Annotated in this window: 47 protein-coding genes and 1 pseudogene (1 of these 48 only partly in view); 15 read left to right on the top strand and 33 right to left on the bottom strand. The window is 39.2% G+C overall.

Features of this window, described 5'->3' with window-relative positions:
- Window positions 1-243: 243 nt before the first annotated feature.
- Complete coding sequence (locus PSH48_RS07410) at window positions 244-672, bottom strand: organic hydroperoxide resistance protein (protein WP_004587024.1); 429 nt, start codon at window positions 670-672, stop codon at window positions 244-246.
- 135 nt (window positions 673-807) lie between these two features.
- Between PSH48_RS07410 and PSH48_RS07405 the strand changes: the two genes are divergently transcribed.
- Window positions 808-1,266 (top strand): MarR family winged helix-turn-helix transcriptional regulator, encoded by a 459-nt coding sequence (locus PSH48_RS07405; protein WP_096042724.1) that lies wholly within the window; start codon window positions 808-810, stop codon window positions 1,264-1,266.
- On the opposite strand, the gene PSH48_RS07400 is transcribed toward PSH48_RS07405, so the two are convergent.
- Window positions 1,255-2,154, bottom strand: coding sequence for a LysR family transcriptional regulator (locus PSH48_RS07400; RefSeq protein ID WP_239104515.1), 900 nt, complete (start codon window positions 2,152-2,154; stop codon window positions 1,255-1,257). The genes PSH48_RS07405 and PSH48_RS07400 overlap by 12 nt on opposite strands.
- A gap of 113 nt (window positions 2,155-2,267) precedes the next feature.
- Here PSH48_RS07400 and PSH48_RS07395 point away from each other — a divergent pair, with 113 nt between their 5' ends.
- The 3 genes from PSH48_RS07395 (at window position 2,268) to astB (ending at window position 6,143) form a co-directional block, all read left to right on the top strand.
- On the top strand, window positions 2,268-3,278 hold the full coding sequence (locus tag PSH48_RS07395) for a zinc-binding alcohol dehydrogenase family protein (protein WP_273611262.1): 1,011 nt from the start codon (window positions 2,268-2,270) through the stop codon (window positions 3,276-3,278).
- Between the two features lie 2 nt (window positions 3,279-3,280).
- On the top strand, window positions 3,281-4,384 hold the full coding sequence (locus PSH48_RS07390) for an L-dopachrome tautomerase-related protein (RefSeq protein ID WP_273611261.1): 1,104 nt from the start codon (window positions 3,281-3,283) through the stop codon (window positions 4,382-4,384).
- Window positions 4,385-4,796: 412 nt separating this feature from the next.
- On the top strand, window positions 4,797-6,143 hold the full coding sequence (gene astB, locus PSH48_RS07385; protein WP_273611260.1) for an N-succinylarginine dihydrolase: 1,347 nt from the start codon (window positions 4,797-4,799) through the stop codon (window positions 6,141-6,143).
- A gap of 85 nt (window positions 6,144-6,228) precedes the next feature.
- On the opposite strand, the gene PSH48_RS07380 is transcribed toward astB, so the two are convergent.
- Window positions 6,229-7,083 carry a mechanosensitive ion channel family protein gene (locus PSH48_RS07380; protein ID WP_029773660.1) on the bottom strand — a complete coding sequence of 285 codons (855 nt, stop codon included), beginning with the start codon at window positions 7,081-7,083 and terminating at the stop codon, window positions 6,229-6,231.
- 346 nt (window positions 7,084-7,429) lie between these two features.
- Between PSH48_RS07380 and PSH48_RS07375 the strand changes: the two genes are divergently transcribed.
- Both PSH48_RS07375 and PSH48_RS07370 read left to right on the top strand, forming a co-directional pair.
- Complete coding sequence (locus PSH48_RS07375; protein WP_273611259.1) at window positions 7,430-8,425, top strand: DUF4382 domain-containing protein; 996 nt, start codon at window positions 7,430-7,432, stop codon at window positions 8,423-8,425.
- A gap of 228 nt (window positions 8,426-8,653) precedes the next feature.
- A complete protein-coding gene (locus PSH48_RS07370) occupies window positions 8,654-9,334 on the top strand; it encodes an SDR family oxidoreductase (RefSeq protein ID WP_004587015.1) in 681 nt (226 codons plus the stop codon).
- Window positions 9,335-9,456: 122 nt separating this feature from the next.
- On the opposite strand, the gene PSH48_RS07365 is transcribed toward PSH48_RS07370, so the two are convergent.
- The 8 genes from PSH48_RS07365 to PSH48_RS07330 all read right to left on the bottom strand — a co-directional run bounded on the left by PSH48_RS07365 (window position 9,457) and on the right by PSH48_RS07330 (window position 13,015).
- Window positions 9,457-9,678, bottom strand: coding sequence for a hypothetical protein (locus PSH48_RS07365; RefSeq protein WP_029773664.1), 222 nt, complete (start codon window positions 9,676-9,678; stop codon window positions 9,457-9,459).
- A gap of 32 nt (window positions 9,679-9,710) precedes the next feature.
- Entirely contained in the window at window positions 9,711-9,917 is a 207-nt protein-coding gene (locus PSH48_RS07360) for a hypothetical protein (protein ID WP_212750827.1), read from the bottom strand.
- A 142-nt stretch (window positions 9,918-10,059) separates the two neighbouring features.
- Window positions 10,060-10,614, bottom strand: a complete 555-nt coding sequence (locus PSH48_RS07355) for an ArsR family transcriptional regulator (RefSeq protein ID WP_273611258.1) — start codon at window positions 10,612-10,614, stop codon at window positions 10,060-10,062.
- 60 nt (window positions 10,615-10,674) lie between these two features.
- The gene (locus tag PSH48_RS07350) at window positions 10,675-10,941 is read right to left on the bottom strand and encodes a hypothetical protein (RefSeq protein WP_273611257.1); all 267 of its coding nucleotides are present in this window, start codon (window positions 10,939-10,941) and stop codon (window positions 10,675-10,677) included.
- A 110-nt stretch (window positions 10,942-11,051) separates the two neighbouring features.
- Window positions 11,052-11,492, bottom strand: coding sequence for a hypothetical protein (locus PSH48_RS07345; RefSeq protein ID WP_273611256.1), 441 nt, complete (start codon window positions 11,490-11,492; stop codon window positions 11,052-11,054).
- Between the two features lie 100 nt (window positions 11,493-11,592).
- The gene (locus PSH48_RS07340) at window positions 11,593-11,883 is read right to left on the bottom strand and encodes a hypothetical protein (RefSeq protein ID WP_273611255.1); all 291 of its coding nucleotides are present in this window, start codon (window positions 11,881-11,883) and stop codon (window positions 11,593-11,595) included.
- Between the two features lie 121 nt (window positions 11,884-12,004).
- Entirely contained in the window at window positions 12,005-12,475 is a 471-nt protein-coding gene (locus tag PSH48_RS07335; protein WP_273611254.1) for a hypothetical protein, read from the bottom strand.
- Window positions 12,476-12,592: 117 nt separating this feature from the next.
- Entirely contained in the window at window positions 12,593-13,015 is a 423-nt protein-coding gene (locus PSH48_RS07330) for a hypothetical protein (protein ID WP_181406651.1), read from the bottom strand.
- A gap of 1,034 nt (window positions 13,016-14,049) precedes the next feature.
- Here PSH48_RS07330 and PSH48_RS07325 point away from each other — a divergent pair.
- On the top strand, window positions 14,050-15,363 hold the full coding sequence (locus PSH48_RS07325) for a M20/M25/M40 family metallo-hydrolase (RefSeq protein WP_273611253.1): 1,314 nt from the start codon (window positions 14,050-14,052) through the stop codon (window positions 15,361-15,363).
- A gap of 15 nt (window positions 15,364-15,378) precedes the next feature.
- On the opposite strand, the gene PSH48_RS07320 is transcribed toward PSH48_RS07325, so the two are convergent.
- Window positions 15,379-16,278, bottom strand: a complete 900-nt coding sequence (locus tag PSH48_RS07320) for a LysR family transcriptional regulator ArgP (protein ID WP_273611252.1) — start codon at window positions 16,276-16,278, stop codon at window positions 15,379-15,381.
- A 105-nt stretch (window positions 16,279-16,383) separates the two neighbouring features.
- Between PSH48_RS07320 and PSH48_RS07315 the strand changes: the two genes are divergently transcribed.
- Window positions 16,384-16,986 carry a LysE/ArgO family amino acid transporter gene (locus PSH48_RS07315; protein WP_024032917.1) on the top strand — a complete coding sequence of 201 codons (603 nt, stop codon included), beginning with the start codon at window positions 16,384-16,386 and terminating at the stop codon, window positions 16,984-16,986.
- 59 nt (window positions 16,987-17,045) lie between these two features.
- Here the strand turns inward: PSH48_RS07315 and PSH48_RS07310 are convergent, their stop codons facing one another.
- From PSH48_RS07310 to PSH48_RS07300, 3 genes and pseudogenes are all read right to left on the bottom strand, one after another.
- Window positions 17,046-17,843: a response regulator gene (locus PSH48_RS07310; RefSeq protein ID WP_004587007.1), complete on the bottom strand. Its 798-nt coding sequence runs from the start codon at window positions 17,841-17,843 to the stop codon at window positions 17,046-17,048.
- Window positions 17,844-17,964: 121 nt separating this feature from the next.
- A pseudogene (locus PSH48_RS07305) lies at window positions 17,965-18,681 on the bottom strand (SIR2 family NAD-dependent protein deacylase).
- The gene (locus PSH48_RS07300) at window positions 18,678-19,694 is read right to left on the bottom strand and encodes a Kelch repeat-containing protein (RefSeq protein WP_154945095.1); all 1,017 of its coding nucleotides are present in this window, start codon (window positions 19,692-19,694) and stop codon (window positions 18,678-18,680) included. The pseudogene PSH48_RS07305 and the gene PSH48_RS07300 overlap by 4 nt, the downstream one beginning before the upstream one ends.
- A gap of 426 nt (window positions 19,695-20,120) precedes the next feature.
- Between PSH48_RS07300 and PSH48_RS07295 the strand changes: the two genes are divergently transcribed.
- Genes PSH48_RS07295 through PSH48_RS07285 form a run of 3 tightly spaced genes read left to right on the top strand, consistent with a single transcriptional unit; the run spans window position 20,121 to window position 24,760 of the window.
- Complete coding sequence (locus tag PSH48_RS07295; RefSeq protein ID WP_273611251.1) at window positions 20,121-22,181, top strand: TonB-dependent receptor plug domain-containing protein; 2,061 nt, start codon at window positions 20,121-20,123, stop codon at window positions 22,179-22,181.
- 8 nt (window positions 22,182-22,189) lie between these two features.
- A complete protein-coding gene (locus PSH48_RS07290) occupies window positions 22,190-22,723 on the top strand; it encodes a YfiR family protein (RefSeq protein WP_095206797.1) in 534 nt (177 codons plus the stop codon).
- 3 nt (window positions 22,724-22,726) lie between these two features.
- Window positions 22,727-24,760: a bifunctional diguanylate cyclase/phosphodiesterase gene (locus tag PSH48_RS07285; RefSeq protein ID WP_273611250.1), complete on the top strand. Its 2,034-nt coding sequence runs from the start codon at window positions 22,727-22,729 to the stop codon at window positions 24,758-24,760.
- A gap of 1 nt (window position 24,761) precedes the next feature.
- Here PSH48_RS07285 and PSH48_RS07280 read toward each other — a convergent pair whose 3' ends face one another.
- Window positions 24,762-25,397, bottom strand: coding sequence for a methyltransferase family protein (locus PSH48_RS07280; RefSeq protein ID WP_273611249.1), 636 nt, complete (start codon window positions 25,395-25,397; stop codon window positions 24,762-24,764).
- 497 nt (window positions 25,398-25,894) lie between these two features.
- On the opposite strand from PSH48_RS07280, the gene PSH48_RS07275 reads away from it, so the two are divergent.
- Window positions 25,895-26,278, top strand: coding sequence for a hypothetical protein (locus PSH48_RS07275; protein WP_273611248.1), 384 nt, complete (start codon window positions 25,895-25,897; stop codon window positions 26,276-26,278).
- Between the two features lie 431 nt (window positions 26,279-26,709).
- Entirely contained in the window at window positions 26,710-28,188 is a 1,479-nt protein-coding gene (locus PSH48_RS07270) for a hypothetical protein (protein WP_273611247.1), read from the top strand.
- Window positions 28,189-28,233: 45 nt separating this feature from the next.
- On the opposite strand, the gene PSH48_RS07265 is transcribed toward PSH48_RS07270, so the two are convergent.
- The 3 genes from PSH48_RS07265 to PSH48_RS07255 form a co-directional block, all read right to left on the bottom strand.
- Complete coding sequence (locus PSH48_RS07265) at window positions 28,234-31,161, bottom strand: TonB-dependent receptor (protein ID WP_273611246.1); 2,928 nt, start codon at window positions 31,159-31,161, stop codon at window positions 28,234-28,236.
- Between the two features lie 470 nt (window positions 31,162-31,631).
- Complete coding sequence (locus PSH48_RS07260) at window positions 31,632-32,957, bottom strand: methyl-accepting chemotaxis protein (protein ID WP_055255596.1); 1,326 nt, start codon at window positions 32,955-32,957, stop codon at window positions 31,632-31,634.
- A gap of 132 nt (window positions 32,958-33,089) precedes the next feature.
- The gene (locus PSH48_RS07255) at window positions 33,090-33,344 is read right to left on the bottom strand and encodes a YfhL family 4Fe-4S dicluster ferredoxin (protein ID WP_273611245.1); all 255 of its coding nucleotides are present in this window, start codon (window positions 33,342-33,344) and stop codon (window positions 33,090-33,092) included.
- Window positions 33,345-33,603: 259 nt separating this feature from the next.
- On the opposite strand from PSH48_RS07255, the gene PSH48_RS07250 reads away from it, so the two are divergent.
- Both PSH48_RS07250 and PSH48_RS07245 read left to right on the top strand, forming a co-directional pair.
- Window positions 33,604-35,277, top strand: coding sequence for a hypothetical protein (locus PSH48_RS07250; RefSeq protein WP_273611244.1), 1,674 nt, complete (start codon window positions 33,604-33,606; stop codon window positions 35,275-35,277).
- Window positions 35,278-35,400: 123 nt separating this feature from the next.
- Window positions 35,401-36,963: a tyrosine-type recombinase/integrase gene (locus PSH48_RS07245; RefSeq protein WP_273611243.1), complete on the top strand. Its 1,563-nt coding sequence runs from the start codon at window positions 35,401-35,403 to the stop codon at window positions 36,961-36,963.
- 41 nt (window positions 36,964-37,004) lie between these two features.
- On the opposite strand, the gene PSH48_RS07240 is transcribed toward PSH48_RS07245, so the two are convergent.
- The 14 genes from PSH48_RS07240 to PSH48_RS07175 all read right to left on the bottom strand — a co-directional run.
- Window positions 37,005-38,093: a cell division protein FtsZ gene (locus PSH48_RS07240; RefSeq protein WP_273611242.1), complete on the bottom strand. Its 1,089-nt coding sequence runs from the start codon at window positions 38,091-38,093 to the stop codon at window positions 37,005-37,007.
- A gap of 73 nt (window positions 38,094-38,166) precedes the next feature.
- Complete coding sequence (locus tag PSH48_RS07235; RefSeq protein ID WP_273611241.1) at window positions 38,167-39,078, bottom strand: WYL domain-containing protein; 912 nt, start codon at window positions 39,076-39,078, stop codon at window positions 38,167-38,169.
- Between the two features lie 110 nt (window positions 39,079-39,188).
- On the bottom strand, window positions 39,189-40,763 hold the full coding sequence (locus PSH48_RS07230; RefSeq protein WP_206013325.1) for a hypothetical protein: 1,575 nt from the start codon (window positions 40,761-40,763) through the stop codon (window positions 39,189-39,191).
- On the bottom strand, window positions 40,763-42,415 hold the full coding sequence (locus tag PSH48_RS07225; protein WP_165744499.1) for a hypothetical protein: 1,653 nt from the start codon (window positions 42,413-42,415) through the stop codon (window positions 40,763-40,765). The genes PSH48_RS07230 and PSH48_RS07225 overlap by 1 nt, the downstream gene beginning before the upstream one ends.
- Window positions 42,416-42,538: 123 nt before the next feature.
- The gene (locus PSH48_RS07220; protein WP_273611240.1) at window positions 42,539-45,565 is read right to left on the bottom strand and encodes a type I restriction endonuclease subunit R; all 3,027 of its coding nucleotides are present in this window, start codon (window positions 45,563-45,565) and stop codon (window positions 42,539-42,541) included.
- A gap of 21 nt (window positions 45,566-45,586) precedes the next feature.
- Window positions 45,587-46,255 (bottom strand): retron Ec78 anti-phage system effector HNH endonuclease PtuB, encoded by a 669-nt coding sequence (gene ptuB, locus PSH48_RS07215; protein WP_273611239.1) that lies wholly within the window; start codon window positions 46,253-46,255, stop codon window positions 45,587-45,589.
- A gap of 6 nt (window positions 46,256-46,261) precedes the next feature.
- A complete protein-coding gene (gene ptuA / locus PSH48_RS07210; RefSeq protein WP_273611238.1) occupies window positions 46,262-47,887 on the bottom strand; it encodes a retron Ec78 anti-phage system effector ATPase PtuA in 1,626 nt (541 codons plus the stop codon).
- Entirely contained in the window at window positions 47,880-48,812 is a 933-nt protein-coding gene (locus PSH48_RS07205) for a retron St85 family RNA-directed DNA polymerase (RefSeq protein ID WP_273611237.1), read from the bottom strand. Before PSH48_RS07205 ends, ptuA begins: the two co-directional genes overlap by 8 nt.
- 247 nt (window positions 48,813-49,059) lie before the next feature.
- Window positions 49,060-51,081: a DUF262 domain-containing protein gene (locus PSH48_RS07200; RefSeq protein ID WP_273611236.1), complete on the bottom strand. Its 2,022-nt coding sequence runs from the start codon at window positions 51,079-51,081 to the stop codon at window positions 49,060-49,062.
- The gene (locus tag PSH48_RS07195; protein WP_273611235.1) at window positions 51,078-52,616 is read right to left on the bottom strand and encodes a DUF262 domain-containing protein; all 1,539 of its coding nucleotides are present in this window, start codon (window positions 52,614-52,616) and stop codon (window positions 51,078-51,080) included. Before PSH48_RS07195 ends, PSH48_RS07200 begins: the two co-directional genes overlap by 4 nt.
- An 11-nt stretch (window positions 52,617-52,627) precedes the next feature.
- Window positions 52,628-53,935, bottom strand: a complete 1,308-nt coding sequence (locus PSH48_RS07190) for a restriction endonuclease subunit S (protein ID WP_273611234.1) — start codon at window positions 53,933-53,935, stop codon at window positions 52,628-52,630.
- Between the two features lies 1 nt (window position 53,936).
- Entirely contained in the window at window positions 53,937-56,411 is a 2,475-nt protein-coding gene (locus PSH48_RS07185; protein WP_273611233.1) for a type I restriction-modification system subunit M, read from the bottom strand.
- 50 nt (window positions 56,412-56,461) lie between these two features.
- Window positions 56,462-57,328, bottom strand: coding sequence for a WYL domain-containing protein (locus PSH48_RS07180; RefSeq protein ID WP_273611232.1), 867 nt, complete (start codon window positions 57,326-57,328; stop codon window positions 56,462-56,464).
- 123 nt (window positions 57,329-57,451) lie between these two features.
- Window positions 57,452-57,671, bottom strand: partial view of a hypothetical protein gene (locus PSH48_RS07175; protein ID WP_273611231.1) — the final stretch only. 2,294 nt of this gene lie beyond the right edge of the window; 220 of the gene's 2,514 nt are visible here — the last part of the coding sequence; its start codon lies off the right edge, out of view; the stop codon is at window positions 57,452-57,454.

Raw genomic sequence — 57,671 nt, 5'->3', positions numbered from 1 at the left:
GTTTGCCCTCTATCGGCGTTCATGCAGAACGCCTTAACCCTTTTCATCCTCCCAACATTTTTCAGCATTAAAGAGCTGCTTACTTAATCACTGCAAGACAAATACAGCTGTGTCAATTGATGGTACATGGGTTAATTTAATCATGCTGTTTTCATGTATTTATAAAGCTATTTCATAAACTTTGCATACAAAAAAGCCCAGTGGCAAACCACTGGGCTATTACAATGCTAAGTGATCAGTTAATTAAATAACCGAAAGCTCTACTTCAATATTACCGCGAGTAGCGTTTGAGTATGGGCATACTTGGTGTGCTTTATTTACCAGCTCTTGCGCTGCTGTTTTATCCATATCACCGAGTGATACAGCTAATTTAACTGCAATGCCAAAACCGCCTTCAATCGCGCCAATAGATACTTCAGAGTTAATGTGTGTATCACTTGGTAGCGCAATTTTTTCGCTACCGGCTACAAATTTTAGTGCACCAATAAAACACGCTGCATAACCAGCTGCAAATAATTGCTCTGGGTTTGTGCCTTGTCCGTCGTCGCCACCTAGCCCTTTTGGGGTTGATAAGTTTACATTTAAACGGCCATCGTCTGATTTAGCTACACCTTCACGACCACCGGTTGCAGTCGCTTTTGCTGTGTAGGCAACGTTTTGTAATACATTCATAGTGAACTCCAAAGTTTATCAATTAATTTAGTTTGCATGCAAAATAATAGGGCAAGTAATTAGAGATTGCAAATACTTTGCATGCAAATTAAAATGTTTTGTGAGTTGAAGGTATTAACGCACTAGGAGTTGGGTATGTCATTTGAGCAATTAAAATTAAAAAATCAGCTGTGTCATAGGTTATATATGGCATCAAATAGCATTGCACGTGCTTACCGTGAGCCTTTAGCTGCACTTAATTTAACGTATCCGCAGTATGTAGTAATGATGGCGCTGTGGGAGCAAGACAAAATAACCATAGCGCAGCTAATAGATAAAACCGCTATTGATGGCGGTGCTATGACTCAAATACTCAAAAAAATGACCGAAAAGTCTCTACTGGCTGTTATTAAAGATGAGCACGATAAGCGTAAGCGCCTAATTCAGCTTACCCAAAGTGGGCAAGCCCTTGAAAACGAAGCTGCTGATATTCCAAAAACTATATTATGTAAGTTTGAAAGTGTAGACCCCACACAAGCCAAACAGCTAATGCAGCTGCTTGATTTAGTAATAAGCGATTTAACAACTAAAAACGATGATGAGTTAGCCAACTAACGCGGTTATTTTTTGTTGAATAAACGCCCTAAATGCGCTGATCACCGGGGTCATTTGGCGTCGGTCGGCGTACATCATATAAAGCGGTAGCGGATCGCTTTGCCACTCGGGGCATAAATGAACGAGTTGCCCGCTTGCTAAATCATCAATTACATCTAAGTACGACTTATACGCAATGCCTTTGCCCTCTAGCGCCCAGCGCCTAACCATTTCGCCATCGTTTACTATGTGTTGGCAATTTAGCTGTACTTTTTGCACTGCGCCATTTTTATAAAATCGCCACTCTTTAAACACCTCGCCAAAGCGCATAAAGGTAATGGTGGTGTGCTGCGTTAAATTAAGTGGATGTGTAAGCAATCCATTTTTAGCAATATACTCAGCAGAGGCCACTAAAATACGCGCATTATTTAAAAAAAGTGGCGCTGCAATTAACTGCGAATCTTTTGGTACACCAAAGCGCAGTGCAATATCAATTGATTGGCTGTAAATGTCGCTTACTTCGTCACTTAAGTGCAGTTTAAGTTTTACATTCGGGTAGTGTGCTAAAAACTCATTAAGCCATTCACTTAGTTTATTGCGCCCTAAGTCGCACGGGGCCGATACCTGTAGCGTTCCCGTTACTTCGCCCACTGCGGTTTGTACTGCAGCTACCCCTTGTTGAATAAGCGAAAGGGAGTCTTTGGCGTAACTTAAAAACTGCTCCCCTGCCACACTTAAGCGTAAGCTGCGAGTAGAGCGAATAAACAGCACGTTTCCTAAGTCTTTTTCTAGGCGCTTAATAGCTGCACTTACCGCCGCTGGGGTTTGCTCGTTTTGCCGTGCAGCTTCAGAAATACTGGCGCAACTGGCTACATCCATAAAAGTTTGAATATCGTTAAATGATCGCATATTTTCAATTAAAATTTGAAAGTGCTTTAGTTTTTCATGTCTTTTTCTATTTTTCAACTGAGCTATAGTGCTTATAAGTTAAAAACACTTGGTTAAAATCATCAGGAACGCACATGAAAGCATTTGGCTACACCAAAAACACTAAAACGCTTACAGCAAGCTCTATACAAGCAATTGAGCTTGATACCCCAACAGCCAGCGGGCACGACCTACTTATTGAAGTAAAGGCTATTTCGGTAAACCCTGTAGATACAAAAATACGTGCAAATGTAGCGCCAGAGCAAGGCTACAAAGTATTAGGCTGGGACGGCGTAGGCGTTGTAAAAGCCGTTGGCGAGTCGGTATCGTTATTTAATGTGGGAGATCGTGTATTTTACGCTGGCGATTTATCGCGCCAAGGTAGTAATGCGCAATTTCAATTAGTTGATGAGCGTATTGTAGGGGGTGCGCCTAAAACATTAACCGACGCACAAGCCGCAGCGCTGCCGCTAACCAGTATTACCGCCTACGAAATGCTGTTTGAGCGCTTACAAGTGCCTAAAAATAAGCAAAATACTCAGCAATCTATTTTAGTTATTGGCGCCGCAGGTGGCGTTGGATCTATTTTAGTACAGCTTGCCAAGCAGCTTACGGGGCTAAAGGTGGTAGGTACTGCATCACGCGAGCAAAGCGTAACCTGGCTTAAAGAGTTAGGAGCGGATCATGTACTCAATCATACTAAAAACTTAAACGAGCAGCGCAAAGAACTGGGTTTAGCTGAGTTTGATTACGTTATTAGCTTAACCCATACCGACCAATACCAAGACCAAATAGTGGAGTGTATTAAACCGCAAGGTAAATTTGCGCTAATAGATGACCCTACATCGTTCGATATTTTAAAGTTTAAGCGTAAGTGTATTTCAGTGCATTGGGAGTTTATGTTTACCCGCTCGCTATTTACTACCGCCGATATAACAGCGCAGCACACCTTACTTAATGAAATTAGTGAGCTGATAGACGCAGGTATACTTAAAACCACGCTTGGGCAAAATTTAGGATTAATTAACGCCGCTAATTTATATAAAGCGCATCAAATTTTAGAATCGCACACCTCACGCGGTAAACTTGTTTTAGAAGGCTTTTAAGCATGAACCAGATTAAAAAAATACTTTTAGTTGCAGCCTGTAGCACTGCGTTTTTAACCAGCAGTGTGTTTGCGAATTCCCAACCTACGCACACCGATTTAAAAACAGTTGCTACATTTGATGCACAACACCCACCAGGTAATATTGCTATTACGCCATCGGGTCGTAAGTTTTTATCGGTACATGGTTTTTACGGCCAAAAACAAAAAATTATGGAGCTATTAAGCGATGGCACCACCAAACCCTACCCTAATGAAGAATGGGCATACGCGTACAAAAACGGCAAAGGCTTTTACGACGTACTTGGCATAAATGTATCTGCCGATGGCGTGTTATGGATGCTTGATACATCAGGCCCTGATCATGCTGGGCGTTTAGTCGGATGGGATACCAACAAAGAGCAGCTGCATAAAATAATTTATTTAGCTAAACCCACCATTACCGACACCTCGTTTTTAAACGATTTAGTTATCGATAATAAACACGGCGTTGTATACATTGCCGACACCGCACAAGGCAGCCAAGCCGCTATTATTACCGTAAATTTAAAAACAGGTGAGGCGCGCAGAGTCTTACAAAATAGCCCATACACCACAGCCGAAAACATCGACATGGTCATTGAAGGGCGCACCATGAAACTAGGCGGCCAACCAGCACGTTTAGGCGTAAACCCAATCACACTCGACCCAAGTGAACAGTGGCTTTACTTTGGCTCTATGTCTGGCACGTCGGTTTATCGTATTGCCACAAGCGATATTAACAATAAAAGCCTGAGCGCAAGCGCCCTTGAAAGTAAAGTAACGCGTTACGGCACTAAACCAATTTCAGATGGCATTATTGTTGATGGCGGCGGCAATGTGTATGTTACCGACATAACCAACGGCGCAATTGGTGTAGTAAAACCAAGCGGTAAATATCAGGTATTATTTAAAGACGAGCGCTTAAGCTGGCCTGATGGCTTTAGTTATGGCGCCGATCATAAAATATATTTTACCGTAGATGAGCTACACCGCTCGCCAGTATTAAATAACGGTAAAAATGCCAGCCAAGGAAAATTTAGTGTGCTGTCGTTCGACCCACTAGTAAAGGGTAAAGTAGGGCGCTAAATACAGCGTATAACCCATACGCCACGCACCTGCTGCGTGGCTTTTTGGTGCAACTTTTAAGCCTTTTAGCCCCAAAGTGGTGCTAAGCGCTCAAAAGTTATTTTTAGTGTTTTAATAAATATCTGATTTGTATTCATAAAATATTCAATTAACAGTTGGCATAATTCTTTCAAAGTACAGATGTGTTCAGTGAAACTTTCAAGGAAAATACCATGGCTAACCTATACCACACCCTTTACCTACTATGGCGTTTAGACATTAGCGTATGGCAGGTAAACGATCCGAGTAATACCCATACCACGTGCGATAAAGAGCGAGTTTACAGCCGATAAATTTCGTATTTATAGGCTTTGCAAGCGCGGCCATTGCGTTGTATTGTTAAGTAACTAAAAACAATATGATTGGAACGTGTATGCACGCCTTAGAAGTAAATTTTGATGGCTTAGTTGGCCCTACTCACAACTATGCGGGTTTATCGTATGGTAACGTTGCCTCGTTAAATAATGCGGCAAGTTTTTCAAACCCTCAAGAAGCTGTGTTACAAGGCCTTGAAAAAATGAAAGCCATGCACGACAAAGGCCTAACACAAGGTGTGTTTGCGCCCCATGCACGCCCCGATTTAAACGTACTACGTCGCCTAGGTTTTACCGGCAACGACTCGCAAGTTATTCATAAAGCATTTAAAGCCGACCCTATTTTATTGCGCGCGTGTTATTCGGCCTCTGCAATGTGGACTGCCAATGCCGCTACTGTTTCTCCATCGCCAGACACCCTCGATGGCAAAGTGCACTTTACCTCAGCTAATTTAAACAATAAGTTTCATCGCTCCTTAGAGCCTGCTACAACTACCCGCTTACTAAAAGCCATGTTTAATAACGATAGCTACTTTGCACACCACACGCATTTACCCGATCAGGGCTTTTTTGGCGACGAAGGCGCGGCTAACCACACCCGACTTTGCGACAGCCACGGCGAGCAAGGCCTAGAAATGTTTGTATTTGGCGCAAGTGCCTTTAACAGCCAGTTACCAAAACCGGCTAAGTTTCCTGCAAGGCAAACACTAGAAGCCTCAGAAGCCATTTGCCGATTACATAATTTAAAAGAATCGAGCCAAATTTTACTGCAGCAAAATCCAGATGTTATAGATCAAGGCGTGTTTCATAACGATGTAATTGCAGTAGGTAACGCAAACGTATTGCTTTGCCACCAGCAAGCATTTTTAAACCAACACGATGCCCTGCAAGAAATTCGCGATGCCTACACCGGCAGCAAACAGCTATACATAATTGAAGTACCTACCGATAAAGTAAGCATTAGCGATGCAGTAAGCAGTTACTTGTTTAATAGCCAATTAGTAAGCCTAGATGATGGCTCAATGCTATTAGTAGCGCCACAAGAGTGCCAACGTAATAGCGCAGTAAACGCCTACATTGAAGAAATGATTTTAGCGGATAACCCAGTAAACCAAGTGCAGTTTTTTGACCTGCGCCAAAGTATGCAAAATGGCGGCGGCCCTGCCTGCTTACGTTTACGTGTAGCCCTTAACCAACAAGAACTTGCTGCAGTAAACCCTGAGGTTATTTTAACCGATACTAAATACACTCAGCTTTGTGACTGGGCAAAGCGTAACTACCGCGATAAGTTAGGTGCAAGCGACTTTGCCGACTCAGCCCTACTTACCGAAAGCTACCAAGCACTGGATGAACTAACCCAGCTACTTAACTTAGGCTCGGTATACGACTTTCAATTAGAAGGTTAATACTCGTCAGCAAAAAGCTGATACAAAAATAGCGAGCCAAGGCTCGCTATTTTATTTGTGTTTGTGCTAATAGTGTTTAAAGGTTTTATTTACCGTTATTAACCGTTATTGCCGATGCCATCGACTCAGATATATGCAGCGTTCGCTGCGGAAACGGAATACTCAGCCCCGCGCCTTCTATGGCCTCTTTAACGCGTTTATTTAAATCCCACACGGTTTGCCAGTAATCGCCATTTACAGCCCATGCACGTAATTGAATATTTACTGCGCTTTCGCCTATTGAAGTAACCATTACTTTAGGCGCAGGCTCTGCAAGTAATCGGCTTTCTGATTCGGCAACTTCTTTAAGTACATTTAAGCCAACATCAATAGAGTCGGCGTACGAAATTCCCACCACTATATCCATGCGCCTTTTACCGTTACGGGTAAAGTTTTTAATGTTGCCGCCCCATACTTTTCCGTTAGGTGATGCGATATACAGGCCGTCGGTGGTTTTAAAAATGGTCGTAAATAAGTTTATTTCGTTTACTGTGCCAAGCGTGCCGCTCGCATCTACAAAATCGCCTATTTTAAATGGCCTCAGTATGAGTAGCATAATGCCAGCGGCAATATTACTTAAGGTGTTTTTAAGGGCTAAACCAATCGCTAAACCCGCCGCGCCCATTAGCGCTATTAAACTTGCCGTATTAACGCCAAAAATATCTAAAATAAACAGCCCAGCAATTATGTAAACTAAATACCCCGCAATGCTCGATAAAAGCGGCAGTAGCGTTTCGTCTACTTTTTTTAATGGCGACTTAGAATTTTTAATCGCTTTTTTTACTGAACGCGCAATAAGCGCACTCGCAACTAAAATAGCCAAGGCTAATACCACTTTGTAACCTAAAGTGATGATTGTTTCTGAATGGCTTTGCCAAAACACAATAAGTTTATCTTTCATACATATTCCAACTATGGGCTGATTATCAGCAAGAATTAAATCTATACACTTCAAAAGAAGTGGCGGGAGTATATAGTAAAAATTTTAAAGCGATAGCATTAAAATAAGTGGAAGGTGTGCCTATATCAGCAAATTAATTGGGCAAAGTTTTTCTTTTTTTCGCTTAAATTTTCACACTTAAAACCTTAGTGCTCACAAACTAGTTAACCTATGGCGTACATACTTTTGTTCAAAAATGCGCAAAGTAAAATAAAGATTAACTTCAAGTAACTATTCTAAAAACCAGTTCAATCTAAATTCAGCTTAGCCCTTCTACAATTCGCTTTATAAACTAAAGGAGTAAATCATGAATTTTAAATCAACATTAGTCAGCAGCGCCGTTCTTTTTGCATTAGCCGGGTGTGGCTCTTCAAGTGATGACAATGGCACAACACCGCCACAATCTAGCGACAAGTCAACCTTTAGCCTTGGTGTGTCAGATGCGCCGGTTAGTGGTTTAAAAGCGGTTAACGTCGTGTTTGATTCAATCACTATTAAAACACAAGGCGATGAAGAATTTAGTTTTGAAACCCGAAGTGAAGCTGACGCATCTCAACCACAAATGGTTAATTTGCTCGATTACACCGGTGACGATGTTTTTGAGCTGCTTGACGATCAAGAAGTGCCAGCAGGCGAATACTCGTGGATCCGCGCTCAGGTTATAAATGGCGATACTAATAACCTTAGTTTTACATCTCACGTAGTATACGAAGACGACAGCATTGCTCCGCTCGTGGTTAAAAGAAAAGGGAATGATGGTGTAGGCGAAATACAACTCGATGGCTTTACACTTAACCAAACTGATAACGACTTTGTTTTAGAATTTGACCTAAAAAAATCGCTGGTCGATCCCCAAAATAATGAGGAGATCTTTTTAAAACCTAGAGGCGTACGATTACAAAATCTTTCTGAGTCACAAGAAGTTGAAGGCACAGTAAGCCAAGCGCTTATTAATAACTGTGAAACAGACAATATCGCCACTGCTGCAGATTCAACGTTTGGACACGCCGTATATTTATATTCATCAGATGCTCAAGTACCTAAAGATATATACGAAATAGATGAGCAAACCCCAGAAGATGCCCCACTTGCGACCGCAAATGTTGTATTTGACCAAGACGATAACCAATATGAGTTTGAGCTTGCCTTCATTACACCGGGAGACTACCAACTTGGCTATACGTGCACCGCACATATAGACGATGCAGAGCTAGAAGATACTGATTTCACTGTTTATCAACTTAAGCAAATTAGTGTACCGCAAACTGAGGACCTTTCAGTTAGCTTTGACATAACACAATAAACGTATAGCGCACTTTAAGGTGCGCTTTTTTTATAAAAAGTATAACAAAAACGAACACTCCACCTTTGCAAAAACCCATTAAAGCCACTCACCTAACATAATCCAAATAATTCATTCGTAAAGTGACCTGCATTCAAGCCCCGTTAACCCAGAACTGGTACAGTTAATAGCACGTATTAGTTAAACCGTTCTTATCATTTTGAATATGTAAACATAGGAGAAATAATCATGGCGAAAGAAAAAGTAGTTCTAATTACAGGTGCCTCTAGTGGCATAGGTGAAGCGAGTGCAAAAACATTGGTTAATAACGGCCATAAAGTCATTCTTACCGCCAGAAGTGAAGATAAATTAGCTGAACTAGTTGAGTCGTTAGGTGAAGATAACGCACTGAGTGTACCCGCAGATGCCACCGACTTTACCGAACTTGAAAACGTAGTAACAAAAGGGCTTAAAAAATTTGGCCGACTAGATGCCGCATTTGCCAACGCAGGTATGGGCGTTTCAACCGCAGGCACTGAAAAAGGCGACCCCGATGAATGGTCAACCATGATAGATATAAACATTAAAGCCCTGCTGTGGACGGCAAAAGCAACCCTGCCTCATTTACGCCAAAACAAAGGCCACTTTATATTAACCAGCTCAGCCGCTGGCCGTAAGCCAATAAAAGGCTCTATTTATGGCGCAACTAAATGGTTTGCTTACGGGTTTGGGCAAAACTTAGCTGAGGAAATGAGCGAGTGGAACGGCCGCTGTACCACCATAGCCCCTGGCATGGTAAACACTCCATTTTTTGATGAAGCAAAACCCGACAAACTCGACCCACAAGATGTGGCCGACGCCGTACTATTTGCCATTGAAGCAAACCAGCGCAACAACGTGCGCGAGATATATTTAATGCCGACTAATTAACGATGATTGGTTGAATTTGAGCTTTCAGGTTTAATGCCAATGGCGTTAAACCTGACGGGTGTTTTTGATAAATACTGGCTGGATAGAATGCAGGGAAAGTATTCGTCACTAATAAAAGCTTACTATATGTACAGTAACTCTAAATCACCATCACTAGGTTCGAATATTTCAAGCCAAATAGTAACACCATTTTCATCGCAACATTCAATATCAAAGGCTCCATCATAAACTTCAACTATTGTTCCAACATCACCGACTTGAGGAGCTCTTGAGCCAAAGCTTTTTTCTGAATAGATAAACTTTTTATTAAGAGATATAACTTTTACTACAGAGTATTGCTTCATTAGATTCTCATGTATTTATAACGCCTAAACATTTACTCAAAATTTTCAAGAACACAATATTGAACCCCGCCATTATTGTGCTTGCCAACTAAACTTATGCATTTGAAGGACTCACCACCATCAACTGAAATCTGAACCTCTAAGTCTTGATTCTCGAACGTTTGCAGCTCTTTGATGAGTTGCTTGATTGTTTTGCCGTGAGTTACCCATTCAGGGTTATCATCTATATTATCGTCCACAATTTACCCTTTACCGGAAGACCTCTAACGCCGAATTAAGTATTAAGAAACGGCTACACCTAACTTAAATCTTTATGTCGTAAACACTAAATTCAAAGCAAACCGAAAATGCCTAGTGTTGGCAATGATCTTAACCGCTTTGCTATTTTTTTGCTTGCCACACTTTAACAGTGCCATCCATACCCGAAAGAATTTTCCCATCTACCTCTAGACGAATCAGTGATGCCAAAATAGATGACTTCCCCACTAGAAGTATATGTCCGAGTCCTCGGTGCGTAAAAGCTTCATTTGAGTGCTCAAACATATATTTATGAACCTTTTCATCCAGCTCATGTTCCCAGCTTTTAACCGTTAATTCTGCAACTCTATTTGAAAGCTCTTTAAGGTTTCCAGTGATTTGGTTGCTTTCTTTTGCTTCTGAAAGAACCTTTTCAGTCTCCTGTGCGACAACCTCTTTAAGTTGGTTTGCGTGTAAGAAATGCTCTTCGTTGGAGAAATCACTAGGTGCATATAAAACCTGAGGTTTGAAGACTAACACAAAGAAAAAAAGCGTGACGATAAACACTGGGAAGAACATTACAAAATAGATGAACTTTTCTTGTAAAGATAAGGGTAAAGCAACTAGAGCTCCCGTTGCAAATGTCTCAGCTGCACCAGAAAAAATTGCCACTATAGTCAATGGGTTACTTACTTTCATGATACTCCCAATAAAAAGCATAACACCTAATTCTCTAGTTGATGCTTTGTTATGTTTACGTTACTCACCATACTCAGACAAATATAATTTAATACCCAAATTACTCATTATTGACATAGCTTCTGGTGATAGAATAGCTCCACCACCACAAGCATTCTGTCTTATGCTAAAACCTACATCGGCAATGTATGTTGATGGAGTTAAATTAAGAGGATTTTCTAACAGCCAACTTTCAAGCTCTTGGATCTGGATAGGCAGTTCCCAATGACCTTTTGCTAAGTGAGCTAGCTTTTCATTCGATTGTTCAATTTTGATATAAATTGGCACCTAACTTCCTTGTATACCTAACGCCCGCATAATGGGCGGATAATGCTTGGCTAAAATTGCGAGGAACGAGCGTCAGCCAAGCGTTAGACGTCCATTCATTAATGCGCTTGTTATGTACCTTTGCCCATAAGCTTGTAGGCTACTGGATATTCTTCTTTGTAAAAATCAGAATCTAATTTGTTTGCTAGAACCAAGCATGATTTTTCTTTTTCAGATTGGCTCTGCTTGTTAAACAAAACTATTGTGTTATTTGAAACTTTCTTTCCAAGCTCGAACAACTGCTCTCGTTCTTTTTCTGGAACTCTGTCCAAGCCACTCATTAGGTTTGTAACTACAACGCTATTTCGGACCATCCATGCATCAACAGCGTCAGAAATGATAGATCCTGTTTCAGGTACTTTTCTATTGCACATAAATTTCAAAACATCTATTTCTTTGATGTGCCCATAAACAATTCCAATTGCTTCACCTTCATTTTCTGCATCTAATGCAGCGTTTGAATAAGCATAACTTGAAATAAACAATCCAAAGAAAGTTAAAAATACTCTCATACTCAACCTAGGTACATAACGCCAGTGTATGGGGCGGGCTGGAGCAGCGCGTAAGCCCGTCCCAGCACGCGTGTTTTTGCGTGCGAACATGACACTTTTGTTATGTGTTTTTATTGAAAACATTTTTGTCATACCATGATTCTGAATGAACATCTAATTCTGCTGCTTCTAATAGGGCTTTTACCTTAGATACAGGTATTTGAACTAAGTCGTTACCAGATGGAACCTCTAAATATTTTTCCTCTGTTGTTTCGTCTGCATAAATTTTTAGCAGAGGATAATTTATGTTTTGATCAATAGTTTCATTTCCAGTTTCTATATATAGCTCTAGAGTCATGCCGAAATCAGACACGGCTTGAGTTTTAACCTCCTTTTCTTTAAATCGTTTCATTGCCTTACTCATTACACATAACGCCCGCATAACGGGCTAATGAAGCTTGGCTATAATTGGTGAGGCACGAACCAAGCCAAGCTTTATTAGTCCATACGTTGATGCGTTTGTTAGCAATACTTTACTCAATAGCTAAGTATGCCTTATTGAACTTAAACTCCAAGTTGTTTTCTGTAGGCTGTTGAGGTGTTACCCACAGGTTTGTGTGAAAAAATTTACAACTAGGGATAAATACTTCAAGTCCATTTTCAAGTTTGGCTAGCACATTCCAGCAACGCCCACTCGCATCTGTTCTCACTGATATATCAGTAATGATAATTTTAGTGCCGACATCCACATTTGAAACTATTTGAGGGTTGCAGCCTGCACGCGTCCAAATTCCATTTTTATTGTAATTATTGGCGGTTTGAATACCGTATGTCGGAGATAACTTATCAAATAATGTGCAATTTTTATCAACTAATACGCTTTTTTGTTTAATTATATATTCATGAGAGGAAACGTCTTTAGCCCATTTTTGAGTGTTCAAATTTGTTGTACAAGCGGTAATAAAAACCACCAAAAATAGTACGACTGATTTTAAATACCGCACGTTACCTCTGTGTATTGCTAACTTTCCAATAACGGGCGCAGACATGTGGGGCATAATGGCGAAGCCGCCCCACGTGTATGCGTCCCAGCGAACGTAGTGAGTGTGTTGATTGGGTTGTTATGCACGTGCCAATTCAGGTTGATAAACCACTTTATCAAGCTTTAAGTTTTCTGATGCGCTCAACTTGTTCAATGCTTCACTAAATTCTACTGAGAATAATCGTCTGTTAACACAATGTATTTTTACTAAAACTTCAGCACCGCTTGTTTTAACTAACGTAAATGAAGAGAGTAGCACTTCTCCCGTTTGAATAGGAAGTAAAACACTGGGCTCGAGTAACTTACCAAACAGTGAACATTTATAGAAATTAAGAACTTTGTCTGAAACTTCTCGCTGAATTAAGTTGTATTCCGAAAGCTGTTTATCAAACGCGGTATGAACATTTTTAGGAACTGCTTGTAAACACGCCTTAATTGCGATGTGTTCGTGAACACTTAGTTGAGCTTTGCTATGAAATAATTTTAAGAGCAATGATTTCAAAATTTACACTCTAGTGCATAACTTTTAAATAAGGGGCGCAGATACGTGGGGCATAATGGCGAAGCCGCCCCGCGTATAGGCGTCCCAGCGAACGAAGTGAGAGACTTAATTTTTTTGTTATATGCCGTGTTTCTGAAATCATATCTGACTGATAAAGAAACCCTATTCAAATGGATTATTACCATATTTCTTTCGGTCATGGATGAAAGGAATGAGCATACATAAAGTAACTAATATTAGAATACTTATGAATACAAATAGTCCACGCAAAAAGCCGTGTTCGTAACCTATAAGTCCAGCAAGAGGAATAATCATTAGACTCATTTTGAACAGATGCGATTTATAGATATTAAAAAAACGCTTTAAATTATTCATTTATCTTAGGCATATAACAATTTAGTCTACGACATTTGTCGTTTTACAAACCGACAAATGTCCCTATATTACAGTGATTTTATCCTAGCTATAAAATAAATACCTGTAAACAAATAGTTAGCTTCACCTTACTTTTCCTAAATGTAGCAAAACCCCAAAATGGTGGAGATCAGTAATATCAGACATATAGCTGTGTAGTTGTACTAGTTGATTATTAATTAACAAATCATATTTTAAATACCTGAGTTTAAACCAATAACGCATACACCCATTAACCCTTAACCTTGTAACTCATTGTTGCTTATAAAATTAGTTAAAAATCACAATCTACTTCTATTGAACCCTTTGTATTTTTACTTCATATTGGGGCGTGTTGACCTTTGCGGATTGAAATTTGTTCAATCTAGGGGCGATTAAATCGCGGCGCGAGGTTTGTAACCTAGTGGGCTAAGTAAAAACCGAGCAACAAAGAGTTTATCGTCCCTAGAAAGAACCCAACGGGCAGCGCATGTCTGGCATTTATGCTACGTTATCGCCTATTTATGGGGAGTAACCACACTACATAGGCTCTGCCTTGCCTAAAAACCAAACACACTGCTGCAAATTCAACCATCAAAAATAAACACGCCCTAACTCTTTTCTTCAATTATGAGGCTGTTATGTCACTTTTAAAATTTAGCCAAGCACTTATTTTTACCCTTGCTAGTACCCTACCGCTTACAAGCCACGCGGCGCTTAATAAAAACGAGCGTGAAATAGTAAAACAAGTTGAGCAGAACATGCCGCAAGCGCTTAAAGAAATAGAACAAGCGGTAAACATTAATAGCGGTTCACTAAATATTGAAGGCGTAAAAAAGGTAGGCGCGCTGGCAAGCTCGCAACTAAAAGCCATTGGTTTTGAGGTTGAGTGGTTAGATGGCAGCGCGTTTAACCGTGCTGGGCATGTATTAGCTGCGCACAAAAGTAAAAACCCCGATGCAATAAAAATACTGATGATCGGCCATCTTGATACGGTGTTTGCCAAACACGATAACTTTACTACCTACAAACAAATTGATGAACACACCGCCAGTGGCCCAGGTGTAGCCGACATGAAAGGTGGTAATACTATTATAATTACCGCCCTTAAAAGCTTACAAGCGCTTAATTTACTTGAAAACGTAAGCGTAAAAGTACTGCTTACCGGCGATGAAGAAAGCAGCGGTCGTCCACTTAGTTTATCTAAACAAGCCATTGTTGATGGCGCAATTTGGGCTGACGTAGCGCTAGGTTTTGAGAACGGCGATAACAATATTAAAACCGCGATGGCAGCGCGCCGTGGCTATACCGGCTGGACGTTAAATGTAACGGCCAATGCTGCACATTCATCGCAAATATTTAGTGACAGTGTTGGCTATGGCGCTATTTACGAGGCGTCGCGTATTTTAAATGACTTTAGAGAGCAACTAGCTACACAACCTAATTTAACCTTTAACCCGGGGCTTATTGTGGGCGGTACTGATGCACAGTACGATAGTGCTAACTCGTCAGCCACGGCGTTTGGTAAAAGTAACGTAATTGCGCAAACCGTGCATGTAGCGGGTGATTTACGGGCGCTTTCGCCAAAGCAGGTAGAGGGCGCTAAAAAAGTGATGCAGCAAATAGTGGCTAAAAGCTTAAATGGCAGCCAAGCTGAGCTTACTTTTGAAGACGGCTACCCACCAATGGGGCTCACTGAGGGTAATAAAAAGCTGCTTGCACTGTATAGCCAAGCAAGCCAAGACTTAGGCTATAACAAAGTGGAGGCTGCAAACCCACGTAATGCCGGTGCTGCTGATATTTCGTTTGCTGCAAACCATGTTGATATGGCGCTTGATGGCCTAGGCCTCATGGGCAGTGGTGCGCACACTAAAAACGAAACCGCCGATTTAACCTCACTTAATAAAAACATCGCTAAAACAGCACTGCTTATTTACAGATTAGGGCAGTTATAAACGCAGGCTTAGCCTTTATAGGTTAATAGGCTCTAGCCGTTTGCCTGCTACTTGCAATGCAAACTTACGCAACGTTTTAAGCTGCGGGCTTTCGGTTTGCCAATAGTGCCAATACAAAGGTGTATCAATATAATATTCTGGGAATAAATCGACTAACTCGCCTTTTATCAGCGAGTCTCCTAGCTGTAAGGTAGGTAATAGCCCATAACCTAGGCCTGCTATCATGGCTTGTTTAAATCCCTCTGACGAAGGGTAAATATGGGTAAACAGTGGGGCTGAGCCATTAATATCTTCTAAAAACTGGTGTTGTAGCTTGTCATACTCACTAAATACCAAGCACGGTAAATGCGCTAATTGCGAAAGCTCAGTAAGCTTATGTTGTTTTATAAAATCGGGGCTTGCAATGGCTTTGTAGCGTATGGCGCCAAGTGGGCTAACTAGGCCGCCATTAACGGGCTCGGGGGATGAGCTAATACACACCATAACCTCGCCGTCTTTCATTCTTTTATGGGCAATGGATTGATCTTCACTAATGACTTCAAAGCGTAATTTGCACGCAAGCTCTGTATCTAATACGGCGAGTGCTTCGGGCAGCCAGGTGGCAAGCGAATCCGCATTAGCAGCAAGCTTTACGCTAAGCGGGGTGTTTAAATCTGTGTGCTCGTTAAGTGCCTCTAAATTAAGGGCCACTTCTAGCTGTAATACTTGCTGTAAATGATTAAGTAAACGTTTACCAAGTGCCGTGGGCGTTGGCGGCTGGGTTCTTATTAATACGGGCTCGCCTAGTTTGGCCTCAAGCTGATGAATACGCCTACTCACCGCCGATTGGGTAATAAATAATTTTTTTGAGGCCTTTTCAAATCCGCCTTCACTTATAACGGCACTAAGCGCATTGAGTAACTGGTAATCAATCATGAGTTTTACGCATATAACAATAAATATATTCATTGGATTTGTAACAGAATCCCCCCTACCCTGCAAGGCATTGGATAACAGGTTTTATTTGAGTGGATTTGAAGTATGTCGTTTTTGTCGGGTGTGATGTTAGGGCTGAGTTTAATTATTGCCATTGGGGCGCAAAATATTTGGATTTTAAGCCAATGTATGGCGGGCGCTAACCGTTTTGTTTTAGCTGCGGTTTGTATACTTTGTGACGCCACATTAATTATTGTAGGTGTATTTGCCGCTAATGAGTTAAAGCTATGGCTGCCGGGGTTATTACCGTGGTTAACCTGGGGTGGTATAGCTATGTTACTTTACTTAGCATTTGGCTCTGCGCGCAGCGCAATTAAAGGCACATCGGGGTTAAAAGTAACTCAGGTAATAAAAGTGAGCTGGTGGAAAACGGCCCTTGCGGCCTTTGCTATAAGCTTACTAAATCCACATGTTTATTTAGACACCGTATTACTACTTGGCAGCATTGGCGCATTACAACCCGCGCCTATGCACTTTGCTATTGGTGCTTGTGTGGCCTCTGTTATTTGGTTTAGTAGCTTAGTGTTGTTTGCGCCAAAATTAAAAAAGGTTTTAAGCTCCCCGTTTAGATGGCGCGTATTTGATAGCTGTATTGCGGTTATTTTATGTTTTGTAGCGTTTCAGTTATATAACGTGCCAAGCCAATAAGCCAAAACAGCGGTAGTTATGTATTTAACTACCGCTGTTGTTAGCCGTTTTTTAAAAGACTAAGACATTATTTTATAAAGTAATTCTCGCACTGTGGCCGGTTCAAACGGTTTATCGCAAATGGCATCAACTCCTGCTTGCGCAATATTAGCTAGGTGAGTGTCGTTTGCCTCTGAGCTCACCATTAAAATAGGAATATGCGAGTAAGCATTTGAGCCACGTACAGTTTCGGTTAGTTCGCGACCATCCATTTCTGGCATGTTGTAATCGGTAACGATTAAATCGAACGATTGCTCACTAAGGTGCGCTATGGCTTCTTTTCCGTTTTCGGCTTCTACCGGTTCGGGGATCCCCATGCCAGCAAGCACGCGTATTATGTGTTTACGAGCAAAGCGGCTGTCGTCTACTACAAGTACGCGAAGTAGCGTTACATCAAAATGATCAAGATCTACTTCTTCTTCGCTTATTATATCGAGAGTTGCTTTGAGTGCGCGAGTAATGGCTTTTGCGCTAAAAGGCTTAGGTAAAATAGCCAACACACCGGATTGGCGTAGTTGCTCAAGGTACTTTTTATTACGCTCGCTCGATATAAGCATAAAAGGTTGATGTTCAGTGGCGGGGTTAAGTCTTATTTTTTGCAATAATGAGTCGGCGGTGCCGTCTGATAAGTACATCGAGCTTATTACTAGGTCTGGGTGGTAACTTTCAAGTAACGATAAAACCTGTGCTTGAGTAGCCGCAGTTTCTACTTGTTTAACACCACTTTCTGCAAGCGATTTTATTATTATTTTTTGCTGAACCTCTGAAGGCTCTACAAGTAAAATGGACAAGTTTGCTATTGCAGTTAGGTCGCTCATTCAAGTCTCTTTAGTATTGTTATAATGAGGATAATAATAACATTATTGACTCGTTAATATTATATAAAGAGATTGTAATATTTAAGAAAACATTAGCAATCTCTTTAAAATATAGCACTTTCTAATTAGATTGAATGTATTCTAATGCATTCATTTTTTTGTACGTTACGTTGCTGTGCATTATGTGAACAGGGTTAGGGTCTACCACTTCTACAGGTATGTCGTAATTACGGGCTATTTCTAATGCCATTTGGGTGATATTTACACTAAACGAGGTGCCCATAAATACAATTTTATCGGCGTTGAGCATACGCTGTTGTGCTTCGGTTATTCTGTAAAGCTAGGTGTAAAATTCATCGAACAACAACACAAAAGGCTTAAACGAATGATTAAGCTCCGGTGTTTGGTTTTGAATATTAAATAGCTCAAAAAGAGACTCATGCAGGCGACTTTCATCTACACTATCCCACGGAGTCATAAGCGGTTTAACGGCTTCGCCTTGCTCATGAAATAACGTCATTTGATCGAGCCTACCGTGTATAGCAATGTAATTTTTGTTACCGGCTTTGCCATCAAGACCATCTATATTTTGGGTTATTAAGTTTTTATCGCTCAGCCAATGGTGTACTTCATTCGGGCCATGGTTACGATAGGCTGCAAAACGATTGTAATACCAAGCTAAAAACTCGCGTGGATTATTTTGATACATAGCACGCGTGGCCATTTCCATGGGCGTATAATTTTTACTGCCTATCGTCCAAAAGCCATCTTCGCCTCTAAATGTAGGTATGCCACTAGCAGCACTTACCCCTGCACCGGTAATATAAAGTGTATTCACTGTGCTACCTCGTACCCTAGTACATCGTTTATTACTTGTTGTTGGTTGTTCATACCGCCAATACGATATAAAGCCCCATTGTGCTCAAGTAGGCCACGGTGATCCATACTGCCAACAGCTACATTAGGTAATACCTGCCACGTGTTTTGCTTTATATTAAAACGCCACACATGGTTGCTCGCCGGGGCGGGCTGTTTATTGTAACCAATCCCGTTGTAGTTATAGGGGTTATTAGAGCCGCCCAGCATGTAAATATTGTTATTGTAGCTAGTAGCAGCCATACGGTAATGCGACTCCCCCGTAGGGTGGGGCAAAGTACGCCAATCTATTTTTAGCGGATTGTTGGCATTTATTGTGCCTTTTAAACACTGAGCAACACCTGCAAACGAGCGGCGAGAATCTGAATTTGCTTGGGTTTTAACGCCATCGCAAATAACAATGGTATTACCACTAATAGCAGCCGCTTGGCCAAATACTGGCTCACCTAAAAAAGGCGACGCCTGCTGCCATGTATTGTTTTTAGTATCGTAAACTTGTACTAAATTTACGTTGCCATCGTTATGCCAGCCGCTAATAAGGTATATGTAACGCTCTTTGTAGCTTAGCGCTACGCTGTCATCAACTGGTACTGGCATGCTTGCAAGGTGTTTATACGTATTGTTTTTTATATCGAAACGGTACACATCGGGGCTTGAAATTTCAGTATGATCGCTATCTACCGTGTAGCCACCAAATATATAAGCGTATTCACCTAAACCAACAGCAGTACTGGCTAAGCGCCCCTTTAATGGCAAACTTGAAGGCACACTCGCTTGTTGCTGCCATGCGCTGTCGCCCAGTTTTAGTGAAAATACCTTATTGTGTACATCTGTGTGTTGTTTGTTTTTACCAAGCCCCATAAAACTCAAAAAATAGCGTTGGTTTTCAACAGTAACCTTAGCTACGGCATTGTTTGCAACGGGTTCGGGTAAAGCAGGAAGGCTTGCTAGCGCAATAGAAAAAAGAAGGCTCATAAAAACAAATAATATAAAAGTGACTAATACACTAAGGGTAAATTATTTTACCTGCATGAACCAGCTAACTATAAGTAATTTACCTTATTAATACGTGTGTTTAGGTGTGCTGCGTTTTACATACCATCTAATAATTAGTGATATAGCCAGCGAGCTAAATTAGATAAGCGAATTTACAAGCAGCGCCTAATTTACACGCTTTATTACTTGATTTTGAGGCTTTATTTGTTAATTTTATTTAAAAACTACAAAACTTTAATAATTTAGCGTTAAGTTTTAAAACATCCTTACTACTTAGTAATTTATGCTAGTTAGCCTAAGAAAGTGTACTTTTAGCAATATAAAGTATGCTAATATTTTGTGGTAACAAATGTTTTACAAAAATATATCCTGTTTTTGATTTTTGATCCCTGTGGAGAAACCTAGGTGAAAATACCTAAAAAGTTATTGTGCTCACTTATTATTGCCTCACCAATACTTGCTGCAGAACCATTAAACGACGATGACTTAGACCTTGACGCGTTAATGGGGATGGATGTTCAAGCAACTTCTGCAATGAAACGAGCACAATCGGCCTTTAGCACCGCCTCTTCTATTTATGTGCTAAGCGAAGAGCAAATTACAAGCTCGGGCGCTACCTCTATTCCTGAGGCATTAAAAATGGTGCCCGGCCTTGCCGTAAGACAACTTGATAACAATCAATGGGCTATTTCTGCACGCGGTGTTGCTTCACGGTATTCCAGCAAATTATTAGTAATGATAGATGGGCAAAGCCTATATACCCCCAAATTTGCGGCTGTGTATTGGGAGTCGTTGCATGTGCCTTTATACGATATTGAACGCATTGAGGTTATTCGTGGTCAGGGCGGGTTGTTATGGGGTAATAACGCAAATAACGGCGTGATCAATATCATTACTAAAAATAGCTTAGATACACGCAACACTTACGCTAAAGCAATTACAGGTAATCAAATAAATGCCGACATAAGCCTTCGCCATGGTGGTGATATTTCTGATATTGGTAGTTACAGGGGCTACTATAATACTAAAAATACCGCACCTTCTAAAAAAGGCAGCCGCATTAAACCTAATGACTTTACTAAACAGCACGCTGGCGGCTTTAGAGCTGATTTTACGCCAAGCGATGAGTGGTCAATCCTCCTGCAAGGGGATCATACCCACACAGAGCACGGCCAAAACCTTACTGGGGTAGTAGATGCGTCTAACCGCAGTCAGCAGTTTCCAACTATTGCAGATAGGCGCGATACACGATTAATGACCCGTGTTGAGCATCGTCTTTCAGATAATGCAAACCAAATGCTGCAAATGTCGTGGCTTAAACAACATGGTGAACAACCCTATATAAATGAAGATTTTGAATCGATTGACGTTGATTATCAAATGAACTTTATTACCGGTGCACTCCAGGTAGATTGGGGGCTTAATTATCGATTTAATGATATTTCTTTTCAAGACAGCATTTTTATTAATAGCGATAAAGACCTAGAAGACCTTCATCAATACGGTGCTATGCTGCAAGCGCAATACAGTGTTATTCCTGATACGTTAAACCTCATTATAGGCACAAAAATAGAGCATAACGATTTAACCGGTTGGGAAAATCAACCCCTTGCCCGCTTTACCTATCAGCCAAATAGCGAGCACCTAGCATGGGGTTCAATTTCACGAAGCGTACGTATTCCTACACTAATTGAATTTAACGATAACTTTAGAGTAAATGGCCAAAAAATCTCAGACGTTATTGGCATGCAGTCGGGTATTGCTGAAATAGATCAATACCATATAGCTACATTTTTAAATGGTAACGATAACGTAAAAGCCGAAAATTATATCTCGTACGAGCTAGGCTACCGTATATCAAAGGCGGTGTGGTCTTTAGATGTTTCTGCATTTAATACGCAAGCGGATGATGTGGCCGTAATTAGTTTAAACCCTCATGTAGAACAATTTATACCTGCATTAAACTTTTACTTAGCCGGGGAAGTGTCACAAGCATTTGCGGCGCTTCAAACAACAAGCTTAGATTACGACTTTGTTTCGGTAGGTGAAACCACCACAACCGGCGGTGATTTATTGTTCTCGATGCAACTAATGGACGACTTAAGCAGCGAAGTTGGCTACAGCTATACAAAAATAGATTACGACTTACCTAATGCAACGCGCCCTACTATTGGCTACGACTCAGTAAACAGACAATTATTTACTAAACTGAATTACCAATTAAGTGAGCAGCATTCTATTTTTGCCACGCTAAGAGCCGAAAACTCAAGCACTTACAATACAGATAACTACACCGCTGTAGACCTTACATGGAACTGGAAAATAAACAATAACTGGGCCACAGCAGTATCAGGCAAAAATTTATTTGCAGGCTCACACATAGAATACGCCAATACTCGCGAAACATTTACGGTTCCTAATTACATAGACGAGTGTGTTACGTTTTCTGTTAGTGCAACATTTTAAGAGAGCCAATGCTTAAGCCTTTAAATCGATTGCTTTACCTATTTTTTTGCCTTGCGCTTTGTACAAGCTCAAGCGCGTTTGCGGTGCAAAAAGAATATGTGCTTAAAGCAGGCTTTTTATATAACTTTGCCCGTTTAGGGCAATGGCAATCTGCACCCGAAAACGGCTCCGACTTTTTAATTTGTAGCCCCGACAGCCAATTTATAGCAATAGCAAATGCCGCCCTAGAAAACAGAAAAGTACATAAACGCCACTTACGAAATAAACTAACTCCCCTCGAGGCAACTGCACTTGAGGGCTGTGATATAGTATTTATTACCGATAATACCTATAACATGTGGTTAGATGCCCACCCCGCGCTTAATTTAAAAAATACAATGATAGTTGGCGAAACCGATGGCTTTATAGCCGCACAAGGACATATTCGATTTTTTCTTTCAAGTAGTAAGGTGCGCTTTGAAGTTGCCCCAAGCAAGCTTAAAAAAGCAGGCATTACTATGAGCTCAAAAGTGCTGCGCCTAGCACGTGTAGTTGAGGGGTAAATAATGAAAAACTACTTCTCACTCAACTCAATGAGTAAAAAGCTGCTGTTTATTTTAATGAGCGTTGCGCTTATTTCTACCGCTACCGTTACTGCTGTTTTTAGCGCGTATGAGCTAAAAACCGCAAAACAAGAACAAACACAAAGCCTAAAATCACTCTCGCAAATATTAGCCCCCAATATTAGTACTGCTTTAATATTTTACGACACCGCCGCAATAAAAGAGCTGATTGAGCCGTTATTAATGCGCTCCGATATTGTATCGGTAGAAGTGATAAACAATTTTAGCCAACAACTTGCAAGCGTAACATCGCCTAAATACAGCCAAGAAAGCTCAGCCCCGCATACAATAGAAGTAAAAACACCATTAACAATTGACGCTCAACGCTACGGTACGCTGATTGTGCGCGCCGACGACAGTGACCTAAACGACAGAGCCGCTTTTTATGGCCGGTTTATTATTGTATTAATGATTTTTAGCTTTATTTTAAGTTTGCTTGTATCGCTAATGCTCAGAAAACGTTTTTTAAACCCCATTTTATATTTAGCACAAACAGCAGAGCAAATTACCTCATCTAACGACTATAGCTTACGTGCAAAAGAGCTTTCAAAGGACGAAGTGGGTAAGCTAACAAGCTGTTTTAATACCATGCTGCAAACTATAGAACAGCGCGATAACCTGCTAGAAAACCAAGTAAAACGAAGAACAAAAGAGCTCGAAAATGCCAATGTTCAGCTGCATCAATATGCCTATCAAGATGGCTTAACCGACCTACCTAACCGCCGTTATTTTTATGAGCACCTGCAACAGCTTGTAAGCACACCTGAACAACCATTTTCTTTGGTATTTATTGATTTAGACGGCTTTAAAGAAGTAAATGATAGCTTAGGCCACGACTTTGGTGATTTATTACTTCACGAAGTGGCTAAGCGACTTCGCCGCTGCTTAAAACAGCAAGACATAGTGGCGCGCTTAGGCGGTGATGAGTTTACCCTAATACTAAAAGGAATAAGCGATACAACAGCGGTTTCGCACATTGCACACGATGTAATGAAAAGCCTGACCCGAACAATAACCATAAAAAACGAACATGTGCAGGTAACCGCGAGTATAGGCGTGGCGTTTTTTCCGCATGACGGCATATCGGTCGAAACCTTAGTTAAACGAGCCGACCAAGCGATGTATTTGTCAAAAAGTAAGGGGCGAAACAGGTTTGAGTTTTTCTCATACGAAATGGAAGAACTGGCGATTGAAAAGCGCCGCCTTATAGAAGAAATACGCATTGGCTTAAATAACAACCAATTTGAACTTTACTATCAGCCAATATGGGACCCCCATTCACGTACGCTAAAAAAAGCTGAAGCGCTGATCCGTTGGAACCACCCAGAGCGAGGCATTATTGGTCCTGTCGAGTTTATCGATATAGCAGAGCAAAATGGCTTGATAAAAGAGCTAGGCGAATGGGTTAAATCGCAAGCTGTTCGCGATGCGGTGCAGTTTAATAAGCTAAGCTATACACCGGTGCAAATTAGTGTAAATACCTCGCCTTTAGAAATTGATCGCGACGGTATTTGGGTTACCCAATGGGTAGAGGCGTGCAAACTGTATAATTTGCCACCTCATACTATATTAATTGAGATAACTGAAAACAGCTTAATGGACCCAGATAACGCGATTCAGCACCATTTAAAACGCCTTAATGCGCTTGATATAGACATTGCCATTGATGATTTTGGTGTTGGGTACTCTTCGCTTGCGTACTTGCAGCAGTTAGACATTGATATACTTAAAATAGATCAATCGTTTATACAAAATATTGAAGCCAATAGCAGCAGTATAGCGCTAATTAAAGCCATTATTACTATGGCGCATAACTTAGGGGTAGAAGTGGTCGCCGAAGGGGTAGAAACACCAACCCAACAAGCACAACTAATCGCGTTGGGCTGTGATTACATTCAAGGCTACTTATATTCTAAACCGCTTTCAAAGCAAGATTTTATAAATAGCCATCTGCAAATAAAAGCAACCGTTGAATAACCTACAACCAGCGCGGTACGGTTTGCTTATATTTTAGGTAGTCATTATTAAAACGCGTGACTAAATGCGCTTCTTCAACGGCTATTTGTTTATAAAGCGCATATAAGCCCACAGCAAGGCAAATTAAGCTAAATAAGCTTGGTAATGCTAAAAAGAACCCCAACTGAGCAGTTGCCACACCGACATACATAGGGTTGCGCGAAAAACTATATAACCCGGTAGTTTTAAGCGTTTGAGGCCCATTTGGGTCTATACCCGAGCGCCAAAGTGAGGCCATATGAAAATGAACAACCATACTGAGCACAAAGCCCGCCGTGAGCATAATATTGCCAAACATAACACCCGGCCACCCATTTAAGGTATAAAACATACCTAAGTAGTTATCGGTGGCAGGCACAAACACACGCAGCACACACACAAACCATATAGCAGCTCTAAAAAACTTAAACGCCATATGATTCCACCAGCTAGTACAAAACTTAGCGCCAGGAAAAATAACACCCGTAGGCGTTGAACGGTTTTTATAAATAATCCTAACGGTGTAAAACCCCGCCACAAACGTATAAAAAAGCGCTAAATACACACGCGTAAATTCAATTAGTGAAGCAGAATCATCTATCAACGGTTGGTAACTCATTAACCAATAACTTTTTATCCATCAAATATTAAACCATATTAGTATTCATGTAATTAAGAAACAACCCCTATACGAGCAGTGAATAAAGTTTAAATAAAATGAAGTAGTTCATGTAATTCATCAAACTCAATAAATTGCTATTTAATACTATGGATTCGCAAAAAATGTTTAATTTCTCTTTATTTTTATATGAAGCTTTTTTTAAAGCCAATTAAATAAATAGATTTATCAAAATACCTGCGCTAGAGTTTATAGCAAGAGAGTAATTAATCAGCTGCTCTCTCCTCCATAGCTAAGCGCCTCAAAATTTTCAAAAGAGCGTACCCTGATTCTGTAAATATTAAATTTTTCTATAATAAGCTTACAACTTTTTGTGAGCTCATTAAGTATTTAGATAATTAAATTTATATGGAAATTTACTTATGAAACCAAAAAAGAAATTAGCTCTAGTATTAAGTTGCTGTTTAATATTCAGCTTTAACTCGCTAAGCACCCAAATGAACCTTGACCCTAATAATGATGGTTTATACAGTGACCAAGAGCGCTACCAGCTATTAAATTTTTTAGCTAATGAATACCCCGAACTTGAAGGTAACTATGATGTTGATAATGACTCAAAAGTTACTATTTTAGAACAAACTCAAGGACGTTTACCCTTATCTATGCGCATTCCTGAGCGCGCAATTTCAAGTGAGAAAAAAGTACCTTGGGCGCTAAACCTTTTCCCAGAGTGGCTTATGACTGCGTACTTTCAGGAGGATGCTCAAGTAGGTAAATTACCCAAACATTCTTCCCGAGGCACAATTATTGCCAATGCGACTCAAACTACAGACGCTTTGCAGCCTGTTAAAGCGGACGCAAAAAAGGGGTTGAATTTTTAGAAAATACGGGAAGCTACTTTGCAGTTCCTGGCCAGCGTGATGCTAGGTGGAATTATAGATGGTGTATTTTTGTATTTAGAATTGATGCAGAGACAGGCAACGATGAAAAAACAACTCTTGTAGATATAAATCAAGGTGATGGATCGAATAAATCATCGCCCAAAATTTGGTATGACAAATCAAATGGGTTGAATATTCAATACGTTGGATTAAATAGCTTTGGGCTCGATAAGCGTATTATTACAACCAAAAATGAAGTTATCGCGGACGGTAAAACATGGAACGTGGTCGTAACAGGGATACGATATGGACAGCTTTTTGCTTCTGTAAATGGTGTATCGTTATCTACTGACACTGAGCAACCAGATCGATTTTCTGGACAATGGCTATATGAGCCGAGTTCCTACCTTGGAGATAAGAGCACCGGAAATATGGCTTGGGCTTACGACACTTTAGCTTTTGGCTTAACAGAACCTTCAGAAGCAATGGTTCGTAAAATGACAGGGTGGGCTGCACATCGCTCAGCTGCACTCGCTGATTCGACTAATAGCCAATTAAGTCCAATTGATTTACCAAACGACCACCCGTACAAAGATACTCGCCCGGTTATGGATAAAGAAGATTTTCCTTATAGATATATCCATGATGAACAGGAATGGACTGAATGGGGGAAATCAATTAGTCCTTCACAGGTTCGGGTAAATAGTGGTAACGAAAGAGTCGTGCCTGAAGGGTTTGAGAGAGTATTTTATGATGACTTTCGTCATGATAGAGTAAAACATAGTGCCAGTGGCGAGGCCAACCTATGGGCTGCCCCAGGTTTTAATCCTGCAGTCGGTGCGAGCGCTCAGCTCATTGCTCCTAATCGTACCTACAACGCTTATCCTCACGATAGTGATGACAAAATCCAAACTTTAGCGCTCATTAAAAAAAGTGACCGTTGGAGAGGGAGTGCTTTTTACAGTGTAAATGATCTGGGTCATGGTTACACTTGGAGCGGGCCGAAAGTATTTAGGATACGGTATATGCTTCCCAAAGTAGCCCAAAGTGACTTACCAGGTGGGTTATTCCCAGCTTTTTGGTCGTACAACCCTGACTTTTTATTTTGGCGAACTGCTAACCGTATTGAAGTGGACTGGTTTGAACTCGACGGCCTTAATGGTCAGTGGTTAAATGGCTTGTCTTCACATTATCATTATACTGCTGTAAAAAATATTTTTGCCAAGCAATCCTCAAGTTATAAGAGTTACAAAGCTTATTGGGGGGAATTAACAGAGCAAAAAAGTAATATTGAAGGTGGAATGGAGTTTTGGGATGGCGAATACCACACTTGGGAGTTTATTGTTGATACTGACATGACGTATATCAATGTTACTATTAGTGATGACTCAGGTAATGAAAAGTGGGTAGAAGTTGGGCGTGTCCCCACCCCTGCAACGTACTTACAAAGGCTAGATATACAATTAGACTATGCTCTAAAATCACATAATGGTAACCCAACAACAGAGCAAGAAAACTTTAACATTGATTTTATTGAGGTTTTACAAAAAACCTCAGAAATCGAAAAGCTCCCAGAGCCATTTCTAGCGAGACCAAAGATCGTCGGGGATGCCCTTGCAGGAAACACAGTTGAATGCCAAGCAAACATTCAAGGCGTTAAAGATGTTCGTTATTACTGGTTTGCAAGTGGTTACCCACTAACGTACACGGTAAAAAACACCTTCGAATTGACCAATGAATTTGTTGGAGACGAAATTCGCTGTATGGTGAAAGCTGTTGGAGCCCTTAACATGCCTGAGGCATGGTCTTCGAGCGTTACCATTGAGCAGAGTCATTTTTCTAAAACGCTAGATAATATACTGCGCCCAATTAGATCTATTTTTGCCGACAATAATTCTATTAATGAATAGTAAAATGGCAACCTAAGCCTAGTATAACGGGCTTAGGTTGCTCCTTTAAAAACTATAATTTATACCCGCGTAGTAGCGCCTACCTGAGTAACTTGAACTTAATAAACGCGCATCGCTATCATTACCTAAACGCGTAACAGTTTCCGATTTAGTTAAGTTAATAACAGAGGCTGTTAAACTTAAGCCATCAGATATATTAATGGCGGCATTTACATCAACTTGCTCGTAAGGGTCTTGGTATACATTTAAACCGCTGTTTAAGCCAAGTACTGTTTCGCCGCGTTTATTGTACGACGCGCGAAGAGTAAAGTACTCGCCTTCGTAATAAGCAGAGGTGTTGTACTGGTATTTAGCGCTTCCAATTAATGGCGATTGGCCAAATTCTTCACCATTTACACTTACATCGGCTTTATTGGTTTTGTTATAGGTGTAATTAGCATAAAAACCAAAACCACCTGCAAATGCATGTTGAATAAATACTTCGGCCCCTTTTGATACCGCATCAGTGCCATTACCCACTGTGCTGTATGGCGCAACGGTAATGAAACCGCTCTCTACTATATTTTCTTTGCCTGCAAACTCTTGCTGCATATCTATTACCAGCGGCACAACAAAGTTATCAACCTTTTTATGAAACAGCGCTAACCCTAATGCAGAGCCCTCGGCGTAATAATATTCAATAGATAAATCGGCCTGCACTGATTCAAAAGGTTTTAAATTTTTATTACCGCCACTGCCACTAAAGCCCGCAAGCTCGTTGAATGCGGCTCTGTCTTCTGCCCATTCATTTGATACAAACGTGATACGCTGCTGAGAGCCTAAATCGCTGTAATCTGGTCGCGCCATCACTTTAGCAATAGCGCCTCTAATCACTAAATCGTCGGTGGCATCCCACGCTATGTTAAAGCTTGGTAGAATTTGTGTGTCGGTGTTTTTTTGTGTAACCAACTGATAGTCTTCTACAAAACGCGCATCGCCAGTTACCGGCTCGCCTGTTTCATCATTGGTGTGATCAAGTTGATAAGTATATAAATCGGTAGAAGAGGTTAAGGTTTTAGTTTGTACTACGCGCACACCTAAATTACCTCTTACTTCACTAAATTCAAAATCGCCTTGAATGTAAAACGCTGATATTTTTTCTTCAATATCGTATACAAAGTTATCTTCTATGCGGGTATAAGGCGTGTAGTTGTCGGTTACTAAATCTCGGTATTTATCCCAATCTATGCTGGGCATTTGGTTTATATTAAACCCGCCAACTATATTGGTTTGATTAATAAACACATCCTCGGCAAGTGGCATACCGCCATTCCATTGGTAGCTATCAAATTGCGTTATACCTTGCTCGCTCGCTTCACCTGCAGCAATATCAAAGTTAGGATCTAAAAAAAACGTATTACCGGTCTCGCGGTGTAAATTGGCATGGCGATATTTAGCCCCGGTTCTAATCGTTTTTAAAAGCCCCCAATCAACATAAAAGTCGATGTCGGCTTGATAATAATCCTCTTCGAGTTCGCTGCGCACAAAGCTTGAATTTGACGAACCAGCATCACGCCCGCCGCCCAAGCCACTTTGCAAGTTAGCTAATGTGTTGGGATCAATACTCAGCGATACATTATTTTCATTTAAAGACCACGCAGCGCTTTGCGATGCGTTTTGAATAACGGTTTCGTTTTCACCGGCGTTTGAGCTTTTATAAGCGGCTTCCCAGCTTTCTTCAGGGCCGCCCTCAGATTGAGTGTTACCAATAACAAACCGCGCTTTAAAGCTATCGCCTTCATAGGTTAAATTAAAATCGATAGTATCGGAGGTAGACTCTTCTCGTACATAACTGCCACGCATCCACGGAAATTGCATATCGTTTTCAACACCGCTAGCACTGGCATTGTATTGCATACCCGTTGCAATGGTGCCTGTTTCATCCAAGTTTACTACGGTTAAAAAATCAGGATTGAGTGACCACTCGGGGATATCAATGACTGATTCGGTTCGGTCTTGTCCGAGTGCAAAACCAAAGTAGTTAAACCCTAGTTCTAAACGATTAGTTGGGCGCCATTGTGTACTAAATTGAATACCTTCACGCTCACGTTTTTCATTAAGCACAGAGCCACGTACAACTTGCGGAAACCACACGCCATCATAACGATTACCGCTGGCATCACTTATCGTATCCCAACCGTTATTGTTATCAACGGCATTTCCATTAATATCAGTCGGTTGACCGCCACCAGTGTAACGCCATACATTTGCATCGGTGCTGCCTGTTAAAGTGCGATTAGTACGCTCTTGATAGGTATAACCCACTAATACACCAAAGGTGTCGTCCTCATTTTTCCACGAATATAAGCCACTAAATTGCGGCTCGTACTCTTTTGTCACATCGGCGTAAGTAGATTCAACGTTAAATACACCTGAGTTTGCCTCCATGCTTAAAGGCTTGCGGCTATGCATTAATACTGTGCCGCCCACGCCGCCTTCATCTAAACGCGCTTCTGGCGATTTATACACTTCTACGCTCTCTATCATGGCAGATGGCAGTAAAGTGTAATCGAACGAGCGTGAAGGCTCCCCAGGTGATGAGGCTATAAAATTGCCATTAAGCTGAGTAAATGTGAGCTCAGATGATAAACCACGAATACTCACCGATGCCCCTTCTCCGCCATCGCGTTCAATAACAACGCCAGGTACTCGCTGCAACGAATCCGCTACATTTTTATCAGGAAATTTGCCAATATCTTCGGCAGTAATTGCATCCACCACAGAGCCAGACATACGCTTAACATCTAAGTTCTCGGCCATGCTTGAGCGTATACCCCGTACCTCAATTACTTCCATATTTTTTTTAAGCAGTGTTTTAGCGTTTTGTGAGGCAGCATCATCAGCTAAGCTAAACGGGCTTGAGGTAATAAGTAATGCGCAAAATAAAGATTTGTATACTTTAGATAAAGGGTAATGACGTAGGCAATTAATCATTTTTTACAGCTATTCCATTTACATTGCTTAGGCTAAGCAAATCAGTGATCCATTAGCGTATTGCAGTACGTAATGGCAAATTGCTGCAAAGTTTACATGGCGAAACTTAATGTATTGTTAACGCCTGGCTTAATTTAGTCTCAACTGTGGTTAAAAAATAACTCACACCTCACTATTTATTCTTATTAGGGTTTATACGCCCGTTTTTAAGCTATTTAATGCTACCTAAGGTGAAAATAACCCCTTGTTATAAAAATATTACCCGCCGCTTTACTTCACCTAAACTCTGGTTAAGAGACTTACTAACAAATTAAATTACAGTGATAGTTAAATTTATTTTCTCTAGCCAGAGATAGGTTTATTACCCACAGTTCAAATTACTTAATATGTGCCGGTACGCATTCTTGTTAAAGCAAAAAACCGCTTTCGCGGTTTTATTTTATGCTTGTTGTTTTAACGTATTTACTCAATCAGTTATTAGAGTTTAATTGGCTGGTAAATTGCCCTACCGCATTTACCACTTTTTGGGCTCCATCTTGAATTTCTGCCATAACCTCACCCGACTCTTTAGAAAGCGCTAAACCTTGCTCTGCTTTTTCTTTGCCTTGTTCAATAACCGCTACCGTACTTTGGGTTTGTGACTGATTACGCTGTACCACTTCCACAATTTCTTCTGTTGCTTTTGATGTTCTTGACGCTAAATGCCTTACTTCATCAGCAACCACAGCAAACCCGCGCCCTTGCTCTCCTGCACGCGCAGCCTCTATTGCAGCATTGAGTGCAAGTAAGTTGGTTTGCTCGGCAATACTACTTATGCTTTGCACTATGCTGGCTATTTGTTGAGATTGTTGATCCAGTGCCGAAATTTCGTTAGCCGCTTGCTCCATATTTACAGCCAGCTCGTTCATAACAGATACGGTTTCTTGTAATACGCAGCTGCCACGCTCTGCGGTTTTATCTGTTTCTGTAGAGGTGCCATAGGCTATTTCGGCTGCTTGCGAAATAGCAATTTCACGGTTTACTTGCTCAGTAATTACGGTGGCAAATTTCATTACCTTATAAAGCTGATCCGCATCATTTGATATAGGGTTGTAGGTGGCTTCTAACCAAATTACATTGCCATATTTATCTATACGTTTAAACCTGTCGGCAATAAATTGGCCCTGCCTAAGCTTGCTCCAAAACTGTTGGTATTCAGCCGAATTAGCTTCTTCGGTTTGACAGAATACCCGGTGATGCTGGCCAATTATTTCTGATTCATTGTACCCCATGGCTGACAAAAACTGATCGTTTGCCGTTAATACATGCCCCTGTAAATCAAACTCAATCACAGCCATAGAGCGATAAATCGCTTTTATTGTGTCGCTTTGTTCACGAGAGGTTGTAATGGTTTTAGTAAGTACAGTGCCAAACACCGAAAAATACAATAATTGATTTTGCTCACCCACCACTGGGTGCACAATTAATCTTAGCCACTCTGCATTACCATCTTGGCGAACAAATTCAATAGCCCCACTCCAGTGGCCTTCTTTTTGGAATGCTTTTTCAAGCTCTTCGTATTCAGGTGATAACCGCGACTGTTCAGCAATAAAATCGCCTAGCTGATTATTTGTTAAATTATCTTCGTTATAACCTAATGCGTTTAAAAAGTTATCGTTAGCATGCGAAATTCGCCCATCATAAAGTACATTAAGTACCAGCATTTCTTTGTAAAGCCCATCCCACACTTGCTCTAAAGGGTACAACTGAGCTTTTAAAGCGGCTATTTCGTTTTGCTTACCTTTTGAAAAAAACATTAATTTCCCTACCAAAAAACACTAAATCAAGTTACTTCCAGTATAGGAGGTATTAATGATAACGCGATAATTAATAAGTAGTTTAAGCTAATTTTTTGCTAAATTTGTAAGCATATGTTCCTTTTTATGTGTTCAGCCTTCACTTTCAACTAGGTTTACATACTTTTGTGCGAGCTGCTCAAATGACTCCCTATTTAAAGGATCGCTTTTAATGCAATTAATAGGACACACTATGACACACGTTGGTTTATCGTAATGCCCCACACATTCAGTGCACTTATCTGGGTCTATTTGGTAGATTTCTTCTCCCATAAAAATCGCGCTGTTGGGGCACTCATCTACACATACATCGCAATTAATGCACTTGTTATTTATAAGTAAAGCCACTTTGTAGCCCTTTCAATTAAAATCATTTTAAAACAATAAGTTAAGAAAATAAAAAGTATTTACAGGCTATTTTTTAAGCCGTATTAGTTTAATAAAAAACCACTGTTTTTTATTAAATCGTAGCACACATTCGTAGCACATAATTTTGCTTTTAGATGTGAGCCTCAACCGCACATTATGCCTTTTTTTCTTTGTTGCCTTGTTGATTTAAGTCAATAGAAATCGCCGTAAGGCTTTTATTTCTTTAGGTTTTATCAAAATGAAAAAATCAATATCAACGCTTACAAAAGCCCAATACACAAAAGCTAAACTAGAATGGAAACAGCTAAAGTCGCCTTTTTCTATGCATAATATAAATCGGTGTGCTACGCTGGCCAAAAAAATCATACTTTATGAAGAGGAATGTGATTTAAAACAAGGAGTTAAAACAAAGCGCACTAGGCGGTTGTCAAAATATGACGCGCAACACCACATTCGACTAATTTTTTCCAAATCTGGTAATGTCATTTACTATTCTAACTTTCCTAAAGCCTCTGACATAGCAAATACAAAGTTAGGTGAAACGCCCGAATTAACAATAACAAAAGCATGTAAGCTTACTGCTCAAATGCAGGAGGGAGTTTTAAACAACCACACTGTTAAAACAGTTTTTAATGCTTACGAGAAAAGCCTAATTGAGCGCCATAACACTGCGCCGACAAAGTTTGCAGCGTCATCTCTTAAAACATACCAATGCATGTTGAAAAAACTCAGGCAACATTTTCCGCTTAATCAATCATTTAAATCACTTACAGCGGGCGAGTTAGAAAAGATTATTGATCGCATTATTGTGGCAGAGTCAAATACTCAGGCAATCGTACTTTTTGCACAAATTAGGAGGGTATGGAAATTTGCCAAAAACAAATTTAACTCTGGTAAAAATCCAGCAACTGACATTGATGACTTTTATGTATCTGACCGAGTAGAAAGCCCTAGACCTTGCCAAGCATATACTGATCTCGATTCGATAGCTGAATTATGGATTAACCTAGCATCAGCACCGAATATACATCAAAAGAACGCTGCTCGATTTATGATTTTAACAGGCATACGCCCGATCAACATTCCGCAGATGAAATGGGAGTGGCTCAATAGTATCGATTTCCCTACGTTAATTACCTTTCCAGCATCCGTTGTTGGTGTGCGTGGCGAAATGAAAAACCAAAAAGAATACAAGTTGCCATTAACCAAAGCGATGCGTGCGATTATTTTGGAACAAAGAGCATGGATGGAAAATGCGCTTCCTAACTGTAATCCTACTCATATATTTCTTCAGCCACGAGACGTTAGGAAGCCATTTGCAAAAAGATCGTTAGATAAGGTGATAAAAGATTATTCTCCCGTTGATGCAGTAAAAGGTGATCAAAGAAACATTGTAATGAAAGGATCTGCTGGAGCCTTTTGCACAATGTGTCGAAGCTTTTTTAAATCCAACACAAAAGCGATTATGGTTGATAACGGCTACCATTTTAGGCATGCAGAAGAATTAACCCGACTAGCGCTTCATCACCTAAGAAAAAACGATGATCCGAATGGGCTTAACTATGATAGGTCTGAAGAGTTATTTGGAACCTCTACAAAATTAAAATTTAATGTTTTTAAAATTCATGAAGTAAGTATTTTGAAAAGAGCGAAGGAGCTTGAAAGCCAAAAAATGAGACTTACCGGCATGCAAAGTAATCAAGCTAAAAATCTTAAAGAAAATAACGTAAAAAAAGCCCTGAGAGATAGAATTAAAGCTTATTTAGTTTACAAAGGTAGTTATGTAAATTTCATCAACCAACCACTTGGAGACACAGGAAGGACAACAAAAGATTTGATCTTAACCGAAGAAGGAAGAGCTGTCGTTGAGAGATATTTAAATGACCAAGAGGCCAAAGCAAAAAATAATTAAAAAAAGTTTAATTTCGACTTACCAAAGTTTTTGTAAAAAAAACTAATTTCATATCATTGCCTTATTAGAGCGAGACCTCATCAGTTATTTGATGATTTTAACTTTTTTAAGGTTTTTATATTAATGGCAATATCAGTATTAAATTCAGTAAAACCATGTGAGGTCACGATTAAAAGTCGTGACCTTTGCATGGCTGAATTTAATGCATTTAAGCCACCCTACTCTAACGAGGCAATGGAAGAGCTAGCCAGTCTTGCGACTATTATATTGGCGCAAGAAAAAGGAAAAAGACTTTCAAAATATCAACTTAAAGATCAAATAAGAATTGTCTTCCAGCATGATGGCATTATTAAATTTTTTACTCATTTTAAAAAAGAACATGGCATAAAAAACACAAAGATTGGTGATTCTAATGATATGAGTTTTTCAGCAGCAAAATTAAAAGCGGCCGAAATATACAAAAAGAACACCTCTAATTACACATTTGAATTTGTAGTGAGTAAACAAATAGAAAACTTACAGTCAATAAATAAACATAGCCCTAGCAAGTTAGCTGAAACCACAGTAACAACATACACCTCTTACCTTAATGCAATTCAAAATGCCTTTGGTAAAAATACATTATTTCAAACTATTACGCCTGAGATAATAGAATCAACGCTTGACCAACTACTAACAGAGAAAAGTGGTCCGCATGTGGCTAAGTTATTCGAGCAAATGAAAAAACTGTGGGTGTTCGCAAAAAATAAATATAATAACGGCACTAATCCATTTCTAGAAATAGACAATAATTATATATCGTCTCGAGCTTCGAAGCCTATTGCTTGTAAGGCATATACTGATATATCTTTAATTTCTCAGCTATACATAGGCCTAAAAGCAGCTAAAAATAATACATTAATAAATGCCGTACTACTGATGATGTTTACTGGGCTAAGGCCCATAAATATTTGTAACCTGCGTCTGTCGTATATAGATGATTTAAATAATCCTAAATTTTTAACGTTTCCTGAAACAACCCATACCACTCGCGGTGCTATGAAAAACCAAAAAGAGTTTAAAATACAACTCACATCCGAGATGAAAAAAGCAATACAGCAAGAGTTAAAATTAAACCCAGACATAAACCGCACCTATTTATTCTGCAAGGTTAAAAGCGGCTCAAACCCCATAAGTAAAGAGAGTTTAAACCGAGCTCTTAAATATCATGCACCAAAAAACATGGTGGCGGCCCCGCGAGATAATATAAATATAAAAGGCTCAGCCGGAGCATTTCCAACACTGCTTCGCAGCTTCTTAAAATCGCATATGAAAGAAGTGCTGACTAAAAAAATTGGGTCATCAACAATTGCTGAAATTGAGTCTAAAAAAATGCTTCATCACTCTGTTTCAGATCACGATCCGATGAGTAAACATTATGACCACTCGAATAAAATATATAACACTGATATTAAAGCACTTTATAAAAACTTTTCCCTCTTTGAGAAGGAAGTACTTAAAGAAGTAAAAATACAGGCTAAGTTAAAAAACAAAACGACACAAAAATCATTTTTTAAATTTGATAATTCAAATACATTTATCGCCAACGTCAAAAGCACAATAAATGCATATTCAACTATCTGGAGTAATATAATCCAGCAAACCCAAAAGCTTAAAAAGAGCCGCCCTTTGCAAATATTAGAGTAGCGCTTACATATTGCTATACAGCGTTGTCGTTATTTACAAACCTATAAAGAGCTTTTACTAGGTGGTGCAGATTGATTTCTTATAAAAGCAGGGATGTCAAAAATATCAGATGGCTTTGGCTTAGTGGCGACTACTTTAGAGCTTGACTCACTTTTAGTGTCATCAAGTACCATTTTAGAACTCGCGCCCGTAGCAATAACCAGTAGCTCATAATTGGTTGCTAAGGTTTCTATTTTTGAAACACCACAAATAACTAACGCGTTTGGGCTTACCTGCTGACGTACTGTATCGGTAATGAGGTTATAACTACCCAGTGAAATTTCATCTTTGCAATTTACTTGTATTATTACCCCTGTACTTGATGACATATCGACCTGATTAACCAGCGGATTATTGAGTGCACTATCAAGTGCAGTAGTAAGCTCGCTTTCTTCATCGCATTTACCAACACCTAGTACTGCATCGCCCTGGCAATCCATAATTTTCGCAAAATCATTTAAATCAACGTTTATTAAACCTTGAAAGCACAGCATATCGATTAATGATTTTATTAGTGAGTGTAGTATTTGGTTTGAGTGTTTAAACGCATCAAATAAGCCAATATCAATACCTAGCACTTCAATAAGTTGATCGTTTGGGAGAGTAATAACAGCATTAGCATGCTCTTTAAGCTCATTTAAACCTGCTTGCGCTATATTGCTTCTAAACTGCCCTTCACTACTAAATGGCAATGTAGCAACAAATATAATGGGCTTACCTTGCTCACTAGCAAGTTGAGCAATATAAGGGCTAGCGCCAGTCCCAGTACCGCCACCCAACCCTGTTGCACACAGAATTATATCGCAGCCATTAATAAGCGTTAAAAGCTGCTCTTTACTCTCTTCTGCCGCTTGTAGCCCAACTTTAGGATCGGCCCCTGCACCATACCCATGTGTTAGCTCTGCACCTATCAGTACTGCTTCATCACTTTGCGTATGCTCAAGTACCACTTTGTCGGTATTAACGCTGTACAAATGCGCCTGCTCAGACTCGCGCTGTTCAAAAATACTGTTCAGCGTATTACAGCCACACCCACCAATGCCAAATACACCGATTGATAAACCATCATTTTGTTGAATTAATTGAAACATAACTACTCCTTAACTTTTAAAGGAGCATAGCAAACAGGTACGTCAATTTTTGACGCACCCAAACTAGTTGGAGTTATTTATAAATGTTAGCGGCCGCTTTAAGCTTGCTAATAATTCTTTGCCGCAGCTTTTCAGGTTTAATAACCTCGAGCCAATGAGCACATTTAAATAACTCATCGGTTAATTGCTCGGTATCAATAGTTTGGTAGGTAACTAATACACTTTTTTCATCAATATGTTGCTTATCAGTCAGCTCACCAAGCTCAATAAACCCCTGATTAACTGCCGAATGGCTGGGTACTTTTACAATTAACTCAATCGCTTCTTGCGACTTGCCTTTGTTAATCGCACTACGCAGCGACTCTAACTGCTCAGTACTTGGCTCTCGTCGTGTCTTTTGCAAAATGTGTACATTACGAATACGGTAAACCGGCATTTGATAGCATTTATCGTGAAGCGACCCCACCATAAACTGCGCCATTAAAACACCGCCTTGTTCAACTAAGCTATAAAAGCTTAATTCAGCAAACTTTAACCAATGCGCTTCATCATAAAGCACCCTATAAAGCTCAGCACTCACAGCACGTTTATACTGAATCGCATGCTCAATTTTCGCAACTAACTGAGTATCAATATTCACTTTTAACGAAGGCTTAGGAAGGGTTGCAAGCCAATTAGGCACATGACCATTAAAACGTTTAAGAGCCTGCTCTGCTTTAATGTGAACTGAGCGTTTAACATCGCTCGGTACAGATTGCGGTAGTAACTGCTCTAGCAGCAAATAATGCTCTGCAACTTCGCTGCTCATTACTTTTGCGTTACCACCTCTCCATTGCGCATTGATTGACCAACCATAGGGTTTACTGCGCGTGTCTTTTTCAAGACCGAAGCACCCTTGCTCGTATAGTGATTGTAGGTCTCGCTGGAGCATACGGCTGGAAAGATCCAATCCACTTTTCGATAAAGCAATTTGTAGTTCACTCACTGAAGTACTTTTAGGACTTGAAGGTATAAAATCTAAAATTGAATTATGTCGGGCAGTGTTCATAGTTTAAGTTTCATGCAGTTATTAACTTGAGCCTAAGCCTTTTGAGTTCATTTTAACATTTTTATATATTCATTTTTTAAGTACTCGTCTACTGCATCATGGTCTATATGACCACTCTTGTGCCAAGCAAGTACTTCTTTATAAGCTAAGTTACCAAAGCGAACCCAACCAATAATATTAGTCCTCAATAAAAACTGCACTATTTCACCACCAGATTTTATCGCGGCATCTCCAGCATCAATTAAGCATAAAGAGCCATGAGCAACTAGGAGCATTCGCCTAAGCTCTGGCTCAATAGCCCTAGGTATACAATTTTTCCAAGGCTCTTTATGATAAAAACGTTTCTTTATTACCCACATAATTCTAGTTAATAGCTCGGTAACAAGAACTGGGATAGCCATAGCCAAACCATGTCGAAAATCGTAGCCTTTTTCAAAAACCTTTGTAGCAATAGTTGCAAAAGTTTGCTTATCCTTACCAAACTCGCCAACATCAATTAATAACAGCAAATTATAAAATGGGATTGGTATACCAGAACCACGATTTCCCTTAGCAATTGAAGTATTAGAGCCAGCCATATCTGAAAAAAGGTGCCCTAACCAATTTACAAATCCACAAAATATTTTTGCGATGGTTGTATGACCTTTAAGTTCAAAGCTTTCAGTTTCAATTGTTATTAATTTTCCATTTGATACAAAACTTGATGTACTAGTAAACTGATTATAGATTGAAAAAAACAAACCAATAAGATCAGGTGAATGCCCAAGACTTTTTAAATGGTGGTTTGTTGGAGTTAGATTTTCTACAGCTCCTCCTGTACCTGATTTACCTTTTTTGTTGGTGCTGGTTTGGTCATAGTTTATACCAAATTTATTTTCCAAAAACTGGACAGCCTGACTACTCATCCACGTTTCTTTATCAAGTGGAGGTTTATTTTTAACTTCACATCTATCAAGGTATTTTTGGTAACCTTGGGATTCCTTATTTTGACGTTCAAAACCAAATGCTTCAGCAAACTTTTCCATAGCCCCTTTAGTGCCATTATCAGTAACTTTACCTAAAAGCCCTTCACCAGGGGCGCCAACTAAAAAAACATCAATAAGGCCGCCTATAACACCGCATGTTCCTGCTATTAAATAATCATACTTATCGCAGTTGGCATTTTTATGAGTAAACTCATCTTTTATTCGTTTTTCTATATTCACTTTCTGAGATAAAGAAAGCAGCTGATTATAGGGATCTGATGTTAAGTCAATATCATGCTCACCAGCATACTTATTGATTGAATAAATATATTCATTCCAATCAGTATCATCATCTATATCAATTGTAGATAACATTTGTATTGGATTATTCTTTTGCAGCACAATGCCATTCGTATCAGCAATATAAGCGTCTAAGGTAGAGTCTACGTTTTGCTTTCGCTCATCAAAAACTATACCCGATTCATTCAATAGATCACTCATGCTCTCCAGCATGCTGTCTAAGTTTGCATCTGAGTTATTTTGATCAATTAATAAAGAATCTAAAACAGCATCTATTTCTGTTATTTTTGCATCCGCATTGTCTAGCTGATGCTTTTGCACCAGCATGACAGAGGCTTTTTCGTCTTTATTTATCATTAAGAAAAAAGACCTGACACTTTACCTTTGATAACGTCAACTGCATTAAAATAGCCGATATTTTCAAATATTTTCGCAAGCTTATCTAGCTGAGATGTTGGTATATCATTCTTCAAACTATAAACTTTACTAATTTTTTCATTGCCATCAACTACCTTACTAACATCCTTCTCAATATAAAAAGACATTACCACGGTGTAAATTTGTTGTTTTGTAGGCTCTTTTGTTAGAGATTTTAACTTACCGTGATCTAATTCATTTGGACAACGCATTTTAATACAGTTGTTCTGAGTACGATTAGATTTTTCGTTTAACACATCGGCAGCGCCTGACAATGCTGTCATCATTTTCATAAGTTTTTGTATCTTTGCATCTTGTAAAGAATGATTTTTTAGAGCCTCATTTAATTTATTCGTTATAAAGTTTAAATCTCCTATTAATAACGATATTGTAGATTGAGTCTGTTTTATGACTTCATTGAGCATCAATTCGCGTCTTTTAAATTGATCAAGCTCATTTGCACCTGTTAAATGCTTTATGCCTTTATATGCACCAACACCTATTAATACAGCTATACCAATTCCAGTAGCCATGCTAGAAAACCCCAAAGCTCCTCCAAGACCAAGAGTAGCTAAACCAGAAGTTAAACCTGCTGCAGACATACCAATAACAGAACCAGATAAGTAAACAGCTGCCAATGGAACCCCTACGGCTCCTGCCTTAGCTGATAATTCTTTCATACCCTTAGTAAGTGCATCATCTGTGAAATCAGTTTTAAGCATATTAAAATCTAGTTTTATTGCATCAACGGCTAAATCTATTTCTTCATCGCTAACAGCAAAAAGCTTTTTATTATTGTTTAAAAAATCGAAGTTTTCGTACTTTCCATTATTAACACTCATGTAAGTACTAATAAGATCTTTAACCAATGAAATCCTAATAGATTTTATATGGCTAGGGGATGCCTCTTCATCTATAACGTTAAGTAACTGAGCAACTGATAAATGTGTATCAGTATTAGAAATATAGCCCCTAACTTCAAAACGAGACTCTGTTGTTAATTCTAAACGAGTCATTAAAAGCAATATTTCAGCAAACTCTTGATCGTCAACAACACCATCATCGGAAAAAGCCATGTTAATAACTATTTTTAAATAAGCTATTTTAAGTCTTTCAGACATCTCACTGAGAGTAATTAGCTGATCTTCTTCTTCAAAACTGTCTGTATTTTTTATTGCATCATTTAATATATTTGCTAATAGCTCATAGTTACAACTCAATAAACTGGTTAAATTAACACTTGAATTATCGGCTTTTACAAATTTTATACTTTCTGTGATTTTTTCTTTACCGTTACTTTTTTGTTCAACATCTTTTATGTACTCAACGGCCTTCAAGTCTGAAAATTTTATATAATACGGATCTTCAAACATATCCTTTATGGCTATTTTCTCACCAGTAATAGCAAAACCATCTTTCGCACTACCAAAGGCCGTATTATCAAAAATAGCGACTATTGAATTAATAACATCAACTAACCCCATCGATTTAGCCGCATTATTCAGCTTTTTTTCTGGAATATTTGGAGCTGTAAAGACATTTGAACTCACAGAGCCAATATTCTCTTTTATGTACATATTTATATTTTGCATATTAAATCCCTAGTTATGCGTTTTTTGAACTTGTTATCTCCGAGCTGATTCTCTTTAAGATAATCTGGAGTTCTTTTTGTTCCCATCATCTTATCCCTTATAAAAAATGATTTAGCAAATTCATCACAACCCAACTGTGTGCTGCATACTTTGCATCCAAGAGACCTTAAAAGCTGGATCGTTTGCAAATAATTTATAAAGTTCTAACTCATCTTTACGCCTAGCCAGCATTACCTCTTTCACCATTTTTTCGAATGCTAATTCACGGTTATGTGGATCAGGGTTGTTTTGGTATTTAGCTTCAAAGTCTGGATGTTGCTTTATACTTTGTGCAATATTTATGAACTTAACTTTCTGTTCTTCTGGCGTTGCACTCCAGCCTTGGAACCACTTTTCGTTAAAGTTTTTGATAATATCATCCAACGGATCTCGTTCTTCTTCACCACCATACGAACCACGAGGGTTAGGGTTTTGTGGTGCTAACTCAGTTTCATCATCATCGAGCCCAATACCATAATTCAACTTAACTCGTTGAAGACCATAAGAACTTAAATCAACTGACTCTAATAATTCATCAAGCGCTTCAGAGTCAGGGTCTTTAACAATAAGTTTCGGTATTAAGAATTTTAAAAACCAAAACAGTTTTTCCCATGCAACAATCTCATATGGCATGATTGAAGCCATCTGCCCGTAGATTTTCACGAATTGTTTAACTTTTACTTTGAAATCAACTTTATCTTCGTCTTCAAGCTCTAATTCATAATTAAAACGGTTCGCAGCGGTATCGATAATTGGGCTAAGCGTCTGAGCATCTTCATTATTAAAATAACGTTTAATAAAGTCTTCAACTTCATACCATTCATAAACGCCAACATCATCCATAGAGTCTTTCAACTCATGCAATACATTAATGTCAGTTGCTTCTGATAACGTTGTTGAAGTGTAGAATGGATCGAATGATGTTTTGATATCATCAACACTATTAAAGAAATCTAGCACGAACAGATCCTCTGTCTTTTTGCCAAACTTAGGAGCTGAGCGGTTTAGACGAGACAACGTTTGAACACAAAGAACACTCGCTAGCTTTTTATCAACGTACATTGCGCACAGTTTTGGCTGATCAAAGCCTGTTAAATACTTATTAGCAACGACCAGTAAGCGATACTCATCTGTATCAAATTTATCTTTGGTCTCAACTTCAGGGAAGCCGTTCATATCTGCTTCGGTATATTCAATACCGTCAACTTCTTTGGTTCCAGAAAATGCAATAACGGCTTTAAATGGATTGCCTTGTTGCTCAAGCTGTCTAGTTATCGCTTTGTAATAACGAATAGCTGTTTCAATATTTTGAGTAACAACCATGCCTTTAGCTTTACCTTTAAGCTTTTTGCTATTCACAACATGCGGTATGAAATGCTCAAGCATGATCTCAGCTTTGGTATCGATAGTTTGCTGACTAGTCTCTACGTAAGCTCGTAAACGTTTCTGAGCTTTCTTTGTATCGAACTCAGGGTTATCCTGAATTGACTTTTCAATTTCATAGTAACTTTTATAGGTGGTGTAATTCGCTATGACATCAAGAATAAAGCCTTCTTCAATTGCTTGTTTCATTGAATACAAGTGGAATGGTTTAAAACTGCCGTCTTCTTGTTGTTGTCCGAATTTCTCTAAGGTACTATTTTTAGGTGTCGCAGTGAATGCTAAGTAAGACGCATTACCTCGCATCTTTCTTGAACGCATGGCTTGAAGTACTTTATCTTGAGCATCCTCAGCCTCTTCTATTTCAGATTTACCCATAGCTCGGTTCATATTGTCATGCGCAGAGCCTGACTGAGAGCTATGCGCTTCATCAATAATCACCGCAAAACGTTTATCACTTAAATCACTGATACCATCAATGATAAATGGAAACTTCTGAATTGTAGTGATAATAATCTTCTTACCATTTTCAAGCGCTGACTTTAATTCTGATGATTTAAAAGCAGGAGCAACAATATTCTTAACTTCAGAAAACTCTTTAATATTATCTCTTAGCTGTTTGTCTAAAAGCCTTCTGTCCGTTACAACAATCACCGAATCAAATAACGGCTGCTCTATACCTCGGCTTCCCGGAACATTTGATAATTGTGGGTAAGTTTCAATAAGCTGATAAGCAGCCCAGGTAATAGAATTTGATTTACCTGAACCAGCTGAATGCTGTATCAAATAGGTTTGACCCACGCCATGCGTGGCGGCATGGTTTACTAACTTACGAACAACATCCATTTGATGATAACGAGGGAAGAAAAGCGTGCGCTTTTTGAGATCATCTTTGCTTGAGCCATCTAAGCGGACAAAATGCTGAATAATGTTAGCCAAACTTTCTTTGGTAAATACTTCTTCCCATAGATATGAAGTCTTATGACCAAACATATTTGGCGGATTACCTTGCCCATGCCCATTACCTTTGTTGAATGGCAGGAAGAAAGTACTTTTACCTGCAAGCTTGGTGGTCATATACACTTCATCGGTATCAACCGCCATATGAACTAAACACCGACCGAATTGCAGTAGAGGTTGAGTTATATCTCTATCATTCCGATACTGCTTTTGACCGTGATATCGCGCTGTTTGTCCTGTCCAAGCATTCTTAAGTTCTAAGGTTATCAATGGAATACCATTAATAAACAGCACCATATCTATTTCTTGAAGCGGATTAGCTTTTGAATAACGAAGCTGTCGAGTTGAGCTGAAAATATTTGCCGCAAAGTTCTGGTGAACTTTGTCGCTGCTACTTGCCAGTGGTGCTGGATACATTAAGTTCAAATGTGCATCATCAACACTCAAACCTTTTTTCAGTAAATGCAAGATGCCGTGTTTTTTGATTAGTCTGTCAAAACGTTCAAGTACTTTACGCTGCCAATCATTGGGACTATTACGCTTAAGTTTTTCTAGCTCTTCTTCTTGAGTATTTTCTAAAAACTGCCAGAAATAATTAGTATCTAACGCATAATGCATGTCAAAGTCAGTCGGCTGACCAAGCTTATAAAACTTGTTGCCAAAATCAGGCACAGCTTCTTGTACACCTGCTTTGATGTCTTCTAAGCATGTTCCTGTTAATGCTTTTTCTATTGCAGCTTCTAGCGCTTGTTCGTTTGTTTGACTAACCATCCCTATAAACTCTCCCTACTTTTAGAACAAAGCGTCCAATACAGCCGTTTGATGTTCTTGTTGTTGAATTCTATTTTTAATCTGATTAAGTTCTTGAGCTAACTGTTGGTCATCTAGCCCTGCACTAATTTCTTCCAATGCTTTTAGCTCATTTTTAAAAATATCTATTTGCCTTTTTCTTACTCCATTAAGCGCTGATAAATTTAGGACCCTTATAGTTTCCAAGGCTCTTTTTTTGTTTTGTACCGATAACCCTTGCTTTGCTTCAATCACGCCTGTATCTAAAAAGTTAAAAAACAATGCAGGATCATCCGTATCAGGCTTAATTAAATCATTGGCATTATAGGCCCCCGGACCTTGGCTGCCTTGACGATCTTTATAGTGACCACACGTATTACTAGTATGAGTACCGCAGCAACCAAATAAATTACTCCATGTAAAAGTCAAATGTTTATATGGAGTACTGCCATCTGGCTTTTGACCCTTATGAAAAAAATGTTCAATGTGCCCATTACCTTGATAAGTTGTTCTTTCGCAGAATGCGCAGAAATTTCCCTGCATAGTTTGAAAGTGTTGCCAAATTTGAGTTCGGCAAGCAGCACTAGGTCTTCTACTAGTCCATTTATGGGTTTGATAATTATAATTTGCCAGAGCAGCCGGAGCAGGTTGCGGTCTATTCAACTTTTTCATAGTTAATTAGTCTCTTTTCAACCTAGCCTTCATTTCGAATATTCTTACTTGGCTTTCACACTCAACTACTACAGGATGTTCGCTTCCGTAATGATTTTTTATCTTGGTAAATACGCCTTCTAAAGAAACTGTATCTCCGTTTTGTAAATACCTTGAAAAATCATTCAACCAAGCAGCTTCCTCAATGTTCTCAGGCGTTGAATTAGTCCCCATTATCCTCGCAAGAATATCTGCACTCGTCACACCTTTAGTCTGAAAAATTGGTGTTGATACTGTTAATTCACTATTGTCATCAAAGCAAATTTGGCGAATACAATTTTTGTCAACCGTTGACAGCACTTGTGCGCTATGTGTTGTCACAATAAACTGGATGTTCGGAAATGTTTCTTGAAGACCCAAGATTATTTCTTGTTGCCACTTGGGGTGAAGATGAAGCTCAATCTCATCAATTATGACAATACCATTGGCATGTAGTGAGTCTTCTAAATCAGGGTTTAGAGTCACTAATCTAAGTGCAAGGTCCCCTGCAAGAGCTACTAACGATTTCTGCCCCTGAGATAGTTGAGAAATATTTACAACATTGCCAAAATTTTCCACTAGAATTCTTTGATTACCTGTACTTCTATCGACATTTAAGTTTCGGACATCAGGTACGAGAGTTTCTACAGCGTGATTAACTTGTTTAAGTAATTTAGAATATTTTTCTGACTTACTACCAAGTAAATTTTCTAACTTCTCTTTCTCAGCGTTTAGTTCTTGAACCAATTCACTGTCAGCAGGAGGAGGATTTCCTTTGTGTAGCTTATCAATTAGCTTATTTAAGGAGTTTATTGTCAGTCGTGACTCTTTAATCTCTTGAGTCTCTTCTCCTTCAGCTAAATTAAACAACTCTATATATCTGCGTGAAAACTCTTCCAAATGGGTACTTGCATCCAAACTATCCTTAAGAGCATTAAAACGAGAATTAGCCACATCCAAAAATGTTTTATCTAAAGATATTTTGGGTAGAGAAACGCTTGATCTTTCAACCGAGTAAAAAGCAAAAAGGGGTAGTGATATATCCACCTTCTCAGCAATACTTCTATACATATCCCCCATTTGTTTCGATTGAGCTACAACCCCAGAAACGTTGCCTGAATAGCCAGAGACAGGTGTAGCTAGTGATATCTCTATTGGACTATTGACACCTAGTTCAAATTGCCCAATTAATTCAGAATAGTTGTTAGTAGCAACGTTAACATCTGACTCAAGAATTCTTTTACCATTGACATTACTTTTAACTAGATTTTGATTAAACCAACTTAGAGCTTTGGATAGTGATTCAGCAATACTTGTTTTACCTGCCCCGTTGTCCCCTATAATCACTGTCATTTGCTTATCAAATTGGATTTTTAGGTCTCTAAACCTTCGAAATTCATGCAGATTGATTGACTTAATGTTAAACGCTATTGATGGAAGCTGGTCAACAATCATGTCAAAATACGTTTGAGCCAACTCGTCATTGACAGCTTCAACATTCTTGCCTGATTTATAGTTTTCGTATAGCTGAAACATCGACAGCAAATTTCCTTTCGCTGCATTATTTTTTAGCGTTTTTATGGTTTTACTGTGAGTCTTATGCGGTTTATCCATGCTGTTCCTCAAATATTTGAGTGATCACTTCTGCTGAATACTTAGTTTCTAGTGACGTTATAAATTTAGGCTCTATATGTTTAGCAAAGGCTAATAAGCCTTTAAGATGAAAAACGTTTTCTTTGTCTAATTTATTTAATCCATACTGATGCACCAAGTGCTTGATATAGCGTTTCTTTTCTCGCCCAAGTGATAAATCACTTTCATTATCTATTATTATTCCCGTTACATGGCGATTGTGTGCTTTAGATGAGAAAGCCGTTTTTCTGCGATTGATAATTAGCGCACTTCCAAACAAAGTAGTTAGTGTCTCAGAAATGTATCTAGGCATATCAAATAACACATTCTTAGCGTTTGTCGAAAACGTTAAATCGTCAGCGTAGCGCGTATACTTAATTTCAAGCTTTTCACAATGTCGTGTGACTAACTCATCGAACTGGTACATAAAGAAATTAGATAGAAGAGGAGAACTTGGTGCACCTATACTTAAAACCAACTTGCCTGTCGATGACTTACTTGGAGACCAAAATAAAAGTCGCTCCATAAGAACCTTGTCATCATTATTGGGCATTTCATAGTGCTGTTGCCAAATCGTCCAGAATAGCTCGCTAGTAATAGAGTTAAAAAAGCTTTCTAAGTCTATCTTTAATAGGTATCTGTTTTTACAATGAAATTTGGCATTATCTTTTATGCTAAGCCTTTCTCTGTAAGCCATCGCAGCATCGTGAATATTCAATCGATATAAAGATATAAAAGCACGCTGGTATTCTTTTAATTCTCTCGAAGGTTGAGCAATAACTCGATGTCCCGAAGTGCGCTTGGGAATCGTGTAGACCTTATATTTTAATGGTGCACTAGCCAAAAAGCGGATCACTTCTGATTCACTCTTATTTAATTTAGTAGCTAGTTTATTTATCAATTCCATTCTTTAGTCCACAAACAAAAAAGCCCAAGAACAATGCTCTTGGGCTTTGCTCTTTACTAGAGGAAGCGATATGTTCGCAACCTTCATGAGGAACGAATGACGGTTGCGAACATATCGCAACCATAAAGTCGTTCAATAAATTAGAGTCTGGCTAAACACCCGACTAGACGAATTTCGTCCTAAGCTAAAGAGCCGAGTTAGTTTACATTATGATATAAATTACAACAACTCTCTCTTTCATATACTTTTAGTAATAGTGTTTAGTCAACAAATCAACCATCTCTTTTTGATGCTGCTTAATCTTGTCTTTGTCCCACTCACCATTTTCCTTCAACTCAAAAATTTGTTTTAACTTGAGTGAGTCATATACGGGTTTAGCTTTGAAGTCTTCCTGTTTTTTACCAACGGTTTGATTACTATAGGACGAGTTTTCACCCGGACTCAGTAACACAAGATTACCAAAAGCATTCAAATAGCTATCTTCTAGCCGCATATCGTATTCTTCATGTTGCGGGTGAACATGCTCAACAGAATTTTTTGAGCTAATACGGTATTTTTTGAATTTCTCATCTGCTCTATTTTGTTCATTTTTCCAGAGCACATATTCCAGCTTCTGAAACCAATAATGCTCAAACCCAGTGCCGTTGATTTGCTTTAAATAATCACTCATTTCATTTGAAGATCCAAAACTGCCTTCTGTTTTCGTAAGGTAGTTAAAACTTGCCTGCTTTTGGCTAAGTTCGGCATGGAACAAAGCGAGTGACATCTTATTATCAATATCTTCTAACTTAGCCAGTACTATATTTTTATCTTCCGTATTGTTTTTAACTAACCAGCCTAGAAAAGATGTAAGCCAATACTGAGCACTTCGTTCACCAGTGAAGTATCGAACACTTTGAAGTTGGCTTAGCTCTGTAATTTCTGTCGGTACTCGGTTTAATCTGCTTTGTGTCTTTGAGAAATTAACATTACTTAATCGTAAAACAGCCGTAGATTCTTCGGCTTTTTCTACCCACTTCACAACCCATTTATCAAATTGGTATCGCACTTGCCATAAGCAATCTAAAAACTTAATTACCTCAGCTTCAGAAGCATTTATTACAAACGATTCAAATGCTTGATTAAGGCGCTCACCATTAACACGGCTCTCAATGTCATCATTGCCTGATTGAGCGTTATAGATTCTAAATGCATGAATTAAAAGCAAAGGAAAACTAATTATAGAGCGGCAGAAAACCTCATCAGCGTCATCGCTACTACCTGTAGTACCCTTAGGTTCTGGTTTTTCTAAAAGAGACTCATCACTGATGATCTCCTCAAGCGTTAACCCTCTAACGCTCTCAGAGCCTTTATCGAAGCCATCTTGAGGCATGTTAATATCAACGAGCTTAAACTTTGTTTTGTCAAAACTAGCTAGATCTACATCTTGAATTTCTTTCCAGTTGGAAGCGGTAAACACACGCCTCACATTGCGCTCAAAGTAGTTATTTAGGTTTTCGCACACTTGCCACAAGCCATCATACTCATGACGGTTTTTGCTCAACTTACCTAATAATTTCGATTTTAAAATATCGGATTGCTCTAACTGCACACCACTGGTATTCATAGTCGCGAACAGTTTATTTAAATCGGTTCCAGCAGGAATAATGTTGTTAACCCAACGTACTTGCTGATAAAAGTACTTAGCAAAATTAATTAAATGCGCTTCACCTTTTTTACTGTCCTTACGTATTTCTTTAATAAAGCTCATTGCCGTATTTAACGCTTCAGCTAAATGTTTGGTGTATTCGTTCTTATGAATATCTTCATCAGAAGGTTTATGTGTAAACTCCAAATCAGTCCAAGAGCACAATAAACCTTGTACCATTTCTCTAATTGAAAACGTAACACGAGGAAAATGCGCTAATATCGCTACGTTTGAAAGCTCACACTCAACATTGGCTTTTTTAAATGCAATGGCAATCAGCATTAAGGTAGTCATACGTTGTTGCCCATCGATCAACTCAAAGCTTACTAATGCATCTTTGTTTGCTTGTTTCGGCAACTGGGAACAAAGTACAGTGCCAATATAATATTGGTGCTCATCTGCAATATATGCTTGCTCTATGTCTTGTAACAGCTTTAAAACGCCTTCACCACCCCACACATAGGGCCGCTGATAAGATGGGATTTCAAACACGATTTTATTTATTAATAAATCTTGTGGCGTTTGCACTTTTGTTTCGACCTGACTAACACAAGAAGCGTTGTTTGATACAGCTAAACTCATGCAACACACTCCTGTATAGCTTGTATATTAGCATCTTTTAGCTCAGCTAATTTATTCGCTATGCCTTGTTTTAAATCAGCATCAAAAGACTCAGCGATTTGATTACCAGTGCGCTCTGCTATAAATATGTTAAAAAACTTAGCATAACCTTTTAAGAATTTTTGTTTTACTCCATTAGAAGGCTTACCGTCTCTATCTGATATTCCAATATTATCGGGCGTTATATCTCGCTCAAAACTTTGCAACATTGAAACTAGCTGCTTGTGCTCATATGCCGTGGTTATCCAATCAAGTAACGGGTATTTATTAACAAATGAAGAAATAGAGTCTTCTCTAACTGTTTTTTCATTATAAAGTCGAATAGAAAAGACACATCGAGCTAACCAAAAGCTGGCTTCATTAAGGTGTTCTGTTCCAAATTCACTAACGTATAGCAAAATAGTAATATCAAATAATTCCGTTAAAAAATCGCTGTTATTTGCCTTTAACACCACCTCATTGTAAAACGAATAAAATGGCTCTAGATAAGGTTTAGACTGCTCAACCATCAAGGTGTGATACAGCTCATTAAAATAGGCTAAATAATTAACCGTATTGATACCTGCATTAAGGGGCTGCTTAGCTAAATAGCCATCAACAAGTTGCTGTGATATTGCTCCCGATAAGCTTTTTATTTGAGCACCTCGGCTATAGGCTAAATCTTCATTTTTGTAGCCCGTATTCTCGGCAAACTCTTTTACTATGGCTTTTTTAACAGCTTCAGGGGCTCGGTGAGAAGGTACATATTTAAAACCAAATGCCTGCCAGCGTCTTGCTTTTAGTAGCCGGTTAACCACACCATCTAAATAGTTAAATGACTCCCACTTTCTCGCAACGTTGTTTTGTATCTCACTGGGTATCGCACGTAAATGATGAGCTTTAATGACTTGTGGGCCAGATAATCTTACGCCCCCCGTATTTTGCGTTTCAAAAAAACGATAGGCCTCATCTTCAGATTGTGTGATCACAACCGTAAAGTTAATTTGGCTTAAATCGAGCGCTAACAACGACTCTGATAGCGGTTGTGCTGTTAGCCATTGATAGTTTTTAGCTATCCGCTCATGGCTACTTGGCGAACCATACTGCATATTTGGCAGAGAGTAACTGTTACCATTTTTTTCTGCAATTGCCATGCAAATCAACTGCAAGGTCGTGATGCGCTGTTGGCCATCAATAATATTTAAAATAGTTTCAGAGCCATTAGTAACCTGATGCAACACCACACTGCCTAAATAGAGTAAGGGTTTCGCAGGCTTACTTTGCGAATCAATGCTTTCAGTATTTACAGAAAAATAAGCCTTTAGGTCATCAAGTAAGGCTTCTACATCGCTAGGAGACCACTTATAAGGTCGCTGATATTCAGGAAGGTTTAATCGCGCCTTAAAGTCAGTTTGCGACTCTTTATCAACATCGATTACATCACCAGAGAATAACTGAGCAGCCGTTACACTGGTAACGGCAATGTCCATTGGATTATTTACTACTTCCTGTTGCATCGTCATCCCTGCTAAACCACTCCCGGTACTTTGATTTTGCCAGTTACAGCGCTGTTGATTAGCGTGGTTTTGTATTCTTTTAGTTTTTCGATTTGCTGCTTTTGAAGTTCCACAGCATCATCGATAGCTTTTGACTTATTCTCAATCACTTCAACAATTTTTACCTGTTCTTCAATTGGTGGTTGGCACAACGAGTTACTTCCAATACGATCGACATTCAAGTTCATCTGTGTATTTTTGATCGATGAATCCATAAATTGTTGTTTCATGTTACCTAATGCGTAATACAAAAAGTCTCTATCCATTTCTTTGTATGGACTAAACCCAACAACACTATCAGGAAAACAAGCATCAAGATCCAAAATAGCCACATCACCAATGTTCGCAGCAATAGTGATAACGACTGTGCCTTTAGGGATCAAAGTAGAAACTTTAAGCCCTTTCTCATTTAACGTTTGCTTAAACTCATAAAGAAACTTATTTGCTCTAGCTACGTCACCAGTTTGAAAAAACGGATATTGACCATCGTATAGTGCCGGATCATTACGCGGACGATGAGTAAACTTACCCCTAAATATTTTGGTCAAATACTTTATCTTTTTAACTTCCCAATGCTCAGGAATGTCGCCAATCCAATCGACACCAGAATCCTCCATAGGTACATCAGGATTTAAGCCTTGAGTAACCGCTTGTTGGATGATGATTTGCTTGCGCTCTTTTAACAGCTCAATTTGTTTTTCTTTAATGGCAATAGCGTCATCAATTTGTGCCGTTTTTTTATCGAGAAAACTGGCAATAGCGGTTTGCAAATTCTTGGGAATATCAAACACTGGAAGTCGATAAAAATCTTGAAAGCTAAGGTTTTGTCGTAACCCTGTTCCAAATTTATACAATACTTTGGTTGTATCCAGCGAATGCAAATAATAATAGAGAAATTTTGAGTCAAATCTTTCGTTAATTTTAAGATTTAAATACGCACTAGTGATGATACCGTGATTTTCAGACAGCCCAGTTCTTAAACTCGTCTTATCATTTTGTAAATCCATACAACGTATGATGAGATCACCCGGTTCAACAACCTGATAGGTTTCGAATGACTCAGGCACCAAGCCAACAAGCTTTTCCTTTGGCTTAACTATTATTTTTCCATAGCTTAGTGAAAGCACACGATCTTCTTTCATTCCTTTATTGTTACGCTTGTTTTCGGCATAAGCATTAAAACCCGGAGTCACATTCCATTCACTAGGTATATCGCCCAACCAATCAACACCTGAGTCCTTATATGATTCATACTTTTGCATAGAAGCTAACTCAGCCATATTACTCTCCTTGTACTTCGGCTAAACCAACGCCCAAAATGTCAGCAATTAAACCTTCTGCTTTTTGCTCTAAGTCGATTATATCGTTGGCGACTTCATCCATTGAACGTAATGGCTTATGTTGATAGAAATACTTGTTAAAACTGATCTCATAACCAATCTTAGTACTATCTAAATTAATCCATGCCTCAGAAACATGAGGTTTTACTTCATCAAGGAAATATTGGTGAATTTCGCTATTGTCAGTTTCTCTATCTTGGTTATAAGTAAAAGGCACTGATTCAGCATCGCGTAAATCAGAGTTAGTTTCATAAGTGATAAATTCTAAATTTTTACATTCAACAGCACTCTCTGCTAATGGAAAGTAACCAAAGTCAGCCATCACTTCAGGTAAAGAGCCAGATGCCTCACAACCCAAGTGATGCAAAAGCTCGTCAAACTTATCTTGTTTAAATTTAACAACCTTCTTAACTACTTTTACTGCATTTTCATCGTACCAACTGACTGCATCTAAAATGGCTTTCTTCTCTGAAGCACTAAGTTTAACTTCTAGCGTTTTTAACTCAACATCAACATCAGCTTTGAATTGGTTGAAGTCATTGCTTTCATTAACATTGCTTCCACTTAGTTTTTTACTTTCAAAAGAAGCTTTTAATTGGTTAGCCGTATTTACAAGCTCTCTTAGTTTTTGCCACGGTTTGGTATCAAGCAGTTTGCTTTTAGCTTTGGCATTTAAGCTAATGTCATTGTCTTCACACCAAGCGATTACCTCTTTCTCAATGCTCTTTAAGAAGCCTGTTTCATAAACCTTTTCGCCATACTCGCTAAACAAATATTCCATTGGTTCACGTAGTGATTTATCAAAACGCAGTGGGGCGATAAGATCTTCTTTAAACTGAGCGCACCGTCTATCTGGGCGTTCAATGTTGACTTTGTAGTAACCGAAGTCTTGGTTATCAAAAACCTTAGCTGCAATACCAACAGGATCATTGTTGTCATTTAACTTACGCTCGACATTGGACGCACTTAGGTATGTTTGCATAATCTCTATAATATGCTCAGGCGCAAATTCGCAATTTTTGTTACCTAAATTCTTTCGCAATTTTTTGAAGAGTAGACTGGAGTCAATAAGCTGAACTTTACCTTTGCGCTCCTCAGGTTTGTTGTTGCTAAGCAGCCAAATATAAGTAGTGATACCCGTGTTATAAAACAAGTTGTTTGGTAGTTGCACGATGGCATCGAGCATATCGTTTTCAATGATGTACCTACGAATATTACTCTCACCAGAGCCTGCATCTCCTGTAAATAAGCTGGAGCCATTATGAATAGAAGCCACACGAGAACCCAATGGACTTATATCCAATGGCTTCATCTTGCTAACGACTTCCATCAAAAATAGCAACTGCCCATCGCTTGAGCGAGGGGTGGCATCAACCTTTGATTTGTTACCCCAATAATCAGCTAATTCTACAATAAAACGTGGATCAATAACGTCAGAACCATCTTTAATATTCTTTAGTTCACTTGCCCAGCTCTTCCCGTAAGGTGGATTTTGTGCTGAAAAATCAAAGGTTTTACCTGCAAATTCATCAACTGAAAGCGTAGAGCCAACACGAATATTTTCTGGGTTATTGCCCTTGATCATCATATCTGACTTACATATGGCGTATGTCTCATCGTTGATTTCTTTACCAAACAGGTGAATATCGCGTTTTGTGCCTTCGATTGGGAACTTTTCTTCAATAAAGTTCTGCGCTTCTGTAAGCATACCGCCACTACCACAAGCACTATCATAGATAGTTAATGGATCAGGTAAGTTTCCTTTCAACGGGTCAAACAACAGGTGGATCATCAATTCAATTACTTCGCGAGGTGTAAAGTGTTCACCAGCTTCTTCGTTGTTTTCTTCATTAAACTTACGGATCAGCTCTTCAAAAACATAACCCATGCCGAGATTCGACAACGGCGGAAGCTTATTACCGTCAGGATCTTCTTTATCGTGCGGGGTTAAGTTGATGTATGGCGATACAAACTTTTCAAGGACATCGAGCAATACATCTTTACCCGCCATGTGGCGGACTTGTGCTTTAAGGTTAAAGCACTCTACAATCTCTTTTACATTCGCACTGAAGCCATTTAGGTATTCTTCAAAGTTAGCCAATAATATCTGCTGGTTGTTTGTAGCCGTGCTGAATAGGCTTTTTAAAGTCCACTTTGAAGTGTTGTAAAACACATAACCAGTCTCTGCGGTTAATGGCGCATCATCAAGCTCGGTAGCTTCCATTTCTTCTAGCTGAAATTTCACTTCAGCAAGCACAGCCTCTTTAGTTGGCTCAAGTAAAGTATCTAACCTACGAAGCACAACCATAGGCAGAATTACGTCACGGTATTTACCACGCACGTATACGTCACGGAGGCAGTCATCTGCTATTGACCAAATGAAAGAGACTAGTTTGTTATGTACACTGTGATCCATTGTTATTCCTATAAAAAGCGATTCTTTCACTTTGGTTAAATCTTAAAATTCTATTTGTATCCGGGCGAGATTGTCATACTCGCCACGTTTTCCAATTCGTTTATATTGCTTAGCCAAAGGTGATACTCATCACCGACTAAGGAGGCATTTTTAGTACAATCTACATTCCACTGACGCATTAGGTAGCCAAGCAGGGCCTCTCTTACTTCTAACCGTAAAACACCATCAATCATGTTGTAATCTAGCTCTATCGCTTTTTTGTGTTTAATAGATGGGTGAACGCTTAACTCAACATTGAGTATGTTGTTCCAACTCATGTCATTTGCTGCAAGTTGATTGTCACTTACTGCTTGAACAATTTCTGAAACGTTTTGTAATCGTGTACAGACAAAATCACGAAACTCATTGTTTTTGCAATCAAATGCTCTAACGTGCCACCGTAGACCGTTGTTAGCAATGGAGTGAGGAACAATCTCCCTTTCACCTTCTCCCGAAGATAGAGAAACATAATCGCACCGAACTACTTTTTTACTATTGATTGCACGCATTAAAGTGGCAATCACTTCTGAATAAGGATGGATCAAACGTGTCGCATCAAAACAATGATTTGAAGGTTGTGAACCATTTGATAAGCCATCGCCAAAACCTCTGCAAAGGCTAGTTAAAACGGCTTCGGGGTTATGAGTAAAAACAGGTTGGAACTCGTTTGTTCGATAGTACTGTTTATCTTCGTGTTTTAATTCAAGGTTAGAAGGCGCTAATTCTTTATAAAGCGTTAAATCTCTAGAGCTAGATGCTAGCCCAATACCAAAGTGGGTGATGAGATCTGCACGCGATATTTGCCCTGTAAATTGCGAACAAAAATCAATAAACGCTAAACGTTCACGTTGCGCGTAATTTAGCTTATCTAAATCCATTTAGTATAAAATCAACTTTAACTATTAACATTACGAAGATATTACTAGATGGGGATAATAGGTGCAATCATTTTGATAACACCTATCTCTGTGCTAGAGCTAATCACTTCAGTATAAAGGGAGTTATTCGAGAAACACTCTATAAAAGTGATCTTCTAATGGCTCAATGCGGCTTTCAAACCAACTTAAAAGCTCTTTAATAGCCTGCTGATTTTTAGTAAATAAATCTATGTTGTGGTAGTCCACATTAAATCGCCCATTTTTATAGTATAAGCTTTGTTCTTCATCAAATAGTGTATTCGATATGCCATTTTCATTGATTATCCACCCTTCTGGTGGGGTA

Origin of the sequence: Pseudoalteromonas sp. Angola-4 (assembly GCF_028599265.1) — a bacterium.
Lineage (GTDB): Bacteria > Pseudomonadota > Gammaproteobacteria > Enterobacterales > Alteromonadaceae > Pseudoalteromonas > Pseudoalteromonas atlantica.
Note: the sequence above shows the minus strand (reverse complement) of the source record. Positions and strands in the feature narration are given on the sequence as shown.

Bases quoted from the DNA above. Each gene is read 5' to 3' on its own strand.
- PSH48_RS07410 (WP_004587024.1), bottom strand. From the start codon at position 672: ATGAATGTATTACAAAACGTTGCCTACACAGCAAAAGCGACTGCAACC.
- PSH48_RS07405 (WP_096042724.1), top strand. From the start codon at position 808: ATGTCATTTGAGCAATTAAAATTAAAAAATCAGCTGTGTCATAGGTTA.
- PSH48_RS07400 (WP_239104515.1), bottom strand. From the start codon at position 2,154: ATGCGATCATTTAACGATATTCAAACTTTTATGGATGTAGCCAGTTGC.
- PSH48_RS07395 (WP_273611262.1), top strand. From the start codon at position 2,268: ATGAAAGCATTTGGCTACACCAAAAACACTAAAACGCTTACAGCAAGC.
- PSH48_RS07390 (WP_273611261.1), top strand. From the start codon at position 3,281: ATGAACCAGATTAAAAAAATACTTTTAGTTGCAGCCTGTAGCACTGCG.
- astB (WP_273611260.1), top strand. From the start codon at position 4,797: ATGCACGCCTTAGAAGTAAATTTTGATGGCTTAGTTGGCCCTACTCAC.
- PSH48_RS07380 (WP_029773660.1), bottom strand. From the start codon at position 7,083: ATGAAAGATAAACTTATTGTGTTTTGGCAAAGCCATTCAGAAACAATC.
- PSH48_RS07375 (WP_273611259.1), top strand. From the start codon at position 7,430: ATGAATTTTAAATCAACATTAGTCAGCAGCGCCGTTCTTTTTGCATTA.
- PSH48_RS07370 (WP_004587015.1), top strand. From the start codon at position 8,654: ATGGCGAAAGAAAAAGTAGTTCTAATTACAGGTGCCTCTAGTGGCATA.
- PSH48_RS07365 (WP_029773664.1), bottom strand. From the start codon at position 9,678: ATGAAGCAATACTCTGTAGTAAAAGTTATATCTCTTAATAAAAAGTTT.
- PSH48_RS07355 (WP_273611258.1), bottom strand. From the start codon at position 10,614: ATGAAAGTAAGTAACCCATTGACTATAGTGGCAATTTTTTCTGGTGCA.
- PSH48_RS07345 (WP_273611256.1), bottom strand. From the start codon at position 11,492: ATGAGAGTATTTTTAACTTTCTTTGGATTGTTTATTTCAAGTTATGCT.
- PSH48_RS07340 (WP_273611255.1), bottom strand. From the start codon at position 11,883: ATGAAACGATTTAAAGAAAAGGAGGTTAAAACTCAAGCCGTGTCTGAT.
- PSH48_RS07325 (WP_273611253.1), top strand. From the start codon at position 14,050: ATGTCACTTTTAAAATTTAGCCAAGCACTTATTTTTACCCTTGCTAGT.
- PSH48_RS07320 (WP_273611252.1), bottom strand. From the start codon at position 16,278: ATGATTGATTACCAGTTACTCAATGCGCTTAGTGCCGTTATAAGTGAA.
- PSH48_RS07315 (WP_024032917.1), top strand. From the start codon at position 16,384: ATGTCGTTTTTGTCGGGTGTGATGTTAGGGCTGAGTTTAATTATTGCC.
- PSH48_RS07310 (WP_004587007.1), bottom strand. From the start codon at position 17,843: ATGAGCGACCTAACTGCAATAGCAAACTTGTCCATTTTACTTGTAGAG.
- PSH48_RS07300 (WP_154945095.1), bottom strand. From the start codon at position 19,694: ATGAGCCTTCTTTTTTCTATTGCGCTAGCAAGCCTTCCTGCTTTACCC.
- PSH48_RS07290 (WP_095206797.1), top strand. From the start codon at position 22,190: ATGCTTAAGCCTTTAAATCGATTGCTTTACCTATTTTTTTGCCTTGCG.
- PSH48_RS07285 (WP_273611250.1), top strand. From the start codon at position 22,727: ATGAAAAACTACTTCTCACTCAACTCAATGAGTAAAAAGCTGCTGTTT.
- PSH48_RS07280 (WP_273611249.1), bottom strand. From the start codon at position 25,397: ATGAGTTACCAACCGTTGATAGATGATTCTGCTTCACTAATTGAATTT.
- PSH48_RS07275 (WP_273611248.1), top strand. From the start codon at position 25,895: ATGAACCTTGACCCTAATAATGATGGTTTATACAGTGACCAAGAGCGC.
- PSH48_RS07270 (WP_273611247.1), top strand. From the start codon at position 26,710: ATGGCTTGGGCTTACGACACTTTAGCTTTTGGCTTAACAGAACCTTCA.
- PSH48_RS07265 (WP_273611246.1), bottom strand. From the start codon at position 31,161: ATGATTAATTGCCTACGTCATTACCCTTTATCTAAAGTATACAAATCT.
- PSH48_RS07260 (WP_055255596.1), bottom strand. From the start codon at position 32,957: ATGTTTTTTTCAAAAGGTAAGCAAAACGAAATAGCCGCTTTAAAAGCT.
- PSH48_RS07250 (WP_273611244.1), top strand. From the start codon at position 33,604: ATGAAAAAATCAATATCAACGCTTACAAAAGCCCAATACACAAAAGCT.
- PSH48_RS07245 (WP_273611243.1), top strand. From the start codon at position 35,401: ATGGCAATATCAGTATTAAATTCAGTAAAACCATGTGAGGTCACGATT.
- PSH48_RS07240 (WP_273611242.1), bottom strand. From the start codon at position 38,093: ATGTTTCAATTAATTCAACAAAATGATGGTTTATCAATCGGTGTATTT.
- PSH48_RS07230 (WP_206013325.1), bottom strand. From the start codon at position 40,763: ATGATAAATAAAGACGAAAAAGCCTCTGTCATGCTGGTGCAAAAGCAT.
- PSH48_RS07225 (WP_165744499.1), bottom strand. From the start codon at position 42,415: ATGCAAAATATAAATATGTACATAAAAGAGAATATTGGCTCTGTGAGT.
- PSH48_RS07220 (WP_273611240.1), bottom strand. From the start codon at position 45,565: ATGGTTAGTCAAACAAACGAACAAGCGCTAGAAGCTGCAATAGAAAAA.
- ptuB (WP_273611239.1), bottom strand. From the start codon at position 46,255: ATGAAAAAGTTGAATAGACCGCAACCTGCTCCGGCTGCTCTGGCAAAT.
- ptuA (WP_273611238.1), bottom strand. From the start codon at position 47,887: ATGGATAAACCGCATAAGACTCACAGTAAAACCATAAAAACGCTAAAA.
- PSH48_RS07205 (WP_273611237.1), bottom strand. From the start codon at position 48,812: ATGGAATTGATAAATAAACTAGCTACTAAATTAAATAAGAGTGAATCA.
- PSH48_RS07200 (WP_273611236.1), bottom strand. From the start codon at position 51,081: ATGAGTTTAGCTGTATCAAACAACGCTTCTTGTGTTAGTCAGGTCGAA.
- PSH48_RS07195 (WP_273611235.1), bottom strand. From the start codon at position 52,616: ATGCAACAGGAAGTAGTAAATAATCCAATGGACATTGCCGTTACCAGT.
- PSH48_RS07190 (WP_273611234.1), bottom strand. From the start codon at position 53,935: ATGGCTGAGTTAGCTTCTATGCAAAAGTATGAATCATATAAGGACTCA.
- PSH48_RS07185 (WP_273611233.1), bottom strand. From the start codon at position 56,411: ATGGATCACAGTGTACATAACAAACTAGTCTCTTTCATTTGGTCAATA.
- PSH48_RS07180 (WP_273611232.1), bottom strand. From the start codon at position 57,328: ATGGATTTAGATAAGCTAAATTACGCGCAACGTGAACGTTTAGCGTTT.